The sequence below is a fragment of the Planomonospora corallina genome, from assembly GCF_042650625.1.
Taxonomy (GTDB): Bacteria; Actinomycetota; Actinomycetes; order Streptosporangiales; family Streptosporangiaceae; genus Planomonospora_B; species Planomonospora_B corallina.
This window is the reverse complement of the sequence record NZ_JBHSBM010000017.1, coordinates 208,195-264,068: the sequence shown is the minus strand read 5'-3', so window position 1 is coordinate 264,068 and position 55,874 is coordinate 208,195. Positions and strand designations below refer to the sequence as shown.

Here is a 55,874-nt window from a genome sequence, read left to right as displayed (position 1 = left end):
CTTCGACTTCATGCAGCGCGCCCTGATCGCGGCGCTGCTCATCGGCCTGACCGCCCCGGCCGTCGGCACCTTCATCGTGCAGCGCCGCCTGGCCCTGCTCGGCGACGGCATCGGGCACGTCGCGCTGACCGGCGTGGCGCTCGGCTTCCTCACCGGCACCGCCCCGGTGCTCACCGCCGTGGTCGTCGCGGTGCTCGGCGCCGTGGCCATCGAACTGGTCCGCGCACGCGGCAGGACCAGCGGCGACGTGGCGCTGGCCCTGCTGTTCTACGGCGGCATCGCCGGAGGCGTGCTGCTCATCTCGCTCGCCCCCGGCGGCAGCAACGCCACCCTCACGTCCTACCTGTTCGGTTCGATCAGCACCGTCACGCTCCAGGACGTGTGGGTGATCGGCGTGCTCGCGGTGGCCGTGCTCGGCGTCGTGGCGGTCTTCGGCCGCGAGCTCTTCGTCCTCTGCCAGGACGAGGAGGTCGCCAGGGCCTCCGGGCTGCCGGTCAGGTTCCTCAGCCTGCTGATCGCCGTCATCGCCGCGCTGACCGTGGTCATCGCCATGCGGGTGGTCGGGTTGCTGCTGGTCAGCGCCCTGATGGTGGTCCCGGTGGCGACCGGCCAGCAGCTCACCCGGGGCTTCCGGAGCACGATGCTGCTCGCCATGGCCTTCGGGCTGGTCTCCACGGTGGGCGGGCTGACCACGTCCTTCTACGTCGACGCGCCGCCGGGCGCCCTGATCGTGCTCGTCGCGCTGGGAGGGTTCGCCCTGGCCCTCGGGCTCGGTAGATTCGTACGCCGAAGCCGACCACAGGAGTCCCGTCCATGAGCAGCAACAGGCGCGATGCCGTACACGACGTCCTCCGCCGGAGCGAGGGCTTCCGCAGCGCGCAGGACGTCTACGCCGAGATGCGCGCGGGAGGCGCCAAGATCGGGCTGACCACGGTCTACCGGGCGCTGCAGACGCTGGCCGACAACGGCCACGTCGACGTGCTGCGCACCGACGACGGCGAGTCGGTCTACCGGGCGTGCGCCAGCGGCGACCACCACCACCACCTGGTCTGCCGCCGCTGCGGGCGCACGGTGGAGGTCGCCGGTCCGGCGGTGGAGCGCTGGGCCGAGGCCGTGGGGGCCGAGCACGGGTTCACCGACGTCACGCACACCCTCGAGGTCTTCGGCACCTGCTCGGCCTGCTCGGCCGCCAGGTCCGCCTGACGGGGCCGGCCGGCGGGCCGGCACGAGGGCGGCCGGTACGGCGGGCGCACGGCGCGGGCCCCGCGGGCGGCGGCACGGGAGGATAGTCTTCCGCAGACCGCCGTACGCGTGACCGTGCCGAACCCCGTCCAGAGGAGCCGACATGCCATTCGGACATGACATGGTGCACTCGCTCGCCACCGCCGTCGACCTGGTCAACACCTCGCCCGCCACCGGGGGCGAGGACCGGCTGGACTCCCTGGAGGCGCTCACGGAGTTCGTGGAGCGCTGGCAGATCAGCGGCGTCGGCGAGCTCGGCGCCGGCGACCTGGGCCAGGTCCGCGCCCTCCGCGAGGCCTTCCACCGGGTCTTCACCGCCCCCGACCAGGCCACCGCGGTCATCCGGCTCAACACGCTGCTGAGCGAGACCCGCATCACCCCGCGGCTGACCGAGCACGACGGCCATGCCCTGCACGTCCACTACTTCGCCCCGGGCGCCTGCCTGGGCGAGCACCTGGCGGCCGACCTCGGCGTGGCCCTGGCCCACCTGCTGGTCGAGGGCGAGTGGGAGCGCCTGCGCACCTGCTCGGCCCCCGACTGCGAACGCGTCTTCGTCGACGAGTCCCGCAACCGCTCCCGGGTCTACTGCGACAGCCGCACCTGCGGCAACCGCATGCACGTGGCGGCCTACCGGGCCCGCCGCCGCGCCTGAGCGCCGCGGGCGGACCCTTCCGGTGCGGACGGCTCAGCCGCGCGGGGGCCGGGCGACCTCGTTGGGGACCGCCCCGCCGTACCTGCGGTCGCGCTTGGCGTAGACCTCGCACGCCTCCCACAGGTCGCGGCGGTCGAAGTCGGGCCAGAGCCGGTTGAGGAAGACCATCTCGGCGTAGGCCGACTGCCAGAGCAGGAAGTTGGAGGTGCGCTGCTCGCCGGAGGAGCGCACGAACAGGTCCACGTCCGGGATCTCCGGCTCGTCCAGATAGCGGGCGAAGGTCTCCTCCTTCACCCGGCCCGGCTTGACCCGGCCGGCGGCGATGTCGGCGGCCAGCTTGAGCGCGGCGTCCACGATCTCGGCGCGGCCGCCGTAGTTGACGCAGAACTGCAGGGTCAGCGTGGAGTTGTGCCGGGTCATCTCCTCGGCGTCCTGCAGCTCGGAGATGACGCTCTTCCACAGCCGCCCGGGGCGGCCCGCCCAGCGGACCCGCACGCCCATGGCGTGCAGCTGGTCGCGGCGGCGGCGGATGACGTCGCGGTTGAACCCCATCAGGAAGCGGACCTCGTCGGGGGAGCGCTTCCAGTTCTCGGTGGAGAAGGCGTAGGCCGACAGGTACGGGATGCCCAGCTCGAGCGCGCCCTCGATCACGTCGAAGAGCGAGGCCTCGCCCGCCTTGTGGCCCTCGGTCCGCGGCAGCCCGCGCTGCTTGGCCCACCGGCCGTTGCCGTCCATCACGATCGCGACGTGCCGGGGGACGAGGTCGCGCGGGATCGGCGGGGGGACGGCGCCGGAGGGGTGGGGGGCGGGGGGACGGACGTTCACGGTGCGGGCTCCCTTTCTACGTGTCGCAGAGAGCGTATGCCGTGTTCCAGGTGCCACTGCAGATAGGCGGCGACCAGGCCGCTGCACTCGGCGCGGTGCCGGGCCTCGGAGGCGTCCGCCACCGGCCAGTCCCCCCGCAGCAGGGCGCTCATCAGGGCCATGGTCTCCCCCGCGGGCACGGCGGCGCCGGCCGGGCGGCAGTTGCCGCACACCGCGCCGCCCGCGACGATGGCGAAGGCCCGTACGGCTACGCCCTGGCACCGGGCGCACGCGGTCAGCGCGGGCGCGTAGCCGGCCACGGCCAGCGAGCGCAGGAAGTAGGCGTCGAGCACCAGCCGCGCCTCGTGCTCCCCCTCCGACAGGGCCCGTAGCCCGCCGACGAGCAGCAGGAACTGGCGGAGCGCGGGCTCCTTCTCCCCCATGATCAGCCGGTCGGCCGTCTCCAGCATCGCGCTGCCGGCCGTGTAGCGCGGGTAGTCGGAGATGAGCGCCTCGCCGTACGGGCGGATGGTCTCCACCTGGGTGATCACGTCCAGGGTGCGGCCGGTGTGCAGCTGGAGGTCCACGTGGGTGAACGGCTCCAGCCGGGCCCCGAACCGCGAGGTGGTGCGCCGCACGCCCTTGGCCACGCCCCGGATCTTGCCGGTCCGCTTGGTGAGGACCGTGATGATCCGGTCGGCTTCCCCCAGCTTGTGGGTGCGCAGCACGACGCCCTCGTCACGGTACAGACTCACTTGTTCAGTCTAAGGGGACGAGCCGCCCGGCAAGGTTTCAGCGACGATCATCCGGCACGGATGGGTCACGGGTGCATGTTGTTCACTCGGAACTCACTAAACTTTGGCCTCTGGCGAACTTTCCCGCCACGTTCGACCCGGTTCCACCTCACCCCCGCACGAAAGGGTGCCATGCCCCGCGTGGTCCTGCTGGGCTCACCGCCCGGCCCCGATGCCGCCCCCGGCCAGTCGACGCCGCCCGCCGCGCTGACGCTGACCGCGCTCCCCGGCTCCCCCACGGTGATCGGCAAGCTGCACGGCCAGCTCGCCTCGCTCGACCCCGCGCCGGTGACGATCGCCCGCACCGGCGACGCCGCGGCCTACCAGGGGTTCCCGGGCACGCTCGTCGAGACCTCCGACCTGGCCGGCGACCTGCGCGCCGTGGCCGAGGCGGCCGAGCAGGCCACGGAGAACCTGCTCATCCTCCCGGCCGACTCGCTGGTCCACGACGAGCTGCTCTACCAGATCACCAAGTCCAAGCGCGGCGCGCTCGCGCTGATCACCAAGGAGCCCCGGGAGGAGGACGAGAACGGCGACGCCATCGTCCCGGACGTCCCCATCGAGGAGGCCCAGCCGGAGATCGGCGACCGCACCCTGGAGGGCCTCCCGGTCCGGGTGCGCGCCTCCAAGTCGCGTGTGATCTCGGTCGGCTCGGCCTACCACGCGGTGACCCGGCCCAACTCGGTCCTGCTCGGCCCGCTGCACGTGCACCTCAAGAACGCGCCGGCGCTGGCCGAGGCGGCCCGCGAGCTGGCCGGCATGGCCCACCTGTTCGGTCCCGATGACGACCTGGTCCAGCTGCTGGTGCTGGGCCTGGTGCGGCGCGGCGTCTCGGTCGGCATCCGCGGCCGCCGCGACCTGTTCTACCGCCGGGTCACCACGCCGGCCGAGGCCGAGCAGTTCCCCGCGGAGATGGCGGCCTTCAACGAGGACCGGGCCCGGCTGGACAACGCGGTCAAGGGCGCCGACGGCTTCTTCACCACGTTCTTCGTCAGCACCTACTCGCGCTTCATCGCCCGCTGGGCGGCCCGGCGCGGGCTGACGCCCAACCAGGTCACGCTGATCTCGATCGCCCTGGGCGTGGCCTCCGCGGCGTGCTTCGCGACCGGTGAGCGCCTCGGGATGGTCGCCGGCGGGCTCCTGATCTACTTCGCGTTCGTCTTCGACTGCGTCGACGGGCAGGTCGCCCGGTACGCCCGCAAGTTCGGCGTGCTCGGCGCCTGGCTGGACGCCACCTTCGACCGGTTCAAGGAGTACGTGGTCTTCGCCGGGCTCGCGGTCGGCGCGGCCGTCTCCGGCGTCGGCGACGTCTGGACGCTGGCCCTGGTCGCGCTGGCCCTGCAGTCCATCCGGCATCTGCTGGACTTCTCCTTCGGCGCGGCCAACCGGCGCAGGCCCCCGTCCCCGCTGCCGTCCATCCCGCTCTCGGTCGTCTCCGACACCCCGCTCCGCACCGCGCTGGAGCAGCGCAGGGCCGCCCGCAGCAGCGGGATCCGCAACCTGCTGAAGATGTGGAGCAAGGCCGGCAAGTTCCGGGCCGTGTACTGGGTCCGCAAGATGGTCGTGTTCCCGATCGGCGAGCGCTTCGCCGCCATCGCGATCACCGGCGCCCTCTTCGACGCCCGGATCACCTTCCTCACGCTCATCATCTGGGGCTCCGTCGGGGCCGCCTACTCGCTCACCGGACGTCTGTTGAGGTCGCTCGCATGATCACCCAGCCGCAGGCCACCCCCGCTCCGGACCCCTACGAGGAGCGCCTGCGCGTCCAGACCGCGCGCCTGCTCGCCTACCGCGACGACGGCCCGCTGGTCACCGCGCTCCGCCGGGCCGTCGGCCCGGGCCTGCCCCCGGTTCCGGCCGCCCTCGTGGCGCTGCTGGCCGTCGTCGTCCTGGCGATGATCGGGACGCGGGGCTCCGGCCCGATCCTGGCCGTCCCGTCGCTCGTCATGGTGGTGCTGGTGCTGCCCACCGCGGCCCGCGACCACCTGGGCAAGCTCGACTGGCTGGTCCCGCCGCTGATCCGGGGCACCGAGTTCCTGGTCATCATCCTGGCCGGCCTGGCCGTCGGCGCGCCCAAGTGGCTGGTCTTCGTCCTGCTCTACGTGATCGGCTACCACACCTACGACACGGTCTACCGGACGCGCCAGGGCATCTGGCCGCCCGACTGGGTGTTCCGCGCCGGACTGGGCTGGGAGCTGCGGGTCCTGCTGGTCGGGGCGGGCGCCGCGCTGGACGTGCTGACCTGGGTGCTGGCCGTGCTCACCGCCTACCTGGGCGTGATGTTCGCCGTGGAGAGCGTGACGAGCTGGGTCCGGCTGGACAAGGCGTCGGCCGCCAGGGCCCAGGAGAGCGACGACCTGGAGACCTCCCCGGAGGAGGCCCTGGAGCAGGCGACCGGCGAGGCCGAGCCGGCCTGATCCCGCCCGCCTCCGGCCGGGCTTCCCCGCCCGCCGTACGGGCGGGATCCCGAAGAAGGGCCGCGACGCCGCGTCGCGGCCCTTCGCCGTGTCACCGGCCCGCGCCGCGGGGGCCCGGCACGTCCCTCCCGCGGGCTGTGTTACAAAACAGCGTGGAGTTGGACCGGCTGGATCGCGACATCATCGGGGCGCTCGTCGAGGACGCCCGTGCCACCTACGCCGAGATCGGGCAGCGGGTCGGCCTGTCGGCGTCGGCGGTGAAACGGCGGGTGGACCGGCTGCGCGAGACGGGGGCGATCACCGGGTTCACCGCGCGGGTGGAGCCCGCGGCGCTCGGCTGGACCACCGAGGCGTACGTCGAGCTGTTCTGCGCGGGGAAGACCTCGCCGGCGGAGATCGGGGTGGCCGTGGCCCGGCATCCGGAGGTGGTCTCCGCGTGCACGATCACCGGTGAGGCCGACGCGCTGCTGCACATCCGGGCGACCGACGTGCGGCACGTGGAGCGGGTGATCGAGCGCATCGCCGCGGAGCCGTTCGTGGTGCGGACCAAGAGCTCCATCGTGCTCTCCCGGCTGATCGACTCACCCTCGTTGGCTCCGCTGTGACCCCCTCCGGCCTCTCCGGCGGCCCCGCGCAACGAATCCCCGCCGCTGTCCGGAAGGACGCAAGAAAGCCGCGCATACGCGCATGACAGGCGTCTTGGCCTGCGTGAACGCCGTTTCTAGTCTGTTGCCGTCCGCGACCCGACGTCCTCTATGAGAGGTGCGCCATCACCGCCAGCAGCATGACCACCGAGACGCCCGGCCAGGAGATCCACCCGGGCGCCGCCTCTCCCGCCGCCTCCACCGCGCCGTGGCCCGGCGCGGAGAGCGGGCAGAGCACGACGAAGCACTTCCTCATGTGCCGGCCCGAGCACTTCGCCGTCGAGTACGCGATCAATCCGTGGATGGACCCCTCGGCGGGGGCCGACCGCGACCTCGCGATCCGGCAGTGGGAGGAGCTCCGGAGCGTCTACGAGGGCCTCGGGCACCGGGTCAGCCTGATCGATCCGGTGGAGGGGTTGCCGGACATGGTCTTCGCCGCCAACGGCGCGCTGGTCGTCGGCGGCCGGGTGTACGGCGCGCGGTTCAAGCACCCCGAGCGCGCGGCCGAGGGCCCGGCCTACCTGGAGTGGTTCGTCCGCAACGGGTACGACCGGGTGCGCGAGGCCTCCTTCACCAACGAGGGCGAGGGCGACTTCCTCACCCTCGACCACGTCATCCTCGCCGGGACCGGCTTCCGCACCGACATCACCGCGCACTCCGAGGCCCAGGAGTTCCTCGGCCGCCCGGTCGTCACCCTGCGGCTGGTCGACCCGCGTTTCTACCACCTGGACACCGCGCTCTTCCCGCTGAACGGGCACAACGTGGCGTACTTCCCCGGGGCCTTCTCTCCGGGAAGCCAGGAGGTGCTGCGCCGGCTCTTCCCCCACGCCGTCATCGCCGACGAGGACGACGCGGTCGTGCTGGGGCTCAACGCCGTCAGCGACGGCACGCACGTGGTGGTCAACGCGGAGGCGGCCGGCCTGCGGCGTACGCTCGAGCACGAGGGCTTCAAGGTCGTCCCGGTCGACATGTCCGAGCTCCGCAAGGCCGGTGGCGGCCCGAAGTGCTGCACGCTCGAGATCCGGGGATGAACGCGCATGCCGCACAAGAGCGAACCAGGAAGACGGTGACACGCCGATGACCAGCACGGCCGAGCTCATCGAGCTCAGCGAGCGCCGCAGCGCGCACAACTACCACCCGCTCCCGGTCGTGATCCGCGAGGCGCAGGGCGCCTGGGTGACCGACGTCGAGGGGCGGCGGTTCCTGGACTGCCTGTCCGGCTACTCCTCCCTGAACTTCGGCCACGGCAACCCGAAGATCATCCAGGCGGCGCGGGACCAGCTCGACAGGCTCACCCTGACCAGCCGCGCCTTCTTCCACGACCAGTTCGCCGCCTTCGCCGCCGGCCTGGGCGACCTCACCGGCAAGGACATGGTCCTGCCGATGAACACCGGCGCCGAGGCCGTGGAGACCGCCGTCAAGACGGCCCGCAAGTGGGGCTACGAGGTCAAGGGCGTCGCCGCCGACCAGGCGAACATCATCGTCATGGAGGACAACTTCCACGGCCGCACCACGACGATCGTCAGCTTCTCCACCGACCCCGACGCCCGCGGCGGCTACGGCCCCTACACCCCCGGCTTCAAGATCGTGAAGTACGGCTCGGCGGAGGCGATCCGCGAGGCCATCGACGACAACACCGTCGCGGTGCTGCTGGAGCCCATCCAGGGCGAGGCCGGCGTGCTCGTGCCCCCGGACGGCTACCTCACGCAGGTCCGCGAGCTCTGCACCGAGAACAACGTGCTGATGATCGCCGACGAGATCCAGTCCGGGCTCGGCCGTACCGGTGAGACCTTCGCCTGCGACCACGAGGGCGTCGTCCCCGACGTCTACGTGCTGGGCAAGGCGCTGGGCGGCGGCGTCGTCCCGGTCTCGGCCATCGCGGCCGACGCCGGCGTCCTCGGCGTGATCAGGCCGGGGCAGCACGGCTCGACCTTCGGCGGCAACCCGCTCGCCTGCGCGGTGGCGTGCGCGGTCATCGACCTGCTGAACACCGGGGAGTACCAGGCGCGGGCCAAGGAGCTGGGCGCCGTCCTGCACGAGCGGCTGGGGCGCCTGGCCGGCCGGGGCGTGGTGGCCGTACGCGGGCGGGGCCTGTGGGCGGGCGTGGACATCGACCCCTCCCTGGGCACCGGCCGGGAGATCTCCGAGGCGCTGATGCGCCGGGGCGTCCTGGCCAAGGACACCCACGGCTCCACCATCCGCCTCGCCCCGCCGATCGTCATCTCCGAAGAGGACCTCCTGTGGGCCGTCGAGCAGCTGGCCGGCGCGCTGGAGGACCTCGCCGGCTGACTCCTCCGGGCCGCCCGCGCCCCGCGCGGGCGGCCCTCAGGCCGTGAGCTCTCAGACCGTGAGCTCTCAGACCGTGAGCCGCACCTCGGCCATCTCGGTGACGCCGCCGACGGTGGTGGCGGTGTCCCAGCGCGCCGAGGGCGCCTCGTCCAGGGTGAGCGTGGCGATCGCGTTGGAGAACCACGGCCCGTCGGTGATCCGCCACCGGATCGGGGGCCGGGGCACCCGCGCCAGGCGGGCGAGCCCGCCGCCGATCAGGGTCGCGACGCCGAACTGGGCGACGATGTTGGCCAGGCGGAGCGTACGGCTGAGCGGGTTGCGGATCGGCGAGCAGACGAGCTGGTGGATCGGGTGCCGCCGGACCTTGGCCGCGTAGGAGTAGTGCACGTCCCCGGAGAGGATGATCACCGGCTTTCCCGTCCTCACCAGGAGCCGGGCCAGGTCCTCGAAGGAGCGCCGGAAGGCCGACCAGTGCTCCAGGTCGATCCCCTGGCGCAGCAGCTCCGACAGGCGGGCGACCCCCTTGCCCCACGCGCCCTGCGCCAGGACCTCGTTCCAGGTCTGCACGTGGTGGATGCCCGCCGGGAGCAGGAACGGGATCGACGAGCCGATCACGAGGCGCTCGGCCCCGTCCCGCTCCAACTGCTCGGTGAGCCACTCCCACTCGACCGGGTCGATCATGCGCCGGTCCCCGGGGGTGAGCCGGCGGGAGCAGCGGGTGTCCAGCATGATCAGCCGGGTGGCGCCCAGGTCGCGGGCGTAGCTCCACCTGCTGTCCGCGGGAACGGCGTCGGCGTGCTCGGCGAAGGCGTCGAGGATCTCGCCCCCGTCGCCCTCCGCCGCGCACAGCTTGCCGAGCAGTCCGTCGGCGTCGCGCTCGGCGGGTGACAGGTTGCCCAGGTGCTGGTAGATCCAGTAGGCGCCCAGGCCCGCGACCACCCGGCGCGGCCACCACTCCACCTCGGCCATCTTCGCGCGCCAGTCCGCCGAGGTGTTCCAGTCGTCACGCAGGTCGTGGTCGTCGAAGATCATCGCGCTGGGCACGGTCGAGAGCAGCCAGCGGATCTCCGGTTCGGTCCAGGCGACCCGGTACAGCTCGGCGTACTCCTCGAAGTCGGCGATCTCCTTCTTCGGCTCGCCGTCCCGGCGGGCGGCGATGAAGTCCAGCATCTCGGCGGACGGCTCGTCGGCGTAGACCTGGTCGCCGAGCAGGAGCAGCAGGTCGGGCCAGTCCTCCTCGGCCGCCTCCTTCAGGCGCAGGCCGTAGGAGCGCAGCACGTCCACCCCGTGCGAGATCGTGTGCAGCGCGTCGTGCGGCACGCTGGTCCGGCAGGAGCCGAACATCACCTTCCGGGGGCCGGCGGGCCCGAGCAGCCGGATGCGGCTGGGCGGCTGGCCGGGGATCGGCCAGACGCGCTCGCCGTCGAGGCGGACCTCGTAGGCGCCGCCGCCCGCCACGTCCACGACGGCGTAGTGGTGGCCGTGCACGGTGAACGTCCGCGCGCTCCCCCCTGCCCGCCCTGCCTCGACCGTCACCTCGCAGGGCTCGCTGGTCTCCACCCAGATGGAGGCTCTGACCTCGTCCACGTAGCGCAGCAGCGGCCCCACCACGAGTTCTGGCACGTTCGTCCCCTCAGCCACTACACAATGGCGGATCTCCTATGAAAAGCCTGCCATATCGGCGTGTTCCGCTCCCACTGCCCAAACGGTTGGATCGGTAACAGCGGATCGGCGCACGTGACCCATCGCACACCGGCCGGCCACGAGAACGCAACACGGCCGACTTCGCGCGGTGACACTCCGTGACTACGCTGATCACAACAACAACCCCGGGCAGGGCAACGGCGCCCTGCCCGCCGTATGGAGGACTCCCTTCATGTCGATCACGGTGCCGTCAACGACGCCGGCAACCACGTCCCTGCTCAGCCCGGGCCGCCAGGCCCTCGACTCCGCGCTCTTCCAGCTCGACCAGGCCGCCGACCGGCTCGGCCTGGACGACGGCCTGCGCACCATGCTCGCCACGCCCCGCCGCTCACTGACCGTGGCGGTGCCCGTGCGCCGCGAGGACGGGCGGATGGACGTCGTGCAGGGCTTCCGGGTCCAGCACAACATCACCCGCGGTCCCGCCAAGGGCGGCATCCGCTTCCACCCGTCGACCGACATCCACGAGGTCACCGCGCTGGCCATGTGGATGACCTGGAAGTGCGCGCTGGTCGGCATCCCGTACGGCGGCGCCAAGGGCGGCGTCGCCGTGGACCCGGCCTCGCTGACCACGCGCGAGCTGGAGCGGGTCACCCGCCGCTACGTCAACGAGATCCTGCCGATCATCGGCCCGGAGCGGGACATCCCGGCCCCCGACGTCGGCACCGACGAGCAGACCATGGCCTGGATCATGGACACCTACTCGGTGAACGCGGGCTACTCCGTGCCCGGCGTGGTGACCGGCAAGCCGATGACCCTCGGCGGCTCCCTGGGCCGGGCGGGCTCCACCTCCCGCGGTGTGCAGATCGCCGCGCTGAAGGCCCTGCCGGGCTCGCCCGAGGGCCGCACCGTCGCGGTCCAGGGCTTCGGCAAGGTCGGCGCACCGGCCGCCCGCTACCTGGCCGACGCCGGCTGCCGCGTGGTGGCGGTCTCCGACGTCACGGGCGCGGTGGTGAACACCTCCGGCCTCGACGTCGACGACCTGCGCGCCTGGGTGGCCGAGACCGGCGGCGTGTACGGCTACCGCCGCGCCGACGCGCTGACCCACGCCGAGCTGCTGGAGCTGGACGTCGACATCCTCGTCCCCGCGGCGCTGGAAGGCGTGATCAACGAGGAGAACGCCTCCCGGGTCAGGGCCCGCCTGGTCGTGGAGGGGGCCAACGGCCCCACCACGCCCGAGGCGGACCGGATCCTGGCCGACGCGGGGGTCACGGTGGTCCCGGACATCCTGGCCAACGCGGGCGGGGTGATCGTCTCCTATCTGGAGTGGGTGCAGAACCTGCAGGCCCACTCCTGGAGCGCGGCCGAGGTCGACATGAAGCTGCGCGACCTGATGGAGCAGTCCTACGACGCCGTCGCGGAGACGGCGGCCTCCCAGGGCGTCACCCTGCGGCAGGCGGCCCACCTCATCGGCGTCGGCCGCGTCGCCGAGGCCCACCGCCTGCGGGGCCTGTACCCGTGACGGTTCCTCAGGCCCGGCCGATCCGGGCCTGAGCGCCGACCCGCCGGGGTCCGGTCCACCGGGCCCCGGCGTCCTCGGCCGGCCGTACGGATCACGCCGCGGCGGCCCGGTGCTCGCGCCACCAGGCGATCGTGGCGGTCAGCGCCTCGTCCATCGGGGTGGGGGCCAGGCCGAAGGTCCGCTGGAAGTCGGTGGAGTCGAGCACGAAGGGCCGCGTGAACTGGTAGCGCAGCTCCTCCAGCTCGCCGAGCACGGGTGAGAAGGCGCCCGCGGTGCGCAGCAGCCAGTGGGGCATGGCCCTGACCTCCGGGCGCGGCACGCCCGCCAGCGCGCAGAGCCGCCCGGCCAGCTCGCGGTAGGTCGACGCCGGGTTCGTCGGCACGTGCCAGGCCCGGCCCCACGACCGGTCGTCGGCCGCGGCGGCCACCAGGGCCCGGGCCACGTCCGGCACGTAGGTCCAGCTGTGCGGCCGGTCGGGGTCGCCGATGTGGCGGACGGTCTTCCCGGCCAGCAGCCGGGGGACGAAGCGCTCGCCCAGGTGCGACTGGTCCCGGCAGCCGGGACCGAAGTAGTCCGAGCCGCGCACCTCGGTCACCCGGACCCGCCCGGCCTCGTGCGCGGCCAGCGCCTCCCGCCACATGCGGACCCGGATCGCGCCCTTGGCGCTGGGCGGGGCGAGCGGGTCGCTCTCCTTCATCGGCCGGTCGGGGGCGGCGTAGACGTAGAGGTTGCCGAGGATGACGTAGCCGGCGCCGGTGGCCTCGGCGGCGGACAGCATCGACGCGGCCATCGGCGGCCAGTCCTGCGCCCAGCGGTGGTAGGGCGGGTTGGCGCAGTTGTAGATCGCCTCGGCCCCCGCGGCCAGGCCGGTCAGCCGCTCCCGGTCGGCCGCGTCGGCGGACTCCCTGCGGATCCCCGGCAGGTCGGGGCCGGAGCCGGAGCGGCTGACGAGGACGACCTCGTGGTCCTGCCCGGCCAGCAGCCGGGCGACGTGGGAGCCGACCTGCCCGGCCCCGACGACGACGTGCTTACCCATGTCGATCTTCCTCTCACTGGTTCCGGACGAGCCGCAGGGCGGCGTTGACGGCGAAGACGTGCACCGGTCCGGCAGGCAGCGCCGGCATACGGGCATCCTTTACGGATTGTCGTTCCGTTGCGAGAGCAATGCTCTCCCATTGGAGCGGCAATCGTCAAGAGCAGTGCTCTCACTTTCATCCATCGCTCTGGTACGGTCGTCGCATGAACGCAGGCCGTACAGCACGGGAACGGGTCCGGGCCGAGCTGACCCGCGAGATCACCGACATCGCCCGCAGGCAGCTGGCCGTCGAAGGCGCCGCGGGCCTCTCGCTGCGCGCGGTGGCCAGGGAGATGGGCATGGTCTCCTCGGCGATCTACCGCTACTTCCCCTCGCGGGACGACCTGCTCACCGCGCTGATCATCGACGGCTACAACGCGATCGGCGAGGCCGTGGAGGAGGCCGACGCGGCCTGCCCGCGCACCGACCACACCGGCCGGTGGCTGGCGGTCTGCCACGCCGTGCGTGACTGGGCGCTGGCGCACCCGCACGAGTACGCCCTGCTGTACGGCTCACCGGTGCCCGGGTACAAGGCCCCGATGGACACCGTGTCCGCCGCCGTGCGCGACACCGTGGTCTACGGGCGCATCCTCTCCGACGCCCACCGCGCCGGAGTGCTGGACCCGCCGGGCGTCTGCCCGCCCGTCCCCGCGTCGTTCGGCCGGGACGCGGCGCGGGTGCGCGAGGTCATGCCCGACGTCCCCGACGAGGTGGTAGCCCGCGCCCTGGCCGCCTGGACCGGCCTGTTCGGCTGGGTCAACTTCGAGCTGTTCGGCCAGTTCAACGGTGTGATCCTCGATCCGGCCCCGGCCTTCGAGCACACCATGCGCTGCCACGCCGCCCTGCTGGGCCTGCCCGCCTGACCCCGGCCCCGGTCCGGGAACCCGCCCCGGACCGGGCGGGCCCGGACGCCTCGGATCCCGGAGACGGCTCGGCCGCGCTCCCGCGAGGTTCGCGGGAGCGCGGCCGGGAAGAGGGAACGGGTCGGCAGAGGCGCCGGAGGGTCAGCGGGCGGCGCGGTTGACGGCGGAGATGATCGCCTTCAGGGCCGCGGTGGTGGTGTTGCCGTCGATGCCGACCCCCCACAGGACCTGGTCGCCGACCTGGCACTCGACGTAGGAGGCGGCCTTGGCGTCGCTCCCGGCGCTCATCGCGTGCTCGGCGTAGTCGAGAACCCGGACCTGGACGCCGACGCTGGCCAGGGCGTCGCAGAAGGCGGAGATGGGGCCGTTGCCGGTGCCGGAGACCTCGCGGATCTCCCCCTCGACGCGCAGGTCGGCGCCGATGGCGTCCTCGCCGTCGCCGGTGGAGGAGTGCCGGTGGGCCAGCAGGCCCAGACGGCCCCACGGGCTGGCCGGGTTCGGCAGGTACTCGTCGGTGAAGGCCTCCCACATCGCGGCCGGGGTGATCTCGCCGCCCTCGGCGTCGGTGCGGGCCTGGATGACGCGGGAGAACTCGATCTGCAGCCGGCGCGGCAGGTCCAGGTGGTGGTCGGCCTTCATGATGTAGGCGACGCCGCCCTTGCCGGACTGGCTGTTGACCCGGATCACGGCCTCGTAGGTGCGGCCGATGTCCTTGGGGTCGATCGGCAGGTACGGCACCTCCCAGGTGAACCCGTCCACCGGCACGCCCGCCTCGGCCGCGTCGCGCTCCAGGTGCTCGAAGCCCTTCTTGATCGCGTCCTGGTGGGAGCCGGAGAAGGCCGTGTAGACCAGCTCGCCGCCCCACGGGTGGCGCGGGTGGACCGGCAGCTGGTTGCAGTACTCGACGACGCGGCGGACCTCGTCGATGTCGGAGAAGTCGATCTCCGGGTCGACCCCCTGGGAGAAGAGGTTCATGCCCAGCGTGACCAGGCAGACGTTGCCGGTGCGCTCGCCGTTGCCGAACAGGCAGCCCTCGATCCGGTCGGCCCCGGCCATGTAGCCCAGCTCGGCGGCTGCGACGGCCGTGCCGCGGTCGTTGTGCGGGTGCAGGGACAAGATGATCGAGTCGCGGTGGGCCAGGTTGCGGTGCATCCACTCGATCTGGTCGGCGTAGACGTTGGGCGTGGCCATCTCGACCGTGGCGGGCAGGTTGATGATGACCTTGCGCTCCGGGGTCGGCTGCCAGACCTCGTTGACGGCGTCGCAGACCTCCACGGCGTACTCCAGCTCGGTGCCGGTGAAGGACTCCGGCGAGTACTGGAAGTGCACGTCCACGTCGGAGGCGTCGGCCAGCTTCTTGCAGAGCTTGGCGCCCTCGACGGCGATCGCGGTGATGCCCTCGCGGTCCTGGCCGAAGACGACCCGGCGCTGCAGCGTGGAGGTCGAGTTGTACAGGTGCACGATGGCGGACTTCGCGCCCTGGATCGCCTCGAAGGTCCGCTCGATCAGCTCGGGCCGGGCCTGGGTCAGGACCTGGATCACGACGTCCCCGGGGATCCGGTCCTCTTCGATGATCTGGCGGACGAAGTCGAAGTCGGTCTGCGAGGCGGCCGGGAAGCCCACCTCGATCTCCTTGAAGCCCAGCCGTACCAGCAGCTCGAACATCTTGAGCTTGCGGTGGGGGTCCATCGGGTCGATCAGCGCCTGGTTGCCGTCACGCAGGTCCACCGCGCACCACCGGGGCGCCTTGGTGATGACGTTGTCCGGCCACGTGCGGTCGGTCAGCCGGACCGGCCGATAAGGGCGGTAGCGCTGGAACGGCATGGGGCTGGGCTGCTGCGGATACATCTGGCTCGTGCTCCTCGGCTCGAAGACTGTCGCGGCCGACACGCATGGCTCGCACCGCGACGAGGGAGCCGGCCTTCTACAGGCCCTCGTCGCGGCGGCTAAGGAGAAGCAGCCCGCGCAGCACGCATAGCACGTTATCAGACCGTTCTCGATGCACGAGGCGCCGGTCTCACATGCCGGGACGGCGGTTCCACGGCCGGGAGGTCCCGCCGGGGTACGGCGCCGGGCGCCGCGCCGCCCGCCCGGACCACCACGACACCCGTCCTGAGCTGCGGAAAGACTGCTCCCGGCGGCCGGCGCACCCGGCCGCCGGACGGGCGCCGGAGCCCGGTCGGATACAGTCCGAAAAGGAGCCCAGACAGGGGGAGCCCATGAAGGACGCTGACATCCTCGCCCACATCAACCGCCTCATCGCCGAGGAACGGGATCTGCGCGCGCTGCTGGCGTCCGGTTCGATCTCCTCCCACGAGGAGAACCACCGGATCAGGTCGATCGAGGAGGCCCTCGACCAGGCGTGGGACCTGCTCAGGCAGCGCCGTGCCCACCGGGAGTTCGGGGAGGACCCCAACGCCGCGGAGCCGCGGCCGGTCGACGAGGTCGAGGAGTACCGGCAGTAGTCTCAGCCGCCGGCGGGCCGGGGGCGGTCCCTGCCGTATCCCGCCGGACGGCCCGGGCACCGCGGGTCGCTGGGCTTCTCCAGCGGGTCGGGCGCGAACCACGCGAGCACGCTGTGCTCGACGTACCAGCGGTGCAGGGCCACCCTGCTGTGCGGGATCTGGCCGAGGTCCGGACAGAGGAACTGGGAGAGCACCACCCCGTTGGGGATGAACCGTACGGTGCCGTCGCGGTCGAGGAAGGTGGAGAACCTGTCGTCGGCCGTGATGACGTAGCCGAGCAGCACCTTCCCGGCGATCTCGGCGTCCTCGCTCTCCCGGGAGACCTCCATGCCCACCAGGGGCAGGATGGGCGCCTGCACGACCACGGCCGCGCTGAACAGCGGCGCCACGACCAGCAGCGAGACTGCCAGGGCGGAGGTCAGCACGGCGGCGGCGCGGGCCGGGATCGGGCCGGTCAGCAGCACGGACAGGCCCGGAGGCAGGGTGAGCAGCACCGCGGTGACGGTGTCCCCCGCGGCGAACGCCTGGCCGATCGCCGGGGCGAGCCAGAGATAGAGCCCCGCGGCCACCACCGCGGGCAGCACCAGGGTGAGCAGGACGGCCAGGTCCCGGCGGCCGGGTGCGCGGTCGTGGACGGTCAGGCCCAGCACCGCCAGCGAGAGCATGGCGAGCGTGGGCAGGAAGCGCAGCTGCCAGCTCGCCAGGCCGGTCAGGACGGAGAGCACCACCACCCAGTCGGGGACGCGGTCGGCCGCCAGTGAGAGCCAGGACGACCGGCCGGTGCTGACCCGGTAGAGGGTGCCGAGGGCGCGGGCCACCAGCACGAAGGCGGGCAGCACCCACAGGGTGGTCAGCAGCACGGCGGTGAGCAGGCCCAGCGCGCTGACGTGCTGGACCAGCAGGAGCAGCGTCTGGGTGTCCTGGCGGCTGGCGTACCAGAGCCGCGCCACCAGCAGCGCCAGCGGGAAGGCCGGCAGCGCCGCGAACAGCCACTGCTGGCTGCCGCCGTGCGGGCGCGCGGGCCGTCCGCGCTTGTCCGGCGGCCCGCCGTACCATCCCTCGGTCATCCGACGTTCCGCTGCGGGATCCCCCGCTCCCACGGCCAGCGCCGCACCTCGGGCTCCGGCACGGCGGGCTGGGTGCTCCCGGCGATCTGCTCCTTCGGGTCGTGCGCCTGCATCGGGCTGATGAACCGCTCGTAGGCCTCCTCCCAGCGCGTGTCCTGCGGGTCGGTGGCGGAGCGGTGCAGCGAGAGGTCGACGAGGGTGCGCAGCGCCTGGTTGCTCCCGGCGTTGACGGCCCACTGCTCGACGGTCTCCAGCCCGATGTCGTGGTGCTCCAGCAGGTCCGGGGTCTCGGCCACGAACCCGGCGAGGATCGCGGTGTCGGTCGTGACCGCCTCGTACACCTTCTCCTTGAGCCCGGTGACGCAGTCGCTGATCCGGTTCTTCCGCGTGACGTCCGCCCCGGCCCGGTCGATCTCGGCCTCGGAGGTCGAGGCGGCGAGGGTGCAGACCTTCGCGCCCTTCAGCTGCGTCAGCGACGTGATCTCGGCGTGCCCCTTGCGGGTGATGACCGACTGCTGCGTCTCCAGATAGGGCGCGGAGAACCCGATGGCGCGGTTGGCGCGGCGGGCGGGGGTCACGCTGAACGAGGCCACGACGAGATCGACCTTCACGTGCCGCCCAGCGCTGTTCCTGGCCGTCATCCGGGCCCGGTCCTCCGTCTCGATGGACAGGAACTCGACCTCGCTCGGCCGGAAGCCGAGATCCGCGGCGATCATGAGGGCGATCTGGATGTCGAAGCCCTCCCAGCTCCCGTCGGGCCGGCGGACCGCGATGCCGGGGGTGTCGTCCTTCACCCCGACCAGGAGGGTCCGCCTGCCGTTCAGTCCCGCCTGCTCCAGCAGCTCCGCCTCCGTGGGCGGTCCCGTCCGCAGGACCGTCCAGCCGGCGACGAACACCGCCGCGACGACCGCGGCGAGCCAGCCGGCCAGGCGCAGGCCGCGGCCCTCCAGCAGGCGGGCGGCGGGCGGCGGCGGGGGGACCGTGTCCGCGGGCGGAGGGGGCGGCGGATCGGAGGGCCGCCCCTCCCCCGGCTCCGGCCCCGGTCGTGCTCCTCTGCCGCCTACGGCGCCCCTCGTCCATCCGATGCGCATAGACGCCCTCCGGGTCCGGATTCCTCCGTTTCTGCGGGAATCTGGGGGCAGAGTACGACAGCCACCGGCGGTCGCGCGCGCGCCGTCGCCAACGGTCACCAAGAAGTGATCAAATCGCGAGCGGCCGGCGCGCCCCCTCCCCCGGGGTCCATGAGCGGTCCCGGAGCCGGTCCCGCGCACGGCCCGTCCCGGCCTCGCCCGGTGCGCGCGTCCCGGAAACGGACGCGACATCGGCGGGCAACACCGCCGAAACCCCCGGTTCCTATGGTCCGGGGATGCGGCTCACACCACACGAGCGGGAGCGCCTGCTCATCCACGTCGCCGCCGGTGTCGCCCGCGACCGCAGGTCCCGGGGGCTCCGGCTCAACCACCCCGAGGCGACCGCGGTCATCGCCTCCTTCCTGATGGAGGGCGCCAGGGACGGGCGCACCGTCGCCGAGCTGATGGAGGCGGGGCGCACGGTCCTGTCCCGGGACGACGTCATGGACGGCGTGCCGGAGATGCTGGAGTCGGTGCAGGTCGAGGCCACCTTCCCCGACGGCACCAAGCTCGTCACCGTCCACCGGCCGATCCCGTGACGGACTCCGCGGCCGGCGGGACGCCCGTCCCGGGCGAGATCGTCTGCGGCCCGGACCCGATCCCGCTCAACCCGGGCCGGGAGCGGGTGACCGTACGCGTCGTCAACACCGCGGACCGGCCGGTCCAGGTCGGCTCGCACTACCACTTCGCCGCCGCCAACCCGGCCCTGCTCTTCGACCGCGAGGCGGCCTGGGGCACGCGCCTGGACGTCCCCGCCGGTACGGCGGTGCGCTTCGAGCCCGGCGTGGAGCGCGACGTGGCGCTCGTGCCCCTGGCGGGCCGCAGGATCGTCCCCGGGCTCCGCCCGGAGCAGGCAGGCCCTCTCGACGGGAGCCCCGATGTTCGTTGAACGGTCCCGCTACGCCGCACTGTACGGCCCCACCACCGGGGACCGGATCCGGCTGGCCGACACCGACCTGCTCGTCACCGTCACCGAGGACCTGTCGATGGGCCCGGCCGGCGCGGGCGACGAGGCGGTCTTCGGCGGCGGCAAGGTCATCCGCGAGTCGATGGGCCAGTCCCGGACGACACGGGCCGAGGGCGCCCCCGACCTGGTGATCACCGGGGCGGTGGTCCTCGACCACTGGGGTGTGGTCAAGGCGGACGTCGGAGTGCGCGGCGGCCGGATCGCCGCGATCGGCAAGGCCGGCAACCCCGACATCATGGACGGCGTCCACCCCGACCTGGTGATCGGCCCGTCCACCGAGGTGATCGCCGGCAACGGGAGGATCCTGACCGCCGGCGCGATCGACTCCCACGTCCACCTGGTCTGCCCGCAGATCCTCGACGAGGCCCTGGCCTCCGGGGTGACCACGGTCGTCGGCGGCGGCACCGGCCCCGCCGAGGGCACCAAGGCGACCACGGTCACCGGCACCTGGTACCTCGCCCGGATGCTGGAGTCCCTCGACGCCTGCCCGGTCAACGTCGCGCTGCTCGGCAAGGGCAACACGGTCGCCGCCGAGGGGCTGCTGGAGCAGCTGCGCGCCGGGGCCTCCGGCTTCAAGCTGCACGAGGACTGGGGCACCACCCCGGCCGCCATCGACGCCTGCCTCTCGGTCGCCGACGCCACCGGCGTGCAGGTGGCGATCCACACCGACACCCTCAACGAGGCCGGGTTCGTGGAGTCGACGCTGCAGGCGATCGGGGACCGGGCGATCCACGCCTACCACACCGAGGGCGCCGGCGGCGGCCACGCCCCCGACGTCATCCGGATCGCCTCCTACGGCAACGTGCTGCCCTCCTCGACCAACCCGACCCGTCCGCACACGGTCAACACGCTCGACGAGCACCTCGACATGCTGATGGTCTGCCACCACCTCAGCCCCTCGATCCCGGAGGACCTGGCGTTCGCCGAGTCCCGGATCCGGCCGTCGACGATGGCCGCCGAGGACGTGCTGCACGACCTGGGCGCGATCTCGATGATCGGCTCCGACTCCCAGGCGATGGGCCGGGCCGGCGAGACGGTCATCCGGACCTGGCAGACGGCGCACGTGATGAAGCGCCGCCGGGGCGGGCTGCCCGGCGACGGCGGGAGCGACAACCTCCGCGCCCGGCGCTACGTCGCCAAGTACACGATCTGCCCGGCGGTGGCGCACGGCCTGGACGGCGAGGTCGGCTCGGTCGAGCCCGGAAAGCTGGCCGACCTGGTGCTGTGGAGCCCGGCCTTCTTCGGGGTCAAGCCGGACCTGGTGCTCAAGGGCGGGGTGATCGCCCACGCCCAGATGGGCGACGCCAACGCCTCCATCCCCACCCCCCAGCCGGTCATGCCCCGCCCGATGTTCGGCGCCCTCGGGGCCACCGCCGCCGCCACCTCGGTCCACTTCGTCGCGCCGCTCGCCCTCGAGGACGGCCTGGCCGACCGGCTGGCCGTACGGCGGCGCCTCGTCCCGGTCGCCGACGTCCGCCGCCGGGGCAAGGAGAGCATGCCGCTCAACGACGCGCTGCCCCGGATCGACGTGGATCCGGACACCTTCGCCGTCCGCGTCGACGGCGAGCTGATCGAGCCCGCCCCGGCCGAGGTGCTGCCCATGGCCCAGCGCTACTTCCTGTTCTGAGGAGGGACCGATGCACGCTCCCGGCACGGACCCGGTGGACGCTCCCGGCGCGGGACCGATGCACGCTCCCGGTGCCGACCCCGTGGACGTCCCGGGTACGGCTCCGCTCAACGCGGCGCTGCTTCTGCTGGCCGACTCGCGGCTCCCGGCCGGCGGGCACGGCCACTCGGGCGGGGCCGAGCAGGCCGTCACCGACGGGACGGTGCGCGACCTGCCCACCCTGGAGGCGTTCCTGCGGGGACGGCTGGCCACCGCCGGTCTGACCGCCGCCTGCCTGGCCGCCGCGGCCTGCGCACACGCCCTGGCCGCCGCTCCCCCCGCCGTCCCGGACCGCATGTCCCCCGGGTGCACGGCCCCGGACCACACCACCGGGACCCGGGACCGGATCAGCCCGCCGGACGCCCCCGGTCCCCTGGACTGGGCCGGCCTGGAGGCGGAGGCGGACGCCCGGACCGCCTCGCCCGCCCAGCGGGAGGCGAGCCGCGTGCAGGGACGGCTGCTGCTGCGGACCGCCCGCACGATCTGGCCCTCCCCCGCGCTCGACGCCCTCGCCTCCGCCACCGCGCCGGACGGGCCGCACCACCCGGTCGCGCTCGGCGCCGTGGCGGCCGCGGCGGGCTGCACGCCCGGCCAGGCGGCCCTGGTGGCGGCCTACGCCTCGCTCACCGGTCCCGCGACCGCGGCCGTCCGGCTGCTCGGCCTCGACCCCGTGGCCGTGCACCGGCTCCTGGCCTGCCTGGCCCCCGCCCTGGAGACCCTGTCCGCCACCGCCGCCCGCCCCGCCGCGTGGGAGGCCCTCCCCGCCCGCGCGGCGCCCGCACTCGACCTGCTCGCCGAACGGCACGCCCGCGCCGGCCTGCGGCTGTTCGCCTCCTGACCCGCGTCCCCGGCGGACGCGGCCCCGCACGACCTGCCCGCGAGTCCCTCAGTGAAAGGACGGTGATCCCATGGGCGCCGACCACGGCGACCGCCATCGCACCCCCGACCCGCGCGGCCGTGCTCTGCGGCTGGGCGTCGGCGGGCCCGTCGGCAGCGGCAAGACCGCACTGACCGCCGCGCTCTGCCGCACCCTCGGCCCCTCGCTCCGCCTGGCCGTGGTCACCAACGACATCTACACCACCGAGGACGCCGACTTCCTGCGGAGGGCGGGCGTCCTCGACCCCGAGCGGATCGCCGCCGTGCGGACGGGCTGCTGCCCGCACACCGCCATCCGGGACGACATCGCGGCCAACCTCGACGCGGTGGAGACGCTGGAGGAACGGTTCGGCCCGCTCGACCTGGTGATCGTGGAGAGCGGCGGCGACAACCTCACCGCCACGTTCAGCCGGGGCCTGGCCGACCGGCAGATCTTCGTGCTCGACGTCTCGGGCGGGGACAAGGTCCCCCGCAAGGGCGGTCCCGGCGTCACCTCGGCCGACCTCCTGGTGGTCAACAAGACCGACCTGGCCCCCATGGTCGGGGCCGACCTCACGGTCATGTCGCGCGACGCGGCGGCCGTGCGGGACGGCAGGCCGGTGCTCTTCACCTCGGTCCGGGAGGAGCCCGGCGCGCACGCGGTGGCCGACTGGGTCAGCGGCGTCGTACGCGCCTGGGCCCACGAGCACGCCGCCCGGACCTGACCGGTGGACCGCCCCCTCCTCGTCCGGGAGCCGGCCCGGCGGTCGATGACCGCGCGGGCCGCGCTCGCCACCGCGCCCGGTCCCGGCGGCCGGACCGTGCTGGCCGTGCTCCGCTCCGACCCGCCGCTCACGCTGCGCCGTACCGGGCCGGCCCGGGTGCACCTGGTCTCCACCGCGGCCGGGCCGCTCGGCGGCGACGAACTGGCGCTGGACATCGACGTCGCCCCCGGAACGGCGCTGGACGTCCGCTCTGTGGCGAGCACACTGGTGCTGCCCGGCCACGGCGCCGGCGGATCCCCCGAGTCGCTCATGACCGTCACCGCCCGGGTCGGCGCGGGGGCGTCCCTGCGGTTCGCGCCCGAACCGACCGTACTCGCCGCGGGCTGCCGGCACCGCGTGGCCGTACGGCTGGCACTGGCCGCCGGCGCCCGGGTCCTGTGGCGCGAGGAGATCGTCCTCGGCCGGTACGGCGAGCCGTCCGGCCGCTGCCACTCCCGGTTCGACGCCGTGTTCGACGGCCGCCCGCTGCTCCGGCAGGAACTCGCCACCGGCGATCCGGAGATCGACGGCGGCCCCGCCGTGTACGGCGGCGCCCGCTGCGTGGGCAGCACCCTGATCGCGGGCCCGACCGGCGGCTCCGGACCGGGCGGCCCGCCCCTCCCCCGGCCCGACGACCTCGCCCTCCCCGGAGCCGCGACCGGGGAGGACGGCGCGGCGACCGGCGGGGAAGGACCGGCCGCCGGGCGGGGGAACGGGTCACCCGCCGCCGGAGACGGCTGGGCCGTGCTGCCGCTGGCCGGGCCCGGTGCCCTCGTCACGGCCCTGGCGGGCGACGCCGTGGAACTGCGGCGCCGGCTGGAGCTGGGCGAGTCCCACGTCACCGCCCGCTGAGGGCCGGCCCCGCCACCGGATCCGCTCCCGCCCGTCCGCGGCGGGAGCGGTCCGCCGCCGGGCGGCTCCTCTCCGCCCGGCCAAGACAGAGAGGGGCCGGGCTGCTGCGCACGGACCGACAAGAGCCGCACCGGGAATGTGTGCGATGTGCCTGTCGGCGGTGAAGCGGCGAAACTACCCTGGACCGGTGAGCGATCCCGCACTCCCTGTGACACCCGCCGCCCCGAGCCGGATCGCGCCGGTCGGGGTGATCGCCACGGGCGCCCTGCTGGTGGTGGCCGCGTTCCTGCCGTGGGCCGGGGTCAGGGCGGATGTCGTCGTCATCGGCTCGTTCAGTGAGAGCGTCCGGGGCGTGGACGACTGGTCCGGGGTGCTGGCGCTGTTCTCCGGGGCCGCCGCGGTGATCATCGGGATCGCCGGCCGCGAGCGGCCCTTCACCGCGCTCGCGGCGCTGCCCGGCGCGATCACGGTCGCGGTCCTGCTGGTCTTCCTCAGCGATCCGCAGGGCCGGGGCCGCAGCGCCTCGCTGGCCATCGGCGACATCGTCCGGGTAGAGCCGACCATCGAGTACGGCTGGTTCGTCGCCCTGGCCGCGGCGCTGGCGGTGACGGGGTTCGGACTCGCCGCGCTGGCCGCCGGACGCCGGGCCGGCCGGTAGCGGAGGCCTGCGGCGGGCGCTCAGTCGTAGAAGCCGAGGCGGCGCAGCTGCTTGGGATCGCGCTGCCAGTCCTTGGCGACGCTGATCCTCAGGTCCAGATAGACCCGGGTGCCGAGCAGCGCCTCGATCTGCTGCCGGGCGCGGCTGCCGACGTCCTTGAGCCGTGAGCCCTTGTGGCCGATGACGATGGCCTTCTGGGACGGGCGCTCGACGAACATGTGCGCGTAGATGTCCAGCAGGTCGTCGCGGCCCTCCCGGGGCAGCATCTCGTCGACGACGACTGCGATGGAGTGCGGCAGCTCGTCCCGGACCCCCTCCAGGGCGGCCTCCCGGATGAGCTCACCGACCAGGACCTGCTCGGGCTCGTCGGTGAGCTGCCCGCCCTCGTAGAGCGGAGGGCTCTCCGGGAGCCGGTCGATCAGCAGGTCGGTCACCACGTCGAGCTGCTCCCCCGACTGCGCCGAGACCGGGACGATCTCCTCGAACTCGGCGAGCCGGGAGACCGCCAGCAACTGCTCGGCGATCTGCTCGCGGGTGGCCAGGTCGCACTTGGTGACCACGGCGATCACCGGCGTCTTCTTCACCGCCGCCAGCTTCTCCGCGATGAACCGGTCGCCCTTGCCGACCGGCTCGTTGGCGGGCACGCAGAAGCCGATCACGTCGACCTCGGTGAGCGTGGACAGCACCAGGCTGTCCAGCCGCTCGCCGAGCAGCGTGCGCGGCCGGTGCAGGCCGGGCGTGTCCACGATGATGAGCTGGGCGTCCTCGCGGTGCACGATTCCGCGGATGACGCGCCGGGTGGTCTGCGGCTTGGACGAGGTGATCGCCACCTTGGTCCCGACCAACGCGTTCATCAGCGTGGACTTGCCGACGTTGGGCCGGCCGACGAAGCAGGCGAAACCCGCGCGGAAATCAGCAGCTGAGGAACTCACACCGTCCATTGTCCCCGATCCCGGGGCCGGCTCTGACGCGTTCGCCCTCCCGGCGGCCTCAGCCGCGCCTCAGGGTCCCGTCCGGGTCCGCCACGAGCAGGGTCTGCCCGCCCAGGTCGCGCACCGCCCGGACGTCCGCCTCGCTCGGCCCGTCGCCCGCGGTGACCAGCGCCGCGGCCTCCAGGGACCGGGCCCCGCTGGAGACCGCCATCGCCACCGCGACCTGCAGCGCCGAGAGGGTCAGCGAGGGCAGGCCGACGTTGGTCGAGGAGTAGGTCCGGCCGGTCTCGTCGCGCACGGCCGCGCCCTCGGCGGCGCCGTTGCGGGCGCGGGCCGAACGGGCCAGAATGATGATCTTGTTGTCCTCTGGGTCGAGGGTCGCGTCACTCACGGCACAAGGGTATTCAGCCGCGCCGGCCGCCCGCGAACGAGCCTCCTCCTGCCGCGCCCGCGACGGCGCGGCCTCCGGTGCGCTCACTCCATCGCGACACCGTGGCCCCCGGCGCGCTCGCTCCGTCCGCGAACGGGCCTCCACCGGCCGCGACGGCGACGCCGCGCCCACCGGCTCCCCCGCTCACGTCTCCTCGCGGTCGTCCGCCGCCAGGGCCGCCGCCCGTCCGGCGAGGAAGTCCGCGAGCCTCTGGGTGCCCTCCGCGTCGACCTCCGCGACCCCGGCGTGCACCAGCGACATCAGGGTCCGCCCCGAAAGGGCGAAGACCAGGTGCATCTCGTACGGGTAACCGTTCAGGCGGCCGTGCAGGCGCCTGGCCAGCATGTCCTCCCCGACCCGCTCCAGTTTCAGGGGGGACACCCGCAGGAGGGTGTCCTCGTCCGCCGCGGCGCCCGTCACCGGCCCGGTCACGACCGGGCAGCCGTCCAGCGCCGCGGCCAGCGCGGTGAAGCGGCGGCGCGCGCCCTCACCGGAATGGGTCTCCAGACCGACCCCGGCCACCTCTCCCAGCCCGTATCCGGGGTAGGCCACCGCCTCCCGGGTGATCCCCCGCCACGCCACGGACTCGCTCCCGCCGGCCCGCGCCCGCTCTCCTGACCGCTCCGCGGCCCCGCCGCCGGACTTCGTTCCCGCCCTCGCCCGCGCCGGGGACCCGCCCGCCGCGGCGTCCAGCACCCGGCGGCAGTCGGGGTCGCCCGGACGGACCGGGGGCCTCCAGGCGGCACGCGGCCGGTCGGAGAACCCCGCCGGCAGATCCCGGGTCCGCCGGAGCACCCCCGCCGGGCGCGCCGCTCCGGCACCGGTCCCCGGACGGCCCGCCGTCCCGGTGCCGTTCCCGGCCCCCGCCCGCCCGTCCGCCCGCGTCGTCCCGCCGGGCGCCGTCCCCGTGCCGCATCCCACCGCCGAATGGGCCAGGAGCACGCAGACGACGATCACGGCGGCGGCCCGAATCCCCCGTCCCATGGCCTCCCCCGAAGGTCGCACGCGGGGTGACCGCCCCCGCCGACCCGCTTCCTTCCCCGTCGACAAAACCGACAATCACCAGGAAACACCTAGGGCTGCTCCCGCCCGCGTAACGCGGGCGGGAGCAGCCCTGAGCCGGGCGGCGCACGGCCGGACGGCCGTGCACCCCCTTCCCCGAGAGTCCGCCCCGCCCGCCTGAACCCCTCCTGGCGTCCGGGACCTTCTCTCCGGCTCCCCGTGCGACGGGTGCCGTGGAAGGAGGATCACACGCCGGGCTTGCGCCGGGCTTGCGCCGGGCTTGAAACAGGCCGCGCCCCGGAGGGGATCGGCCGCGCACCCGCGGGCGGGACCTCACCCGCGCGGCTCCGTCCGGAGCGGCCCGCCGGACGCGCACCCGCGGGCGGGACCTCACCCGCGCGGCTCCGTCCGGAGCGGCCCGCCGGACGCGCACCCCGGGCCGGGTCTCAGCTCTGACCGGAGGAGGCGGGAACCGTGTCCTGACCGGCCTCCTCCAGCCGCCGGACGAGGACCGTGCCGATCCGGTTGCGCCGCCCCGCGAGGCTCTCCGCCGTCAGGCGGAGCCCCTCCACGACCGCCTCGGAGCCCGCGATCGGGACGCGGCCCAGCGCGTGCGCCAGCAGGCCGCCGACCGTCTCCACGTCCTCGACGTCCAGCTCGACGTCGAACAGCTCCGCCAGGTCTCCCACCGGCAGCCGCGCCGTCACCCGGACGGAGCCGTCCTCCAACGGCTCCACGGGAGGGCTCTCCTGGTCGTACTCGTCCGTGATCTCACCGACGATCTCCTCGAGCACGTCCTCGATGGTGACCAGACCGGCCGTCCCGCCGTACTCGTCGATGACGATGGCCTGGTGGATCTGACGGGCCTGCATCTCCCGCAGGAGCTGGTCGATCGGCTTGCTCTCCGGCACGTAGCTGGCCGGTCGCATGACCGGCTCGACCGGCTCGGCACGGCCGGCGTCCCCGGTGTCCTGCAGCCGGCGCACGATGTCCTTGAGGTAGAGGATGCCGATGACGTCGTCCTCGTTCTCACCGACGACCGGGATGCGGGAGAAACCGCTGCGCAGTGCGAGGGAGAGGGCCTGGTTCAGCGTCTTGCCGCGCTCGATGAACACCATGTCGGTGCGCGGCACCATGACCTCGCGCACCAGGGTGTCACCGAGCTCGAAGACCGAGTGGATCATCTCCCGCTCGTCCGGCTCGATGACCCTGCGCTGCTCGGCCAGGTCCACCAGGTCGCGCAGCTCGGCCTCGGAGGTGAACGGCCCCTCCCGGAACCCCTTGCCGGGCGTCACCGCGTTGCCGAGCAGGATGAGCAGCGTGGGGAGCGGGCCGAAGATCCGGGTGAGGCCGTACACGATCGGGGCGCTCGCCAGCGCGATCGGCTCGGCGTGCTGGCGGCCCAGCGTGCGCGGGGAGACCCCGACGATCACGTAGCTGATCACCACCATGACCGCGGCCGCGGCCGCGTAGGCCCATCCCTGGTCGCCGAGCAGGTCGATGAAGAGCAGGGTCGCGATCACCGTGGCGACCAGTTCGCAGGTCAGCCGGAGCAGGAGCAGCAGGTTGAGGTAGCGCGGCGGGTCCGCGACGATCGCCTGCAGACGTCCTGCGCCCCGGCGCTCCTCGCGGACGAACTCCTCCGCGCGCACCCGTGAGATGCGGGTCAGCGCGGTCTCCGCGCTGGCGATCAGGCCGCCGGCCACGACGAGGACGACGGCCGCCGGCAACCACCCTCCCGCGGGGCTCACCGCTGGGGGCGCACCGTGCGCCACGACTCGAGGAGCTCGCCCTGCAGCCCGAACATCTCCTTGTGCTCCTCTGGCTCGGCGTGGTCGTAGCCGAGCAGGTGGAGGATGCCGTGCGTGCACAGCAGCTCCAGCTCCGCCTCGGTGCCGTGACCGGCCTCGGCCCCCTGCTTGGCGGCCACCTGCGGGCAGAGCACCACGTCGCCGAGGAGGGCCGGGTCCGCGGGGGCGTCACCCTCCTGCCGCGCTCCCGATCCGCCGCCCGGACGCAGCTCGTCCATCGGGAAGGCCAGCACGTCCGTCGGTCCGGGCTCGCCCATCCACCGCTCGTGCAGCTCGGACATGGCCGCCTCGTCGACGACGAGGATGGACAGCTCCGCGAGGGGGTTGATGCCCATCTTCTCCAGCACGTGGCCGGCCAGCGCGACGAGCAGGCCCTCGTCCACCTCGACGCCGGACTCGTTGTTGACCTCGATGCTCATGCGATCTCCTCGCCGGACGGCTCGGAACCCGCGTGGCCCCGTTCGCCATGCTCTGTCACGGTCTCCCGGCCCCACGGCCCGGAGCCCGCGCGAGCCCGCTCGTCTCTCACGTTCACTGTCTTTCCCGGGAGCGCTTGCCGGCCCCGCCCTTGATCGCCTGCGGCGCGCTCTGCCGCAGCGCCTCGTCATAGCGTCCGTAGGCGTCCACGATGTCGCTCACCAGCTTGTGCCGGACCACGTCGGAGCTGGTCAGCCTGGAGAAGTGGATGTCGGAGATGCCCTCGAGGATCTCCTGCACCACCCGCAGGCCGCTCTGCGTGCCGCCGGGCAGGTCGACCTGCGTCACGTCGCCGGTCACGACGATCTTCGAGTTGAAGCCCAGCCGGGTCAGGAACATCTTCATCTGCTCCGGCGAGGTGTTCTGCGCCTCGTCCAGGATGATGAAGGCGTCGTTGAGCGTACGGCCGCGCATGTAGGCCAGGGGCGCCACCTCGATCGTGCCCGCGGCCATCAGCCGGGGGATCGAGTCCGGGTCGAGCATGTCGTGCAGCGCGTCGTAGAGCGGGCGCAGGTAGGGGTCGATCTTCTCGTAGAGGGTGCCGGGCAGGAAGCCCAGCCGCTCGCCAGCCTCGACCGCCGGGCGGGTGAGGATGATCCGGTTGACCTTCTTCTCCTGGAGCGCCCGCACGGCCTTGGCCATCGCGAGGTACGTCTTGCCGGTGCCGGCCGGGCCGATGCCGAAGACGATGGTGTGCTTGTCGATCGCGTCGACGTAGCGCTTCTGGTTCACGGTCTTCGGCCGGATCGTCCGGCCCCGCGAGGAGATGATGTCGAGGGAGAGCACCTCGGCGGGCCGCTCGGAGGTCATCCGCAGCATGGCGATGCTGCGCTCCACCGCGTCCGTCGTCAGCTCGGCGCCTCCGCTGACCAGCTCGGTCAGCTCCTCGAAGAGGCGCACCACGACGCTGCTCTCCTCCGGGCTGCCGGTGATCGTGATCTCGTTGCCCCGGACATGGATGTCGGCGCGGAAGGCGCCCTCGATGACCCGCAGCAGCTCGTCGCTTGAGCCCAGCAGGCTGAGCATCGAATGATCGTCCGGAATCACCACCTTCGCCTGGACCCGGCTCGGGCTCGGGCTCTTCGAGCGTGGAGATGGTGTTCTGCTGGAATCGGTTGACTCGGACATGGGCGGGCCTAGCGGCCTGTTCGCCTCCAGACGTCGACGGCGGATGTGCGGGAGCGCCCCACGGGACGCTCCCCTACGTCATCGTATCCGGCGGCGCGGCGATCACGCCTTCCCGTTTCGTCCCATCCCCGCCCGCACCGTCCGGGCGGCCGGGCCCGCCTCCCCTTATCCGGGCGGCCGGGCCCGCCTCCCCTTATCCGGGCGGCCGGGCCCGCCTCCCCTTATCCGGGCGGCCAGGTCAGCCCGCGTCCGCCGAGCACGTGCCCGTGCACGTGGAAGACGGTCTGGCCCGCGCCCGGCCCGGTGTTGAAGACCAGCCGGTAGCCCGAGTCGGCGACGCCCTCCTGCTCGGCGACCGCGTGCGCGGCCTTGATGACGTCGTCGGCCAGCCCGTCGTCGGCGGCGGCCAGCGCCGCCGCGGTCGGGTGGTGGTCCTTGGGGATCACCAGGACGTGCGTCGGCGCCTGGGGGTTGACATCCCGGAAGGCCAGGGTGCGCTCCGTCTCGTGGACGATCTCCGCCGGAACCTTCCCGGCGACGATCCCGCAGAACAGGCAGTCGGCTTCACTCACCATGGGGGAACCATATCCCGCACGCGCCCGGATGATCCGCACGCACGCCGCGGGCGCGGTCGTCCCGGCGGCCGGGAAAGATCCACCGGAACGGACCGGGTGTGCGAAACTTGCGGCGGAAGACATCTTCGAGCCGCCCCCGAGGCCGCCTGGCGAGGACAGCGACAGGGTCATGCCCCCTAATGAACCGCAAGAGCGTAAACCCCCTGGGAAGGCCGAGCGTCCCATTGATGTGACCACCGAGACCCTCGTGGCCGACAGGTCGCTCGGGGCGGTGCCCGCCGGGTGGGATGCCGACATGGCCGTTACCGCGCTCTACAGCGCGCACTACCGGTCGCTTGTGCGTCTCGCGGTGTTACTCGTCCGCGACATGGCAACCGCGGAGGAGGTCGTGCAGGACGCGTTCGTCGCCATCCACGGCGCCTGGCGCAGGCTGCGCGATCCCGACAAGGCACTGGCCTACCTGCGTCAGTCGGTCGTCAACCGATCACGTTCGGTGCTGCGGCACCGGGCGGTCATCGAGAAGTACGCCCCCAAGGGGCTGCCCGACGCGCCGAGCGCCGAGAACGGCGCGATCGGCGAGCTGGAGCGGTCCGCCGTCATCGAGGCGCTGCGCGGGCTGCCGGCGCGCCAGCGGGAGGCGCTCGTCCTTCGCTACTACGGAGACCTGTCCGAGGCTCAGATCGCCGACGCGATGGGCATCAGCAAAGGCGCGGTCAAGAGTCACACGGCTCGCGGCATGGCCGCCCTACGGAACATTCTGGAGCAACTGTCATGACCGACTCCCCCGACGAGTACGGCGAGCTGCTCCGCCGTGTCCTCAGTGCGGAGGCGGACTCGGTCGTTCCCTCCCCGGACGGACTGGAGATCATCCGCGGCCGCATCGAGCGGCGCGGTCTCCGGCGGCTGGCCTGGTGGCGCGCCGGAGCCTCCCTCGCGGGCGCCGCGCTCGTCGCGGGCGCCGTCGTCCTGGTCGTCCCCGGCCTGCGCGAGCAGGTCGCCGAGGTCACCCAGGCCGGAGACGTCAAGCCCGCCACCACGGCCCCCACCGACCTGTCGGGCACCTCCCGCCCGCTGCCGACGCGGGACCAGGTCCCGTCCGCCGGCACCCGCCCCACCACGCAACCGTCCGTGCCCGCGCAGACCAGGCAGGCGGCGCCGAACCCGCCCCCGCAGCCGAGTTCGAAGCCGACGCCCACCCCCACTCCCACGCCCACCTGTCCGACCGCGGACCCCGAGGCGACTCCGGAGCCGGAGGAGCCGCGCGAGGAGTGCGAGGAGATCGAGACGCCGACGCCGACCCCCGCGGAACCGTCCCTGCCCGCGGAGAGCCCGTGCCCCGGCGCCGGCTGCCAGGAGGCGGAGAACCCGCAGACCCCGCAGCCCCCGCTGCCGTCGGAGGAGCCCGCCCCGACCCCGATCGGCTAGACGTCCTGTCCCGTGCGGTCGGGCCCGCGGCCGGCGGGCGGCCGGCCGGTCAGCGCGGTGCGGCCGCGGACGCCCCGGCCGGCGGGGTCACCAGCGGCCGGTGCGCGCCTGGAGCACCGCCACCGCGGCGACCCCGGCCGTCGAGGTCCGCAGGACCGTCGGCCCGAGCAGCGCGGGCACCGCCCCCGCCTCGCGGAACGCGGCGATCTCCTCGTCGGCGATCCCGCCCTCGGGGCCGACGACCACGACGATGTCCCCGGCGGTCCCGGCGGTCCCGGCGTCTCCGGCGGTCCCGGTCCCGCCCGTCCCCGGCACCGGTAGCGGTAGCGCCGAGAGCGGCGAGGCGGCCTCCTCGTGCAGCACGACCCCCAGCGCCGCGGCCGACAGCAGCGCGGCGACCTCGGCGGTGGTGGCGGGAGCGGTCACCTCGGGCAGGCGGAAGCGGCGGGCCTGCTTGCCCGCCTCCCGCGCGGTGGAGCGCCAGCGCGCCAGGGCCTTGGCCTCCCGGTCGCCCTTCCACCGGGTGACGCACCGGAGCGCGGCCCAGGGCACGATGACGTCGACCCCGGCCTCCGTCATCATCTCCACGGCCAGCTCGCCCCGCTCCCCCTTGGGCAGCCCCTGCACCACCACCAGGCGCGGCCGGGGCTCGGGCACCTCGTAGCGGCGCAGCACCTCCACACGCAGGGAGTCCTTGCCCGCGGCCAGGACCACGCACTCGGCCACGGCGCCCGCCCCGTCGGTCAGGTCGAGCCGCTCCCCCTTCCGCAGCCGCCGTACGGCCGCCGCGTGGCGCCCCTCGGGACCGGCGAGCGTGAACTCCCGCTCCGCCAGGTCCGCCGGGTCCGCCAGGAAGACGGGGGCCGTCATCGGCCGTTGAACGCGTCCCTCAGGCGCGAGAAGAAGCCCTGCTGGCCGGGGGCGAACTTGCCGGGGGGCCGCTCCTCGCCGCGGAGCCTGGACAGCTCCTTCAGCAGCTCCTCCTGGGCCGGGTCGAGGCGGGTGGGCGTCTCCACGTTGACGTGGATGAGCAGGTCGCCGCGGCCGGTCTCGTTGAGGCGCTGCACGCCGCGGCCGTACAGGGAGATGGTCTGCCCGGACTGGGTGCCCGGCCGGACGTCGATCTCCTCGCTGCCGTCGAGCGTCTCCACGGTCAGGATCGTGCCGAGGGCGGCGGCCGTCATCGGGATCTGCACGGTGCAGTGCAGGTCGTCGCCGCGCCGCTCGAAGATCTCGTGGGGCCGCTCGACGATCTCCAGGAACAGGTCGCCGGGCGGGCCGCCGCCGGGGCCGATCTCGCCCTCCCCGGCGAGCTGGATGTGGGTGCCGTCCTCCACGCCCGCCGGGATGCGGACCTTGATGGTGCGCCGGGTGCGGACCCGGCCGTCGCCGGAGCACTCCTGGCAGGGGTGGCGGATGATCGAGCCGAACCCGTTGCACTGGGGGCAGGGCCGGGAGGTCATGACCTGGCCGAGGAAGGAGCGGGTGACCTGGGAGACCTCGCCGCGCCCGCGGCACATGTCGCAGGTGTCGGGGTGCGTGCCGGACGCCGCGCCGGAGCCGGAGCAGACCTCGCAGAGCACGGCGGTGTCGACGACCAGCTCGCGGGTGGTGCCGAAGGCCGACTCGCGCAGGTCGAGCTCGACCCGGATGGTGGCGTTGCGGCCCCGGCGGGCCCGGGAGCGGGGCCCGCGGCCGGCTCCCCCCGTCGCAGTGCCGAAGAAGGCGTCCATGATGTCGCTGAACGGGAAGCCCGCGCCGAAGCCGCCGGCACCCGCGCCGCCCCCGCCGAACGGGTCGCCGCCCAGGTCGTACATCTGGCGCTTGTTGGGATCGGACAGGACCTCGTAGGCCTGGGTGATCTCCTTGAAGCGCTCCTGGGTCGCCGGATCGGGGTTCACATCGGGGTGCAGCTCACGGGCCAGCCTGCGGTAGGCCTTCTTGATCTCCTCCGCACTGGCGTCACGGCGCACCCCGAGGGTGCCGTAGTAGTCAGTCTTAGCCACTTAGTCGACCTCTTAGGATGCAGCCAGGATCTGGCTGACGTAGCGTGCCACCGCGCGCACCGCGCCCATCGTGACCGGGTAGTCCATTCGTGTCGGCCCCAGCACACCGAGCCGGGCCAGTTGGTTGCCCCCCGAACCGTATCCGGCGGCGACGATCGACGTCCCCTGAAGTCCGGTGTAGGGGTTCTCCGAGCCGATCCGCACGGTCAGCGAGGACGGGTCGGAGGTCTCGCCGAGCAGGCGCATGAGCACCACCTGCTCCTCCAGCGCCTCCAGGACCTCGCGGAGGCCGACGGTGAAGTCGGCTCCCGCCAGGTTGGCGGCCCCGGCGAAGACGATCTTCTCTTCCTGGCGCTCCACGAGGGACTCCAGGAGCACCGACAGGACCGTGGCGGCCAGCGGCCGGTCCTCCGGCGGGAGCCGGTCCGGCAGGTCGGCGATCTTGTCCGGGACGCTGGTGAGGCCGCAGCCGTCCAGGGAGGCGTTGAGCAGGGCGCGCAGGTGGGCCACGCGGCCCTCGTCCACCACGTCGGGCAGCTCGACCACGCGCTGCTCGACCCGGCCGGTGTTGGTGATGAGCACGAACATCAGGCGCCGCTCGCTCAGCGGGACGAGCTCGACGTGCCGGACGGTGGAGCGGGTCAGCGAGGGGTACTGCACGACGGCGACCTGCCGGGTGAGCTGCGCCAGCAGCCGCACCGTGCGCGTCACGACGTCGTCGATGTCGACCGCGCCCGCCAGGAAGCTCTCGATCGCCCTGCGTTCGGCGGCCGAGAGCGGCTTGACCTGGGAGAGCCGGTCGACGAAGAGCCGGTAGCCCTTGTCGGTGGGCACCCGGCCGGCGCTGGTGTGGGGCTGGGTGATGTAGCCCTGCTCCTCCAGCACCGCCATGTCGTTGCGGATCGTCGCCGGCGAGACTCCCAGGTTGTGCCGATCGGCGAGGGCCTTGGAGCCCACCGGCTCGTTGGTGGACACGTAGTCCTCCACGATGGCGCGAAGCACCGCGAGCTTGCGGTCGTCGACCACCGCGCTCACCTCCTTGCCTGCACCGTGCACGCCCGAACGGAGAACACCGGGACTGGCACTCAGTGTTCCCGAGTGCCAACAAGTGTACGGCCGACGCCCCCGGGGTGCGATAAGGCGGCCTGCAAGCGTGGAGCGCCTGGTCGTCAAGTCAACTGCCACTGGAATACAAGCGGCAAGCCTCACACTTCTTCGCATGTCGCACAATTTCGGAAACTCCGCCGGAGGCGGCTTCGGCGCCCCCGGTCACACCCCCTCCCCGCACGCCCCCGCCCAGCCGTACGGCGCCCCCGGCTACGGCCAGCCCGGATACGGCGTCCCGGCGGGCCCGCCCCCGAAGGTGAAGCCGAGCATCGGCTGGATCGTCGGCGCCTGGCTGCTGGCGTTCGTCTCCATCGGCGCCGGCATCCTCGTCTTCATCGGCGGCATCTTCGGCACCGTCACCGACGCCGCGCCCACGTCCTCGTTCAACTCCGGCGAGTTCGTGAAGGTCAAGCTGGACCCGGCCGGGAGCCCAGCCATCTACGTCAGCGCGGAGGAGGGCACCCGGTTCGAGTGCGGCTTCCAGCAGGGCACCCCGGAGGGCGCCCTGACGCAGCCGACCGTGCAGACGACCGTCACCGGCGACGACGGCATCGCCTGGGAGCAGGCCTTCCGGGTCGGCGTCGACCAGGCGGGCGAGTACACGATCGGCTGCGCCGTCCAGGGCGAGGGCCAGGCCCGCTTCGGCGTGGGCAAGGAGCTGGCCGCCGACTCGATCGTGGGCGGCACCGCCGGGCTGGTCCTGATCCCGGCCTTCGGCTTCCTGCTGGCGGTCATCGTGACCATCGTCGTGCTGGTGAAGCGGAGCCGCGCCCGCAAGCGCATCGCCGCCGGCGCGTGGTGAGCGCCCGCGGTCCCCTGACGCGTGATCGCCGCCTTTGCTACCGTCCCTGAGGTTCCCGAGGCCGAGGGCGCAGGAGGCGGCGATGTACGGACGTGACGTGCTGGCGGGCGACTGGCGGCGGCCCGGCCGGGGGACCATCCCCGAGGTCCCCGCGGAGCACGGCCTGGTCGTGGAGGACGCCGACGGCCGCTTCTGCGGCGCCGTCGTCGCCTGCGACAAGGAGGCCGTCACCCTGGAGGACCGGTTCGGGCGGCAGCGGGTCTTCCCGCTGGAGCCCGCCGCGTTCCTGCTGGAGGGCAGGGCCGTGACGCTCGTGCGGCCCGCCGCCGCCCCGGCGGGACCCAGGCGCAGCGCCTCCGGCTCCATAGCGGTGGAGGGGCTGCGCGCCCGTGTCGCCCGGGAGAGCCGGATCTACGTCGAGGGCGTGCACGACGCCGCGCTCGTGGAGAAGGTCTGGGGGCACGACCTGCGCGTGGAGGGCGTGGTCGTGGAGTACCTCGAGGGCGTCGACGACCTGCCCGCGATCGTGGCGGAGTTCGGGCCCGGCCCCGGACGCCGCCTGGGCGTGCTCGTGGACCACCTGGTCGACGGGTCGAAGGAGAGCCGGATCGCCGCACAGATCTCCTCTCCGCACGTGCTCGTCGCCGGCCACCCCTTCGTGGACGTCTGGCAGGCGGTCAAGCCGGCGGTGCTCGGCATCCCCGCCTGGCCGTCCGTGCCGCGCGGCGTACCGTGGAAGGAAGGGGTCATCGCCGCCCTGGGCTGGGACCTCGCGCCGGGCGACGCCTGGCGGCGGATCCTCGGGGCGGTCACCACATACGCCGACCTGGAGCCGGAGCTGCTCGGCCGGGTCGAGGAACTGATCGACTTCGTGACGGCCGCCGACGAGACCGGCTGATCACTTCACGACCCATCAGGAGGGTCCATGAGCGAGAATCCCGCCGGCTCCCACCCCGGGACCGGAGACCACGGCGCGACGCAGCCGAGCGGGCCGTACGGCCTGCCGGGGCAGGGCCACGGCGGGGGGTACGGGGGAGGGTACGGCGCCTCCGGCCAGGACCACTCCCCGCAGTCCTCGCCGTACGGCCAGGCCGGTTCGCCGTACGGTCAGACCGGCGGGCAGGGCCAGGCCGGCCCCTACGACCCGTACGGCGCACCCCACGCCAAGGACCCCTACGGCTCGCACGCCCCGTACGGCGCGCCCGGCCCCGGCACCCCCTACGGAGGCTACGACCCGTACGGCGCCTCCTACGGTGCCCAGTACGGCGCCCCGTACGGTGCGCCCGCCCCGTACGGCGCCTACGGCCACCGCGGCCCGCGCCCCGGCAGCGACGACACCACCATGGCCATGCTCTGCCACCTGCTGGGCCTGCTGACCGGCTTCCTCGGCCCGCTGGTGATCTACCTGGTCAAGAAGGACCAGTCCCCCTACGTGCGGGACCAGGCGGGCGAGGCGCTGAACTTCCAGCTCACCCTGCTGATCGCCTACGTCGTCGCCTGGGTGCTGGCGTTCGCGCTCATCGGCTTCCTGCTGCTGCCGCTGATCTGGATCGGCTCGCTCGTCTTCATGGTCATCGCCGCAGTGGCGGCCAACCGCGGCGAGAATCACCGCTACCCGATGACCATCCGCTTCGTCAGCTGACGTCCGCCGCGATCCGCGGAGACCGGACCTCAGGGCCGCCCTCGGGCGGCCCTTCTCCGTTCCGGTCAGCTGACGAGGTCGCGCACCAGGGCGTCGGCAAGCAGGCGCCCGCGCAGCGTCAGCACCGCCTGCCCCTCCTTGAACGGCCCGGTCTCCAGCAGGCCGTCGGCCAGCGCGCGGGCGATCACGACCGACCGGTCGATCTCCGCCAGCGGGAACCCGCCGGCCAGCCGCAGCTCGAGCATCAGGCGCTCCACCGCGCGGTCGGAGGGCGTGAGCACCTCCCGCGCGTGCGCGGGCGAGACGCCGGAGGCGAGCCGCCCGGCGTAGGCCGCCGGATGCTTGACGTTCCACCACCGGGTGCCGCCGACGTGGCTGTGCGCTCCGGGACCGACGCCCCACCAGTCGCCGCCGGTCCAGTAGAGGAGGTTGTGCCGGCAGCGGCCCTCGGGCGAGGTCGCCCAGTTCGACACCTCGTACCAGGCGAACCCCGCCTCGGCGAGCATCTCCTCGGCGATGAGGTAGCGGTCGGCGGCCACGTCGTCGTCGGGCATCGGCAGCTCGCCGCGGCGGATCCGGGCGGCGAGCCGGGTGCCCTCCTCCACGATCAGCGAGTACGCCGAGACGTGGTCGGGACCGGCCTCGATCGCCGCGGCCAGCGAGGCCCGCCAGTCGTCGTCGCTCTCCCCCGGCGTGCTGTAGATCAGGTCCAGGTTGACGTGCTCGAACCCCTCCGCTCTGGCCTCCTGCACCGCGCGGGCGGCGCGGCCGGGCGTGTGGCTGCGGTCCAACACCGCCAGCACGTGCTCGCGGGCGCTCTGCATGCCGAAGCTCATCCGGGTGAACCCGCCGCCGCGCAGCTCCGCCAGGTAGGCCGGGTCGACCGACTCGGGGTTGGCCTCGGTGGTCACCTCGGCGCCCGGGGCCAGGCCGAACTCCTCGCCGATCGCGCCGAGGATCCGCACCAGGTCGCGGGCGGGCAGCAGGGTGGGGGTCCCCCCGCCGAAGAACACGGTCTCGACCCGCGGCGCGGCCTCGCCGAGGAGGGCGCGGGCCCGCCGTACCTCCGCGATCGCGGTGTCGGCGTAGTCGGCGTGCGAGGCGCCGGGGCCGAGCTCGCTCGCGGTGTAGGTGTTGAAGTCGCAGTAGCCGCAGCGCGTCACGCAGAAGGGCACGTGCACGTAGAAGCCGAAGGGGCGCGTGCCCAGGCCGTCGAGCGCGCTCGCGGGCAGCTCTCCGGAGGGCGGTACGGGCTCGCCGTCGGGCAGGGTGGATGGCACCCCTCAAGTCTGCCGCCCTCCGGGCGGTGCCCGGGACGGCCGGCGGCGGAGCGCAGTGCGCCATGCAGCACACCTCCGCGGGGCCGTTGACGCGCGGACCGGCCGGACCTACGATCCGGGAAAACTTAAAGGAAAGTTTCCTATAAGTTATCCCCCCGACCATTCTGTGGAGAATCCGTGAAGAGACTCCTCCGGCCGATGGCCGCGGCGGCGCTCGCCGCCGGCCTCGCCGCCGCGGCCGTCCCCGCCGCCGCCCACGCCGAGACCCGGACCGGCCACGGCGACCGCTTCAAGCGGGTCGGCTACTTCATCCAGTGGGGCGTCTACGGCCGCCAGTTCTACGTCAAGGACCTCGACACCAGCGGCGCCGCCGCCAAGCTGACCCATCTCAACTACGCCTTCGGCAACGTCAGCCAGGACGGCCACTGCGTGTCCGCCGACCCGTGGGCCGACTGGCAGATGGGACTGGACTCCGACAAGAGCGTGGACGGCGTCGCCGACACCGCCGACCAGCCTCTCAAGGGCAACCTGAACCAGATCAAGGAGCTCAAGGCCAAGCATCCCGGTCTCAAGGCGCTGATCTCGCTCGGCGGCTGGAGCGGCTCGAAGTACTTCTCCGACGCGGTCCTCACCGCCGAGGGCCGCAGCAAGCTGGCCGCCTCCTGCATCGACCTCTGGCTCAGGGGCAACCTGCCCGATCTGCCCGCCGGGACCGGCGCCGGCGTCTTCGACGGCATCGACCTCGACTGGGAGTGGCCCGGGTCCTCCGGCGCCGATGGCAATGTGATCCGGCCCGAGGACAAGCGGAACTTCACGCTGTTCGTCGCCGAACTCCGCCGCCAGATGGACGAGTTCGACCGCAAGAGCGAGATCACCGCCTACCTTCCCGCCTCCGCGGCGAAGATCGACGCGGGCTTCGAGGTCCGCGAGGTCTTCCGGAACCTGACCTTCGGCAACATCCAGGGTTACGACCTGCAGGGCTCGTGGGAGCAGGTCACCGGCCACAACGGCAACCTGTTCACCGACAGGCGCGATCCCCACCAGTTCACCTACAGCGTGGACCAGACCGTCCGCGACTACCTGTCGCGCGGCGCCCCGGCCAGGAAGATCGTGGTCGGCATCCCGGCCTACGGCCAGGGCTGGACGGGCGTCAAGGGCGGCAGGAACGGCCTGTACGGCACCAGCACCGGTCCCGCCCAGGGCAAGTGGGCCGCCGGCACCGAGGACTACAAGGAGCTGGTGAACAAGCCCGGCAAGCGCTACCGGGACCTGCGCACCGGAACCATGTGGCTCTACGACGGCAACGAGTTCTGGTCCTACGACGACCCGGCGACGGTGACCCAGAAGGCCCTCTACATCCGGCTCAAGGGCCTCGGCGGCTCGATGATGTGGTCCCTCGACCAGGACGACGACAAGGGCTCGCTGACCTCGGCGCTCCACCGGATCCTGCGCTGACGCCCCGCGGGGTCCCGCGCCGCCCCCGCGGGACCCCGTACCGGGACCGCCGCGGACGGGCCCGGATCCGGGCCCGGGAGCATCCCGAGTCCACGGACGGACCCCTGCCCGGGAGCGCCCTGAACCGGCGGGCGCCCCGGATCCGCGGCGTAGAGGGCGTAGAGGGCGTAGCGCCCGAGGGGCGGGCGCCGGTCGGCGCCCGCCCCTCGGCCTCGCCCTGCGGGACTACTTCTTGGCCTTGTCCACGGAGGACTCGGTGGACAGCGCGGCGACGAAGGCCTCCTGGGGGACCTCCACCCGGCCGACCATCTTCATCCGCTTCTTGCCTTCCTTCTGCTTCTCCAGCAGCTTGCGCTTACGGGAGATGTCACCGCCGTAGCACTTGGCGAGGACGTCCTTGCGGATGGCGCGGATGTTCTCGCGGGCGATGACCCGGGCGCCGATGGCCGCCTGGATCGGCACCTCGAACTGCTGCCGCGGGATGAGCTCGCGGAGCTTCTTGGCCATCTCGACGCCGTAGCCGTACGCCTTGTCCTTGTGCACGATGGCGCTGAAGGCGTCGACGGCCTCGCCCTGGAGCAGGATGTCGACCTTGACCAGGTCGGCCTCCTGCTCGCCGTGCGGCTCGTAGTCGAGCGAGGCGTAGCCGCGCGTGCGGGACTTGAGCTGGTCGAAGAAGTCGAAGATGATCTCGCCGAGCGGCATGGTGTAGCGGATCTCGACCCGGTCCTCGGACAGGTAGTCCATGCCCTGCAGCGCGCCGCGGCGGTTCTGGCAGAGCTCCATGATGGCGCCGATGAACTCCGACGGGACCAGCACGGTCGCCTTCGTCACCGGCTCGAAGACCTTGTCCACCTTGCCCGTGGGGAACTCCGACGGGTTGGTGACGACGACCTCCTTGCCGTCCTCCATGATCACCCGGTAGACCACGTTGGGCGCGGTGGAGATGAGCGAGAGGTTGAACTCCCGCTCCAGGCGCTCGCGGACGATCTCCATGTGGAGCAGGCCGAGGAAGCCGCAGCGGAAGCCGAAGCCCAGCGCCGCGGAGGTCTCCGGCTCGTAGACCAGGGCGGCGTCGTTGAGCTGGAGCTTGTCCAGGGCCTCGCGCAGCTCCGGGTAGTCGTCGCCGTCGATCGGGTACAGCCCGGAGAAGACCATCGGCTTGGGGTGCTCGTAGCCGCCGAGCGGCTCGGTCGCGCTCTTGGCCACGGAGGTCACCGTGTCGCCGACGCGCGACTGGCGCACGTCTTTCACACCGGTGATCAGATAACCCACCTCGCCGACGCCGAGCCCCTTGTCCGCGACCTTCGGCTCCGGGGAGATGACGCCGATCTCCAGCGTCTCGTGGGCTGCGCCGGTGGACATCATCAGGATGCGCTCGCGCTTGCCCAGGTGCCCGTCCATGACCCGGACGTAGGTGACCACGCCGCGGTAGGTGTCGTAGACCGAGTCGAAGATCAGCGCGCGGGCCGGCGAGTCGGCCTCGCCGACCGGGGCGGGGATGTTCGCGACCACGTGGTCGAGGAGCTCGCGCACGCCGACGCCGGTCTTGCCGGAGACCTTCAGCACGTCCTCCGGCTCGCAGCCGATGAGGTGGGCGAGCTCGGCGGCGTACTTCTCCGGCTGGGCCGCCGGCAGGTCGATCTTGTTGAGCACCGGGATGATCGTCAGGTCGGCGTTCATCGCCAGGTAGAGGTTGGCCAGCGTCTGGGCCTCGATCCCCTGCGCGGCGTCGACCAGCAGGATCGCGCCCTCGCACGCCTGCAGCGACCGGGAGACCTCGTAGGTGAAGTCGACGTGCCCCGGGGTGTCGATCATGTTGAGGACGTAGTCGGTCTCGCCGACCTTCCACGGCAGCCGGACCGCCTGCGACTTGATCGTGATGCCGCGCTCGCGCTCGATGTCCATCCGGTCGAGGTACTGGGCCCGCATGGAACGGTCGTCGACCACGCCGGTGATCTGCAGCATGCGGTCGGCAAGCGTCGACTTGCCGTGGTCGATGTGCGCGATGATGCAGAAGTTGCGGATCACCGCGGGATCGGTCTGGCCAGGCTGGTTACGCACCGGTGTCCGTTTCGATGGATTGATGATGATCTGGGGCTGGCAAATCCAGCCATCTTCCCAGCAAGTCTAGCGAGAGGGCCGGTGACTTCGTCCCGACGGGGAGAACCGCGGGACCGCAGGGCCGCGCCGCCTCCGCACCCCGCCTCCGCCTCCGGTTCCGCCTCCGCCCCCGGTTCCGCCTCCGCCCCCGGTTCCGCCTCCGGTTCCGCCTCCAGATCCACGCTCTCACCCGCTCGCGACTCCGCGCCCCGCCCCCGCCCCCGCTCACCTGGGTCGGCCCACACGCGCCGGCCCGCCCTGGACCTCCTGGACATCGGTGATGTCCAGGACATCCGTGATGTCCGGGGCGCCGGGGACGTCCGGTGCGCCCGTTGACGGGGGAGGGCGGGGCACGATCACATGTCCGGATGATGAAGCGGATCACGGTACGGCGCTGCCTGCGCGTGCTCGCGGGCGTGGCGGCCCTCCTCGTCGCGCTCCCGGCGATGGTCGCGGCCTTCTTCTGGTTCCAGTTCGCCGGCGCCCCCGAGTCCTGGGCGAGGAGCTCCGGCCACGACGCCCTCTGGCTCGGGCACGCCTGGGTGGACGGGCGCCGGACCGAGGCCGACGTGAGGGCGCTGGCCGTACGGCTGCGCGAGACCGGGATCAGGGACGTCTACGTCCACTCGGGGCCGTTCGAGTTCGACGGGACGCTCCGGGCGGACAGGTATGCGAACGCGGAGGACTTCCTGAGGTGGTGGCGGGCCGAACTGCCCGGGGTCCGCGTCTCCCCCTGGCTCGGCCAGAAGGTCGACCACGGCCTCGACCTCGCCGACCCGGCCGCCCGGCAGCGCGTGCTCGACGGCGTGCGGGACGTCATGGCCCTCGGTTTCGACGGCGTGCACTACAACTTCGAGCCGGTCACCAGCGGCGATCCCGGCTTCCTCGACCTGCTGGAGCGGACCCGCCCGCTCGTCGCCGGCGGCCCGCTCTCGACCTCGACCCCGCAGCTCGAGCCGGTGCCCGGCCTGCTCCCGCTCGCCCGGGCGGCCATCGGGCACGACAAGTACTGGTCGCAGGAGTACTTCCGCGAGGTCGTGGCCCGCACCGACCAGGTGGCGATCATGACCTACGACTCGGGGATGCCGCTCGGCTCGCTCTACGGCGGCCATGTCGTACAGCAGGGCGAGCTGGCCCTGCGCCTCGTACCGGAGGGCAAGACCCTGCTGCTGGGCGCCCCCGCCTACCACGACCACAACGTCCCCTGGGGCGACTCCGCCGAGAGCGTCGCCACGGCGGCCGAGGGCGCCCGGCTGGCGCTGAGCCGGCACGGGAGGCCGCGTGAGCGGTTCGGGCTGGCCCTGTACGTCGACTTCGCGGCCATCGAGGAGGACTGGACCGAGTACACCGGATTCTGGCACCGGCCCTGAGGTCAACCCGGTACAATATTCGAGCATTCCTCTGCCCAGCGCGTCGATTTGAGCGACCGCCTGGGCAGTTGGTAGCCTGTCCAACTGCGTGTGGCGCGCCCTCTCTGCCCGCGCGCCCCATCCGACGACATCATCACCGAGGCTTCTTCGTGGCGAACATCAAGTCCCAGATCAAGCGCAACCGGCAGAACGAGAAGGCCCGGCTGCGCAACAAGGCTGTCAAGTCGTCCCTGAAGACGGCGATCCGCAAGTTCCGCGAGGCCGCCGAGCAGGGCAACGTCGACGAGGCCGTCGCGCTCCAGCGCGCCGCCGCCCGTCAGCTGGACAAGGCCGCCAGCAAGGGCGTCATCCACAAGAACCAGGCCGCCAACCGCAAGTCGGCGATCGCCCAGCGCGTCGCCGCCCTGACGGCCGCCAAGTAACCCCGGTTCTTCACCGAAGCGCCGCGTCCCCGCAGGGGGCGCGGCGCTTCGGCGTTCCCGCATCTCACGGCGGCGCTCCCGGATCACTCCAGAGCGGCGAGCAGGTCCCGGAGCAGGCCGGTCAGGCGCTCGCGGTCCCCGTCCGGCAGGGCGGCCAGCGCCTCGTGCTGCGGGCCCAGCCCGGCGGCCACCGCCTCGTCGATGACCTGGAGCCCCCGGGCGGTGAGGGCGACCCGCAGCGCCCGGCGGTCATCCGGGTCGGGGGTGCGGGTGACCAGGCCCGCACGCTCCAGCCGGTCCAGCCGGCCTGTCATCCCGCCCGAGGTCAACATGAGCGTGGCGGTCATGGCCTTGGGAGACAGCGTGTACGGCTCGCCCGCACGGCGGAGCGAGGCCAGCACGTCGAACTCGCCCCGGCCGATGCCGTAGCGCCCGTAGACCGCCTCCATGCGGTCGCCCATGAGCCGGGCGATCCGGTAGATCCGCCCGAAGACGCCCATCGGTGTCGCGTCCAGGTCGGGCCGCTCCCGCCGCCACTGCTCCACGATCCGGTCGACCGGGTCCTCTGTCATGCCGCCATCTTAGCTTGACGGTAAATAACTTAGTGCTAAGTTAATTAGTGCTAAGCCGAATGGAGGCCCGCATGTCCGCTCCGCGTCCGTCCCTGGTCGCCGCCACCGCCTTCGCCCCCGTCGTCTGGGGCAGCACCTACCTGGTGACCACCGAGTTCCTGCCGCCCGACCGCCCGCTGCTCACCGCGCTGCTCCGTGCCCTCCCCGCTGGGCTGCTGCTGGTCGCCGCGACCCGCACGATCCCCCGGGGCGGCTGGTGGTGGCGGGCCGCGGTCCTGGGCACCCTGAACATCGGGATGTTCTTCCCGCTGCTCTTCCTGGCCGCCTACCGGCTGCCCGGCGGCGTCGCCGCCGTGCTGGGCTCCGTCCAGCCGCTCATCGTCGCCGGCCTCACCCGCGCCGTGCTCCACGAGACGGTCCCGCTCCACCGGGTCCTCGCAGGCGTCGCCGCCACCACGGGAGTGGCGCTCGTCGTGCTGAGGTCCGGCGCCGCCCTCGACCCGCTCGGAATCACCGCAGGTCTGGTGGGCGCCGCCGGGATGGCCGCCGGGCTCGTCCTCACCCGGGCCTGGGGCAAGCCCGCGGGGGTCGGCGATCTGGCCCTCACCGGCTGGCAGCTCACCGCGGGCGGCCTGGTGATCGCCCCGCTCGCGTTCGCCGTGGAAGGCCCCTTCCCCGCCGTCGGAGCGGTGGCCGCGGGCGGCTACCTGTGGCTGGGACTCGTCGGCACGGCCGCCGCCTACACGCTCTGGTTCCGGGGGGTCGGGCGGCTGCCCGCGCTCCAGGTCTCCCTGCTCGGCGCCCTGAGCCCGCTCACCGCGGCCCTGCTCGGCTGGGCCGTCCTGGGGCAGACGCTCAGCCCGCTCCAGCTGGGCGGCTTCGCGGTGGCCCTCGCCGCCACCGTCCTGGGCCAGCTCCCGCCGCCCCGGCGACTCCGTCCGGAGACGGCCCGTCCGGAAACGGCAGGACCCGCCGGACCGAGTGTGAGCACTCCGGAACCAGCCGGCCGGGACGCGGACAATCGGGACGCGACCGGCAGGAACACGACCAGCAGGGACGCGACCGGGCGGGACGCCGGGCGCGCCCACCGGCCCGCCCGGAGCCTCCGGGTCCGGTCCGCCCACCGGGTCGGCTCGCTCAAGCCGTGAAGGTCCCCGGGTCCGCCGGCAGACGGAGGCCGGTCCCGGACCCGGCCTCCGGGCGGGGAGCGGCGCCCCTCCTAACGGCCGGTACGGCTGGCCACGATGGTCTGGATGGCCCGCTCCAGCGCGTAGGCGGGGTCCGCTCCGCCTCCCTTGACCTGCTCGTCCGCTGCGGCGACGGCCTGCAGCGCCCGTGCGATGCCGTCCGGGCCCCACCCTCCCAGCTGCTCCTGGACCCGGCCGACCTGCCAGGGGGGCATGCCGAGATGGGCGGCGAGCTGCCCTCCCCGGAGGTTGCGCGGGGCCCCGCTCACCTTGGCCAGCATGCGCAGTCCCCGGCCGAGCGCGCTCACCAGCAGCACGGGGGCCGTCCCGGTGGCCAGGGCCCAGCGCACCTGCTCGAGCGCGTCCCCCAGACGGCCCGCGATCGCCGAGTCCGCCACGGTGAACCCGCTGACCTCGGCCCGGCCCCGGTGGTACCGGGCCACGGCGGCCTCGTCGATGACCTTGCCCGGGGTGTCGGAGGCGAGCTGGCTGCACGCGGCGGCCAGCTCGCGCAGGTCGTTGCCGACCGCCTCGAGCAGGGCACCGGCCGCCTCACCGCTGACGGTCCGCCCCGCGCGCTTCAGCTCGGCCCTGACGAAGGCGAGCCGTTCGGCGGGCTTGGTCAGCTTGCTGACGGTGACCACCCGGGCCCCGGCCTTCTTCACCCCGTCGACCAGGGCCTTGCCCTTGACGCCTCCCGGATGGACGAGGACCAGCACGGCCTCCTCGGACGGATCGGCCGTGTAGGAGACGACCTCGGCGACGGCGTCCTTCGTCAGGTCCTGTGCCGAGCGGATGACCACCACCGACCGGTCACCGAACAGTGAGGGCGCGGTCAACCGGGTCAACTCGCCCGGCTCCACCTTCCCGCCGACCAGGTCGACGACCTCGGCGGCCGGATCCGCCGCCCGGACCGCCGCGACCACCTCGCCCACCGCGCGATCGGCCAGGAGCTCCTCGTCGCCGGTCACCAGGGTCACGAGTGCAGGATCGCTTGCCGCCATGCCGAGCAGCATGCCACGTGACGGCGACCGAATCGCAATCAGCAAGCCATTCGCAATCGCACTGCAGGCGTTCCGGGGCAGTATCAGGAAGGACAGAGGAGGTGAGAAGCATGATGACGTCCACCATTCGCCGTCACACCTGCCCGCGCTGCGGCACGGTCCTTGACGAGGGCCCCATCATGTATCGCTGCGCGCGGTGCAAGCGCTCGGTCTATGCCGCCGACGTGAACACGGAGTTCCGCCGTCCGGTCAAGACGTCGGCCTGAGGCCTCCGTCTCGGGGCCCTCCCCCCAGGCCCCGCCCCGGCCCACCCGCCCTTCCGGATCCCCACCACCGAGCCCCAGGTCCTCCCGGGGCCTCCGGATCCCCTCGCCGTCGAGCCCCGGGTCCTCCCGGACCTTTCATCGCCCTCCCAGCCGGGCCTCCGCCTTCAACGGCCTTCCAGCTAGGCCCTTCCCCGCCCCCGACGCCCCTCTCGGCCGCAGGTGCCCTTTCTGATCGTTTCCCAGCGCCTTCGCGAGCCCGAGCGTCAGCGGCCCCGCGAGACGACCGCCAGGCCGCCTTCTCGGGCCACCACCGCCAGGTCACCCGAGAGGTCCGTGCGGTGGATCCGCATACCGAGCCGGTTCAGCCGGGCGAGGGTCGCGACGGCGGGATGGCCGTAGCCGTTGTCCGCGCCGACGCTGATCAGCGCCGCCCGTGCCCCGACCGCCGCGAGGAACCCGGGATGCTGCCTGCGCGCACCGTGATGGGCGACCTTGAGGACGTCCGCGGGCGGGAAGCCCCGGCGGAGCAGCTCCTCCTGCGCCTCGGTCTCCATGTCGCCGCTGAGCAGCGCCGTCCCGGCCGCCCAGCGCACGTGCACCACGACACTGGCGTTGTTGATCTCCGCTCCCTCTCCTCCCCCGCCGACGGGCGCCGCCTCGTCCGGCGGGCCGAGGACCGTGAGCAGGGATGGCCCGAATCGCCAGGCCGTGCCCGGCCGGGCCGTCCACCGGGCGACCCCGCGGCGGGCGAGGTCGCTCCGGAGCCGGGCGGTCTCCTTCCCCTCCGCCCCCGGGCCGAGCAGCACGGCGCCCACCCGCCGTCCGCGGAAGACGCCGTCCAGTCCTCCGACGTGGTCGAAGTGCGGATGGGTCAGGACGACCAGCGGCACCTCCTCTATCTCCATGGCCCGCAGGCAGCGGTCCACCGGCACCGGGTCGGGGCCCGCGTCGACGACCACCGCCCGGCCCCGCCCCGCCGTGACCAGCAGCGCGTCTCCCTGACCGACGTCGCACGCCACCAGCAGCCAGTGCTCCGGCGGCCAGCGGGCGACGGCCGGAACCACGAGCACGGCCGCCGTGAGCGCCCCCGCCGCCACGGCACCGATGATCCACCTCGTCCTCCGGTGCCGCAGCGCCAGGACGGCCACCGGCGTGACGACGGCCAGGAGGACCAGGCCGGGCAGGCCCGCCGGCCAGGGGACCACCGCCAGGGGAAGACCGGCGGCGTGCTCCGCCACCTCGATGATCCACCCGGTCGCCAGGCCCGCGGGGCGCACCAGCGACCGGGCGACCGGCATCAGCACGGGCGCGACCAGCGCGGCGGCGAAACCGAGCAGGGTCGCGGGGGCGACGGCCGGACCCGCCAGGAGGTTCGCCGGGACGGAGACCGGCGAGAGCTGGCCCGACATGAGCACCAGGACCGGGGTGACCGCGGCCTGCGCCGCCGCGGGCACGGCGATCGCCTCCGCGAGCCAGCGCGGGAGCCGCCGGGGCGGACGCCCGCCGGAGGCCCCGGCAGAGGATCCGCAGGGGAGTCCGGTGTGGAGCCGGCGGTCCGAGCGCCCGGTGGGGGGACCGGTGGGCCGGTGCCCGGCCATGCGGTCGCGCCAGCGCGGGGCGAGCACCAGGATGCCCCCCGTGGCGCACACCGACAGGGCGAAGCCGTACGAGCGGGCGAGAGCGGGGTCGAACAGGATCAGCCCGAGGACGGTCACCGACAGGGCCGCGACACCGTCGCGGGAACGGCCCGTGCCGAGCGCCAGAGCGGCGACGGTCCCCATGAGGAGCGCGCGGAGCACGCTGGGCGACGGCCGTGCGATGACCGCGAAGGCGAGCATCGCGCAGACCGCCAGCGCCGCCCGACCGGCGAGCGGCAGCCCGGCCAGCCGTGCCAGTGCCACGGCCGCCCCTGCCACGACCGCGAGATTGGCACCGCTGACCGCGGTGAGATGGCTGAGCCCCGCCTCCCTGAAGTCGGCCTCGACCTGCTCGTCCATGCGGGACACGTCGCCGGCGACCAGGCCGGGCAGCAGGCCGCGCTGCGCCTCCGGCAGCACGTCGGCGGCCCGCCGGAGGCCCGCCCTGAAGACGCCCGCCACGCTCTGCACCCGTGACGGCCCGTCCAGGACCCGGGGCGGCTCCCGGACGAGGACCACCGCCGCGAGCAGCTCTCCCGGCTCCGCGGAACGGAACCGGCCCCGGACCTCGACCCGCTGGCTGGGCAGCAGGGAGGCCCATTCCTGTCCTGAGGCGAGCAGCACCACCGGGACCCGGACCCGCGTCCTGCCCGCCCTCGTCGTGACCGCCTCGGCCCTGGCCGGCACGGCGAAGCTCTCTTCCAGGAACGCCGGCGTCCGCTGCCGCAGCCTGCGGGGGTCGTCCGTCAGCACGGCCTCCACCGTCGCCGAGGCCCCTTCCCGCACCAGCCCGGCCACCGGCCCCGTGCCTGTCGCGTGGACCCGGAAGGCCACCGTCGCGGCCGTCGCCGCCACGCAGGCGAGCACCGCGACGGCCACGTTTCCCCAGGCCGGAGAAGTGGCCGCCGGTCCCCGGCGCGGTCCCGGATGCGGTCCCGGGCGCACCCTGGAGCGGCGGGCCCGCGACACGGCGGGGACCACGCCGGCGACCGCGGCGGCCGCCACCGCGGCACCGGCCCAGGGTGGGCAGCCCAGCAGGACGAGGGCTGCCGCCCAGGAGGCGAGGGCGGGCAGGACCAGCCGGAGGGAGTACGGAGAACCCGTCCGGGCCCCGGACACCCGTCCACCGGTCCCCCGCCGCCGGTCGAGGACCGGATGCGGGGAACAGGCCGGACCCGCGGACCCGCCGCCGTGGGGCGTCCCGGCGGAGGCGGAGGCAGGGGACGCGGTGCCGACGACGGCATGGGCGGCGCACACGCCGCGGACTGCGAGAGCGCGGACGGCCGCCGCGGAGCGCGCGAGAGGTCCCGGAAGGAACCTGCGGGGGCCAGGACGGTGGTCCGTCGTCATACGCGCACCCTGTCCTTCATCTCGGCGTACTTCTTCTCGCCGATGCCGCTCACCTCGCGGAGCTGTTCGACGCTCCGGAAGCCCCCGTGCCCGTCGCGGTATTCGGTGATCCGGCGGGCGAGCACCTCCCCGACCCCCGGAAGCTCCTCCAGCTGCTCCGCGGTGGCGGCGTTGAGGTCGATGAGCGTCGCGGTGGGATCGGCGGGACCGGCCGGCGCCGGAAGCACGGCGGTGGCGGCGGGTCCTCCGCGTGGACCGCCGATGACGATCTGCTCCCCGTCGACGAGCCTGCGGGCGAGGTTGAGCGGATCGGAGGAGGCCCCCTTGCGCACTCCTCCGGCGGCGCTGACCGCGTCGGTGACCCGGGAGCCGCCGGGAAGCGTGAAGACACCCGGCCTGCGGACCTTCCCTGTGACGTGGACGGTGACCCCGGTGCCCGCCGAGGAATGCGGGCGGGGCGGGGCCGTCTCCGTGGCGGGAGGGCCGGAGACCGGCGCGGGCGGCGCGAGGAGCTCGGGCTCCGGCTGGGACCTCCAGGCGTAGACCCCTCCGGCGATGACCGCGGCCAGAGCGACCAGGATCAGTGCGCGCACCCCGGGGCGGCCGGGGTCGAGAGCCGGGCCGTGGGCGGCGACGGCCGCGCGGAGGGCGGCGAATGAGGACGGTACCTGCGCGGGAGCCGTGCGCCCGGTGCGCCCCACTTCCGTGAGACCCGTCCCGGTGAAACCCGCGGGGCCTGCGGGAGCCGTACACCCCGTGAGACCGGAGGGGGCGGAGGGGCCGGAGGGGCCGTTGTGTTTGGCGGGGTCCATGGGGCTCGTGGGGCCGGTGTGTCCGCTGGAGCCCGCGGAGACCGCGGCGGCCTCCGGGGAAAGCTCGTCGCGCGCCCCCGGACCCGCCTGCGCGGAGGAGGGCCCGGGCGCCGTCAGCGTCCGCAGCCGCGACTCCGCCCGGAAGCGCTCGGTGACCTCATCTGCACGCACGTCCGGAACGCTAGGGCGGCGCCACCGCCCGCCCGCCGGTCGGACCGCGTTCTGTGGACGGCCACCGGGACGGCCCGCGCCCTGTGGAGAAGTCCTCGCGCCGCACCCACGCCCGAACCCACGCCCGAACCCGCGTCCGCGACCACGCCCGCACCCACGCCCTGCCGCTGCCCCGTCCGGAAGAACGCGCGGATCAGGCCGGGACGGGGGAGACCGTCACCCCGAGCATGCCCGGCCCCGAATGGGCGCCGATGACCGCGCCCACCTCGACCGCCATCACCCGGACGGCCTCGGGAAGGCGCCGGGCCAGGCGCTCCGCCAGTGCCTCGGCACGGGAAGGAGAGGAGATGTGCTGGACGGCCACCTCGACCGGGCCGGTGCCCGCGGCCTGGACCGCGAGGTCCTCGAGGCGGGCGATGGCCCGGGTGGAGGTGCGCACCTTCTCCAGCGGCGCGATCACACCGCCGTCGATGTGCAGCAGCGGCTTGATCGCCAGGGCGGATCCGAGCCAGCTCGCCGCCGTGCCGATCCGGCCTCCCCTGCGCAGGTACTCCAGGGTGTCGAGGTAGAAGAAGGTGCGGGTTGCCGTCATGCGGCGCCGGGCGGCTCCGGCCACGGCGGCGCGGTCTCCCCCGTGCGCCGCCGCCTCGGCGGCGGCGAGGACCGGGAAGGCGAGCCCCATGGCGACGGACCCGCTGTCGATGACCTCCACCGGGATCGGCGCGTCGTCGGCGCCCGCCCTGGCGGCCTCGACGGTGCCCGACATCTCCCCGGACAGGTGCACGGAGACCACGGCCCGCGCGCCGGCGGCCGCCGCGGCGGCGTAGGCGTCGGTGAAGCGCCGGGGCGCGGGCCGCGAGGTCGTGATCGGGGACCGCTCCCGGAAGGCCCGGTGCAGCTCCGCCCGGTCGGCCTGCGCCATCTCGTCGTAGGCCCGGCCTCCGATGACCACCTGGAGCGGCACCACGGTGATCCCCAGCCTCGTGGCCTCCTGGAGCGGAAGGTACGCGGTGGAGTCGGTGACGACGGCGACCGGTGACGACATGTCCAGAAGGTTATCCTCCGTCAAGATCACGTATTCGGGAGCGGAGCCGGGCCCCGGAGTGCTACTGGACGGGGGTGCCGCCGCGCCAGACACGGCGCGGCTTGAGGCCGAACGCCCAGGCGAAGGCCCCCTCGTGGTCGGCGTCCCACTGCACGATGTCGGCCAGGCGGCCCGGGGCCAGGACGCCCCGGTCGGGAGCCCCGAGGGCGGTGGCCCCGCCCAGGGTGGCCGCGCGCAGGGCGTCGCCGACGCTCATGCCGAAGGCCGCCACGGCGAGGCTGACCACCAGGGACATCGAGGTGATGCCGCAGTGGCCGGGGTTGTGGTCGCTGCCGAGGGCCACGGTGACCCCCTGGGCCAGCATGCGCCGGACGGGCGGCGGGCTGCCGCTCTGGAGCGCGGTGCCGGGACAGAGCACGGCGGGGACGCCGTAGCGGGCGAGGATCGCGATGTCCTCGTCGGAGGTGTGGTGGAGCAGGTCGGCGGAGGCGCACCCGAGCTCGGCGGCGAGCTGCACGGCGCCGCGGCGGCTGTAGGCGCCGGCGTGGACGCGGGGCAGCAGGCCGACGCTGCGGCCGGAGGCCAGCACCCAGCGGGCCTCCTCGGTGGTGAAGTGACCCTCGTCGCAGTAGACGTCCACGCTGTCGGCGCCCGCCGCGGCGGCGTCGGCGCACCAGGCGCCCACGGCCTCGACGTAGTCGCGCTGCCGGCCGAAGTACTCCGGCGGGACGACGTGCGCGGCGAGGAAGGTGACGTGCACGCGCGGCATCATCGGTTCCTTCTCGAGCTCGCGCAGGAGCCGCACGTCGGCCAGCTCGCCGTCCCGGGTGAGGTGGTAGCCGGTCTTGGCCTCGACCGTGGTGGTGCCGCCGAGCAGCCAGGAGCGCAGCCGCTCGCGCACGCCGTTGCAGAGGGTCCACGGGTCGGTCCCGCGGGTCACCGTGACGGTGGAGCCGATGCCCCCGCCGGCGGCGGTGATCGCGGACGGGGTGGAGCCGCCGGAGCGCATGGCCAGCTCGGCGTACCGGTTGCCGGCGTAGACGGGGTGGGTGTGGGCGTCGATCAGGCCGGGCGTGACGAGCGCACCGCCGAGGTTCTCGACGTGGTCGACGTCGACGATGTCGTCCACCACGCCGGGCACGCTCTGTGGCAGGTCGGCGGCGCGGCCGACCCAGGCGATGCGATCGTTGTGCACGAGGATCGCGGCGTTGCTGCAGACGTCGTTGCCGGTCCAGAGCCGGCCGATGTTGGTCAGGAGGCGGACCGTCATCGCATCACCGCCTTGTGCGCAGGGAAGTGCACCGGAGCGAGGGGCGTCACCGCAGACGGTGCGGGAACCGGCCCGGTGCCGGGCGTCGCGCCCGCCGGGTCCGCTCCGGGTCCGGACGACATTCGGGGGTCTCCTGCTCTCATCCGCTCTCGGGTGCGGCGACAGTGCCACCGGATTCATGATCCGGCGGTTCGGTTCAGTTACGTTATTTCACAGTTTGGCCTGATGTACAGGCTAATTGAGAAGAACACCGATTCGCCGAAATCACCACCGGCTCACCGGCCCCGCGACCACAACGGACATTGATGACGTTTCCGCAGCTCAGATCACGTCTTCCCCACCTGCAACACCGGGCGACAAACAGACCTGCGCCCTAACATCTCGTCAGGTTTGCCCCATGGTAGCAACCTGGGCCTTGACCGGCTACTGTCTCTATTATGACCATTTGACCGATTTTTGGAGGGGATAGTTCTTCCCAGGAAGAGGCCTTCTCGCAAGCCCGCGCATTGAGCGGAGGCGCTCCACACTTCTAGTGTTGGAAACGAAAGACCGCCGTGCCGATGCGCGCCCGGAGGGCGGCACCGGCACGGCGGCCGGCGGGAGTACGGCGGGCCGGATCAGACGGTCTCGACCGGCTTGGCCGTCCTCTCCAGCTCCGCGTAGAGGGAAGGCCTGACCCTGGCGTGCAGGACCGTGCCCTCCTCGGTGTGCTCGAGGTCGATGACCTCGCCCTCCTGGTGCGCCCGGGAGACCAGGTCGCCCCGCTGGTACGGCACGAGCATGCGGATCTCCCGGTCGAAGCGCGGCAGTTCGCGCTCGATCACGGCCCGCAGCTCGTCGATCCCGGCGCCGGTGCGGGCCGAGACGACGACGGTGTGCTTCTCCTGGGCCGCCAGCTGGGCCAGCGCCACCGGGTCGGCGGCGTCGGACTTGTTGACGACCACGATCTCCGGGATGCCGCGGGCGTCCTCGATCTCGGCGATCACCTCCCGCACGGCGGCGATCTGCGCCTGCGGGTCGGGGTGCGAGCCGTCGACCACGTGCAGGATCAGGTCGGCGTCGCCGACCTCCTCCAGCGTGGAGCGGAACGCCTCCACCAGCTGGTGCGGCAGGTGCCGGACGAATCCGACGGTGTCGGCGAGCGTGAACAGCCGCCCGTCCGGGGTGTAGGCCTTGCGGACCGTCGGGTCCAGGGTGGCGAAGAGCGCGTCCTCCACGAGCACGCCCGCACCGGTCAGCCGGTTCAGCAGCGAGGACTTGCCCGCGTTGGTGTAGCCGGCGATGGCCACGGCGGGGACCTCGCGCTGCTGGCGCCGGGCGCGCTTGGTCTCGCGCGCGGTGGTCATCCCCGCGATCTGGCGGCGCAGCTTGGCCATCCGCTCGCGGATGCGGCGGCGGTCCAGCTCGATCTTGGTCTCACCGGGACCGCGCCCGCCGATGCCGACGCCGCCCGCGGCCCGGCCGCCGACCTGGCGGGACAGGTTGCCACCCCAGCCGCGCAGCCTCGGCAGCAGGTAGTTGAGCTGGGCGAGCTCGACCTGGGCCTTGCCCTCCCTGCTCTTGGCGTGCTGGGCGAAGATGTCGAGGATCAGCATGGTCCGGTCGATGACCTTGACCTTGACGACCTCCTCCAGCTGGCGCAGCTGGCCGGGGCTCAGCTCACCGTCGCAGATCACGGTGTCGGCGCCGGTGGCCGCGACGATGTCGGCCAGCTCCTGGGCCTTGCCCGAGCCGATGTAGGTCGCCGTGTCGGGCTTCTGCCGGCGCTGGATCAGTCCTTCCAGCACCTGCGAGCCCGCCGTCTCGGCCAGGAGCTTGAGCTCCAGGAGGGAGTTCTCGGCGTCGACCGCCGTGCCCGAGGTCCAGACGCCCACCAGGACGACCCTCTCGAGTCGCAGCTGGCGGTATTCGACCTCGGTGACGTCCTCGAGCTCGGTGGAGAGGCCCGCCACCCGGCGCAGGGCCTGGCGCTCGGCCAGCTCCATCTCGCCGATCTCGGGCAGATCGTCGAACTGGTCAAAGTCCAGCGACTCACGAGTGTCTATGTCGTTGCTCCGTTCGGATGCCTGGGTTCTCACGTGCCACGTGCGTGCCACGTGTCGTGACATCTATGACAACGCCTGAACGCCTCAGATGTTTCCCCGTGATGGTGCCACGCGAACACCGCGGGTCTCACCCGGTTATCCGTCCGCCGTCAGCGAATCGGCGGCCGCGGGACCCGCCCGG

Annotated in this window: 54 protein-coding genes (1 of these 54 running past the window's edge); 28 read left to right on the top strand and 26 right to left on the bottom strand. The window is 73.2% G+C overall.

What is annotated here, in order from left to right:
• The 3 genes from ACFOWE_RS14365 to ACFOWE_RS14355 all read left to right on the top strand — a co-directional run.
• Positions 1-817 carry the 3' portion of a metal ABC transporter permease gene (locus ACFOWE_RS14365; RefSeq protein WP_377287810.1) on the top strand. The gene continues 17 nt to the left of window position 1, outside the view, so the window shows 817 of its 834 coding nt (coding positions 18-834); its start codon lies beyond the left edge, outside the window; the stop codon is at positions 815-817.
• On the top strand, positions 814-1,203 hold the full coding sequence (locus ACFOWE_RS14360) for a Fur family transcriptional regulator (protein ID WP_377287808.1): 390 nt from the start codon (positions 814-816) through the stop codon (positions 1,201-1,203). Before ACFOWE_RS14365 ends, ACFOWE_RS14360 begins: the two co-directional genes overlap by 4 nt.
• A gap of 142 nt (positions 1,204-1,345) precedes the next feature.
• Positions 1,346-1,894 (top strand): CGNR zinc finger domain-containing protein, encoded by a 549-nt coding sequence (locus ACFOWE_RS14355; protein ID WP_377287806.1) that lies wholly within the window; start codon positions 1,346-1,348, stop codon positions 1,892-1,894.
• Between the two features lie 33 nt (positions 1,895-1,927).
• Here the strand turns inward: ACFOWE_RS14355 and ACFOWE_RS14350 are convergent, their stop codons facing one another.
• Together ACFOWE_RS14350 and recO are read right to left on the bottom strand one after the other, a co-directional pair.
• Entirely contained in the window at positions 1,928-2,719 is a 792-nt protein-coding gene (locus ACFOWE_RS14350) for an isoprenyl transferase (RefSeq protein ID WP_377287804.1), read from the bottom strand.
• The gene (gene recO, locus ACFOWE_RS14345) at positions 2,716-3,453 is read right to left on the bottom strand and encodes a DNA repair protein RecO (protein WP_377287802.1); all 738 of its coding nucleotides are present in this window, start codon (positions 3,451-3,453) and stop codon (positions 2,716-2,718) included. Before recO ends, ACFOWE_RS14350 begins: the two co-directional genes overlap by 4 nt.
• 171 nt (positions 3,454-3,624) lie before the next feature.
• On the opposite strand from recO, the gene ACFOWE_RS14340 reads away from it, so the two are divergent.
• The 5 genes from ACFOWE_RS14340 to rocD all read left to right on the top strand — a co-directional run bounded on the left by ACFOWE_RS14340 (position 3,625) and on the right by rocD (position 8,842).
• The gene (locus tag ACFOWE_RS14340) at positions 3,625-5,202 is read left to right on the top strand and encodes a CDP-alcohol phosphatidyltransferase family protein (protein ID WP_377287800.1); all 1,578 of its coding nucleotides are present in this window, start codon (positions 3,625-3,627) and stop codon (positions 5,200-5,202) included.
• A complete protein-coding gene (locus tag ACFOWE_RS14335; RefSeq protein WP_377287798.1) occupies positions 5,199-5,909 on the top strand; it encodes a DUF5941 domain-containing protein in 711 nt (236 codons plus the stop codon). The genes ACFOWE_RS14340 and ACFOWE_RS14335 overlap by 4 nt, the downstream gene beginning before the upstream one ends.
• A 152-nt stretch (positions 5,910-6,061) precedes the next feature.
• Positions 6,062-6,514 carry an Lrp/AsnC family transcriptional regulator gene (locus ACFOWE_RS14330; RefSeq protein ID WP_377287796.1) on the top strand — a complete coding sequence of 151 codons (453 nt, stop codon included), beginning with the start codon at positions 6,062-6,064 and terminating at the stop codon, positions 6,512-6,514.
• 179 nt (positions 6,515-6,693) lie between these two features.
• Positions 6,694-7,584, top strand: a complete 891-nt coding sequence (ddaH, locus tag ACFOWE_RS14325) for a dimethylargininase (RefSeq protein WP_377287794.1) — start codon at positions 6,694-6,696, stop codon at positions 7,582-7,584.
• A 46-nt stretch (positions 7,585-7,630) separates the two neighbouring features.
• The gene (gene rocD, locus ACFOWE_RS14320; protein WP_377287792.1) at positions 7,631-8,842 is read left to right on the top strand and encodes an ornithine--oxo-acid transaminase; all 1,212 of its coding nucleotides are present in this window, start codon (positions 7,631-7,633) and stop codon (positions 8,840-8,842) included.
• 66 nt (positions 8,843-8,908) lie between these two features.
• Here the strand turns inward: rocD and ACFOWE_RS14315 are convergent, their stop codons facing one another.
• Positions 8,909-10,465 (bottom strand): alkaline phosphatase D family protein, encoded by a 1,557-nt coding sequence (locus ACFOWE_RS14315; protein WP_377287790.1) that lies wholly within the window; start codon positions 10,463-10,465, stop codon positions 8,909-8,911.
• A 169-nt stretch (positions 10,466-10,634) separates the two neighbouring features.
• Here ACFOWE_RS14315 and ACFOWE_RS14310 point away from each other — a divergent pair, with 169 nt between their 5' ends.
• Positions 10,635-12,005: a Glu/Leu/Phe/Val family dehydrogenase gene (locus tag ACFOWE_RS14310; RefSeq protein ID WP_377287788.1), complete on the top strand. Its 1,371-nt coding sequence runs from the start codon at positions 10,635-10,637 to the stop codon at positions 12,003-12,005.
• 91 nt (positions 12,006-12,096) lie between these two features.
• On the opposite strand, the gene ACFOWE_RS14305 is transcribed toward ACFOWE_RS14310, so the two are convergent.
• A complete protein-coding gene (locus ACFOWE_RS14305) occupies positions 12,097-13,041 on the bottom strand; it encodes an NAD-dependent epimerase/dehydratase family protein (RefSeq protein WP_377287786.1) in 945 nt (314 codons plus the stop codon).
• Between the two features lie 203 nt (positions 13,042-13,244).
• On the opposite strand from ACFOWE_RS14305, the gene ACFOWE_RS14300 reads away from it, so the two are divergent.
• A complete protein-coding gene (locus ACFOWE_RS14300) occupies positions 13,245-13,943 on the top strand; it encodes a TetR/AcrR family transcriptional regulator (RefSeq protein ID WP_377287785.1) in 699 nt (232 codons plus the stop codon).
• 141 nt (positions 13,944-14,084) lie between these two features.
• On the opposite strand, the gene leuA is transcribed toward ACFOWE_RS14300, so the two are convergent.
• Positions 14,085-15,791 carry a 2-isopropylmalate synthase gene (leuA, locus tag ACFOWE_RS14295; RefSeq protein ID WP_377287784.1) on the bottom strand — a complete coding sequence of 569 codons (1,707 nt, stop codon included), beginning with the start codon at positions 15,789-15,791 and terminating at the stop codon, positions 14,085-14,087.
• Positions 15,792-16,162: 371 nt separating this feature from the next.
• On the opposite strand from leuA, the gene ACFOWE_RS14290 reads away from it, so the two are divergent.
• Complete coding sequence (locus ACFOWE_RS14290) at positions 16,163-16,408, top strand: DUF2630 family protein (protein ID WP_377287783.1); 246 nt, start codon at positions 16,163-16,165, stop codon at positions 16,406-16,408.
• A gap of 2 nt (positions 16,409-16,410) precedes the next feature.
• Here the strand turns inward: ACFOWE_RS14290 and ACFOWE_RS14285 are convergent, their stop codons facing one another.
• Together ACFOWE_RS14285 and ACFOWE_RS14280 are read right to left on the bottom strand one after the other, a co-directional pair.
• A complete protein-coding gene (locus tag ACFOWE_RS14285) occupies positions 16,411-17,475 on the bottom strand; it encodes a hypothetical protein (protein ID WP_377287782.1) in 1,065 nt (354 codons plus the stop codon).
• Positions 17,472-18,566, bottom strand: a complete 1,095-nt coding sequence (locus ACFOWE_RS14280) for a transporter substrate-binding domain-containing protein (protein ID WP_377287781.1) — start codon at positions 18,564-18,566, stop codon at positions 17,472-17,474. Before ACFOWE_RS14280 ends, ACFOWE_RS14285 begins: the two co-directional genes overlap by 4 nt.
• Positions 18,567-18,841: 275 nt before the next feature.
• Between ACFOWE_RS14280 and ACFOWE_RS14275 the strand changes: the two genes are divergently transcribed.
• From ACFOWE_RS14275 to ACFOWE_RS14245, 7 genes are all read left to right on the top strand, one after another.
• Positions 18,842-19,144, top strand: a complete 303-nt coding sequence (locus tag ACFOWE_RS14275; protein ID WP_377287780.1) for an urease subunit gamma — start codon at positions 18,842-18,844, stop codon at positions 19,142-19,144.
• A complete protein-coding gene (locus ACFOWE_RS14270; RefSeq protein WP_377287779.1) occupies positions 19,141-19,494 on the top strand; it encodes an urease subunit beta in 354 nt (117 codons plus the stop codon). Before ACFOWE_RS14275 ends, ACFOWE_RS14270 begins: the two co-directional genes overlap by 4 nt.
• Positions 19,484-21,199 (top strand): urease subunit alpha, encoded by a 1,716-nt coding sequence (locus tag ACFOWE_RS14265; RefSeq protein WP_377287778.1) that lies wholly within the window; start codon positions 19,484-19,486, stop codon positions 21,197-21,199. The genes ACFOWE_RS14270 and ACFOWE_RS14265 overlap by 11 nt, the downstream gene beginning before the upstream one ends.
• A gap of 10 nt (positions 21,200-21,209) precedes the next feature.
• Entirely contained in the window at positions 21,210-22,076 is an 867-nt protein-coding gene (locus tag ACFOWE_RS14260; RefSeq protein WP_377287777.1) for an urease accessory protein UreF, read from the top strand.
• Between the two features lie 70 nt (positions 22,077-22,146).
• A complete protein-coding gene (ureG, locus tag ACFOWE_RS14255) occupies positions 22,147-22,818 on the top strand; it encodes an urease accessory protein UreG (protein WP_377287776.1) in 672 nt (223 codons plus the stop codon).
• Positions 22,819-22,821: 3 nt separating this feature from the next.
• Positions 22,822-23,709 (top strand): urease accessory protein UreD, encoded by an 888-nt coding sequence (locus ACFOWE_RS14250; RefSeq protein ID WP_377287775.1) that lies wholly within the window; start codon positions 22,822-22,824, stop codon positions 23,707-23,709.
• Between the two features lie 187 nt (positions 23,710-23,896).
• Positions 23,897-24,367, top strand: coding sequence for a hypothetical protein (locus tag ACFOWE_RS14245; protein ID WP_377287774.1), 471 nt, complete (start codon positions 23,897-23,899; stop codon positions 24,365-24,367).
• Between the two features lie 20 nt (positions 24,368-24,387).
• On the opposite strand, the gene era is transcribed toward ACFOWE_RS14245, so the two are convergent.
• The 7 genes from era to ACFOWE_RS14210 form a co-directional block, all read right to left on the bottom strand.
• Positions 24,388-25,308, bottom strand: coding sequence for a GTPase Era (era, locus tag ACFOWE_RS14240; protein ID WP_377287773.1), 921 nt, complete (start codon positions 25,306-25,308; stop codon positions 24,388-24,390).
• Between the two features lie 49 nt (positions 25,309-25,357).
• The gene (locus tag ACFOWE_RS14235) at positions 25,358-25,690 is read right to left on the bottom strand and encodes a cytidine deaminase (protein WP_377287772.1); all 333 of its coding nucleotides are present in this window, start codon (positions 25,688-25,690) and stop codon (positions 25,358-25,360) included.
• A 183-nt stretch (positions 25,691-25,873) separates the two neighbouring features.
• Positions 25,874-26,713 (bottom strand): hypothetical protein, encoded by an 840-nt coding sequence (locus tag ACFOWE_RS14230; RefSeq protein ID WP_377287771.1) that lies wholly within the window; start codon positions 26,711-26,713, stop codon positions 25,874-25,876.
• Positions 26,714-27,177: 464 nt separating this feature from the next.
• A complete protein-coding gene (locus ACFOWE_RS14225; protein ID WP_377287770.1) occupies positions 27,178-28,482 on the bottom strand; it encodes a hemolysin family protein in 1,305 nt (434 codons plus the stop codon).
• A complete protein-coding gene (ybeY, locus tag ACFOWE_RS14220) occupies positions 28,479-28,961 on the bottom strand; it encodes an rRNA maturation RNase YbeY (RefSeq protein WP_377287769.1) in 483 nt (160 codons plus the stop codon). The genes ACFOWE_RS14225 and ybeY overlap by 4 nt, the downstream gene beginning before the upstream one ends.
• Before the next feature lie 112 nt (positions 28,962-29,073).
• On the bottom strand, positions 29,074-30,147 hold the full coding sequence (locus ACFOWE_RS14215; RefSeq protein ID WP_377287768.1) for a PhoH family protein: 1,074 nt from the start codon (positions 30,145-30,147) through the stop codon (positions 29,074-29,076).
• 221 nt (positions 30,148-30,368) lie between these two features.
• Complete coding sequence (locus ACFOWE_RS14210) at positions 30,369-30,719, bottom strand: histidine triad nucleotide-binding protein (protein WP_377289120.1); 351 nt, start codon at positions 30,717-30,719, stop codon at positions 30,369-30,371.
• Positions 30,720-31,017: 298 nt separating this feature from the next.
• Here ACFOWE_RS14210 and ACFOWE_RS14205 point away from each other — a divergent pair, with 298 nt between their 5' ends.
• Positions 31,018-31,497 carry a SigE family RNA polymerase sigma factor gene (locus ACFOWE_RS14205; RefSeq protein WP_377289118.1) on the top strand — a complete coding sequence of 160 codons (480 nt, stop codon included), beginning with the start codon at positions 31,018-31,020 and terminating at the stop codon, positions 31,495-31,497.
• Positions 31,494-32,147 carry a hypothetical protein gene (locus tag ACFOWE_RS14200; protein ID WP_377287767.1) on the top strand — a complete coding sequence of 218 codons (654 nt, stop codon included), beginning with the start codon at positions 31,494-31,496 and terminating at the stop codon, positions 32,145-32,147. Before ACFOWE_RS14205 ends, ACFOWE_RS14200 begins: the two co-directional genes overlap by 4 nt.
• An 87-nt stretch (positions 32,148-32,234) precedes the next feature.
• Here the strand turns inward: ACFOWE_RS14200 and ACFOWE_RS14195 are convergent, their stop codons facing one another.
• Genes ACFOWE_RS14195 through hrcA form a run of 3 tightly spaced genes read right to left on the bottom strand, consistent with a single transcriptional unit; the run spans position 32,235 to position 35,179 of the window.
• Positions 32,235-33,017, bottom strand: coding sequence for a 16S rRNA (uracil(1498)-N(3))-methyltransferase (locus tag ACFOWE_RS14195; protein WP_377287766.1), 783 nt, complete (start codon positions 33,015-33,017; stop codon positions 32,235-32,237).
• Positions 33,014-34,153: a molecular chaperone DnaJ gene (gene dnaJ, locus ACFOWE_RS14190; protein ID WP_377287765.1), complete on the bottom strand. Its 1,140-nt coding sequence runs from the start codon at positions 34,151-34,153 to the stop codon at positions 33,014-33,016. The genes ACFOWE_RS14195 and dnaJ overlap by 4 nt, the downstream gene beginning before the upstream one ends.
• A gap of 12 nt (positions 34,154-34,165) precedes the next feature.
• A complete protein-coding gene (gene hrcA, locus ACFOWE_RS14185) occupies positions 34,166-35,179 on the bottom strand; it encodes a heat-inducible transcriptional repressor HrcA (protein ID WP_377289116.1) in 1,014 nt (337 codons plus the stop codon).
• Between the two features lie 193 nt (positions 35,180-35,372).
• On the opposite strand from hrcA, the gene ACFOWE_RS14180 reads away from it, so the two are divergent.
• The 3 genes from ACFOWE_RS14180 to ACFOWE_RS14170 all read left to right on the top strand — a co-directional run bounded on the left by ACFOWE_RS14180 (position 35,373) and on the right by ACFOWE_RS14170 (position 37,704).
• Positions 35,373-36,062 carry a hypothetical protein gene (locus ACFOWE_RS14180; RefSeq protein WP_377287764.1) on the top strand — a complete coding sequence of 230 codons (690 nt, stop codon included), beginning with the start codon at positions 35,373-35,375 and terminating at the stop codon, positions 36,060-36,062.
• An 82-nt stretch (positions 36,063-36,144) separates the two neighbouring features.
• Positions 36,145-36,960, top strand: coding sequence for a DUF3097 domain-containing protein (locus ACFOWE_RS14175; protein WP_377287763.1), 816 nt, complete (start codon positions 36,145-36,147; stop codon positions 36,958-36,960).
• A 27-nt stretch (positions 36,961-36,987) separates the two neighbouring features.
• Entirely contained in the window at positions 36,988-37,704 is a 717-nt protein-coding gene (locus ACFOWE_RS14170) for a DUF4870 domain-containing protein (RefSeq protein ID WP_377287762.1), read from the top strand.
• Positions 37,705-37,769: 65 nt separating this feature from the next.
• Here the strand turns inward: ACFOWE_RS14170 and hemW are convergent, their stop codons facing one another.
• Positions 37,770-38,984 carry a radical SAM family heme chaperone HemW gene (gene hemW, locus ACFOWE_RS14165; protein WP_377287761.1) on the bottom strand — a complete coding sequence of 405 codons (1,215 nt, stop codon included), beginning with the start codon at positions 38,982-38,984 and terminating at the stop codon, positions 37,770-37,772.
• A gap of 177 nt (positions 38,985-39,161) precedes the next feature.
• On the opposite strand from hemW, the gene ACFOWE_RS14160 reads away from it, so the two are divergent.
• Positions 39,162-40,439, top strand: a complete 1,278-nt coding sequence (locus ACFOWE_RS14160) for a glycoside hydrolase family 18 protein (protein ID WP_377287760.1) — start codon at positions 39,162-39,164, stop codon at positions 40,437-40,439.
• A gap of 225 nt (positions 40,440-40,664) precedes the next feature.
• On the opposite strand, the gene lepA is transcribed toward ACFOWE_RS14160, so the two are convergent.
• Positions 40,665-42,503, bottom strand: a complete 1,839-nt coding sequence (lepA, locus tag ACFOWE_RS14155) for a translation elongation factor 4 (RefSeq protein WP_377287759.1) — start codon at positions 42,501-42,503, stop codon at positions 40,665-40,667.
• 407 nt (positions 42,504-42,910) lie between these two features.
• Here lepA and ACFOWE_RS14150 point away from each other — a divergent pair, with 407 nt between their 5' ends.
• Both ACFOWE_RS14150 and rpsT read left to right on the top strand, forming a co-directional pair.
• Entirely contained in the window at positions 42,911-43,912 is a 1,002-nt protein-coding gene (locus ACFOWE_RS14150) for a hypothetical protein (protein ID WP_377287758.1), read from the top strand.
• Positions 43,913-44,061: 149 nt separating this feature from the next.
• A complete protein-coding gene (rpsT, locus tag ACFOWE_RS14145; RefSeq protein ID WP_377287757.1) occupies positions 44,062-44,334 on the top strand; it encodes a 30S ribosomal protein S20 in 273 nt (90 codons plus the stop codon).
• A gap of 83 nt (positions 44,335-44,417) precedes the next feature.
• On the opposite strand, the gene ACFOWE_RS14140 is transcribed toward rpsT, so the two are convergent.
• Entirely contained in the window at positions 44,418-44,906 is a 489-nt protein-coding gene (locus ACFOWE_RS14140; RefSeq protein ID WP_377287756.1) for a MarR family winged helix-turn-helix transcriptional regulator, read from the bottom strand.
• A gap of 71 nt (positions 44,907-44,977) precedes the next feature.
• On the opposite strand from ACFOWE_RS14140, the gene ACFOWE_RS14135 reads away from it, so the two are divergent.
• Positions 44,978-46,054 (top strand): EamA family transporter, encoded by a 1,077-nt coding sequence (locus ACFOWE_RS14135; protein WP_377287755.1) that lies wholly within the window; start codon positions 44,978-44,980, stop codon positions 46,052-46,054.
• A gap of 71 nt (positions 46,055-46,125) precedes the next feature.
• On the opposite strand, the gene holA is transcribed toward ACFOWE_RS14135, so the two are convergent.
• Entirely contained in the window at positions 46,126-47,097 is a 972-nt protein-coding gene (gene holA / locus ACFOWE_RS14130) for a DNA polymerase III subunit delta (protein WP_377287754.1), read from the bottom strand.
• A gap of 110 nt (positions 47,098-47,207) precedes the next feature.
• Here holA and ACFOWE_RS14125 point away from each other — a divergent pair, with 110 nt between their 5' ends.
• Complete coding sequence (locus ACFOWE_RS14125) at positions 47,208-47,363, top strand: hypothetical protein (RefSeq protein WP_377287753.1); 156 nt, start codon at positions 47,208-47,210, stop codon at positions 47,361-47,363.
• Between the two features lie 263 nt (positions 47,364-47,626).
• On the opposite strand, the gene ACFOWE_RS14120 is transcribed toward ACFOWE_RS14125, so the two are convergent.
• The 5 genes from ACFOWE_RS14120 to hflX form a co-directional block, all read right to left on the bottom strand.
• Positions 47,627-50,119 (bottom strand): ComEC/Rec2 family competence protein, encoded by a 2,493-nt coding sequence (locus ACFOWE_RS14120; RefSeq protein ID WP_377287752.1) that lies wholly within the window; start codon positions 50,117-50,119, stop codon positions 47,627-47,629.
• Between the two features lie 227 nt (positions 50,120-50,346).
• Positions 50,347-51,333: a helix-hairpin-helix domain-containing protein gene (locus ACFOWE_RS14115; protein ID WP_377287751.1), complete on the bottom strand. Its 987-nt coding sequence runs from the start codon at positions 51,331-51,333 to the stop codon at positions 50,347-50,349.
• A 193-nt stretch (positions 51,334-51,526) separates the two neighbouring features.
• Positions 51,527-52,378, bottom strand: coding sequence for a DegV family protein (locus tag ACFOWE_RS14110; protein WP_377287750.1), 852 nt, complete (start codon positions 52,376-52,378; stop codon positions 51,527-51,529).
• A 61-nt stretch (positions 52,379-52,439) separates the two neighbouring features.
• Positions 52,440-53,648, bottom strand: a complete 1,209-nt coding sequence (gene hutI / locus ACFOWE_RS14105) for an imidazolonepropionase (RefSeq protein WP_377287749.1) — start codon at positions 53,646-53,648, stop codon at positions 52,440-52,442.
• 617 nt (positions 53,649-54,265) lie between these two features.
• A complete protein-coding gene (gene hflX / locus ACFOWE_RS14100) occupies positions 54,266-55,633 on the bottom strand; it encodes a GTPase HflX (RefSeq protein WP_377289114.1) in 1,368 nt (455 codons plus the stop codon).
• Between the last annotated feature and the right edge of the window lie 241 nt (positions 55,634-55,874).

Coding starts and splice junctions, on each gene's coding strand:
- ACFOWE_RS14360 (WP_377287808.1), top strand. CDS start 814: ATGAGCAGCAACAGGCGCGATGCCGTACACGACGTCCTCCGCCGGAGC.
- ACFOWE_RS14355 (WP_377287806.1), top strand. CDS start 1,346: ATGCCATTCGGACATGACATGGTGCACTCGCTCGCCACCGCCGTCGAC.
- ACFOWE_RS14340 (WP_377287800.1), top strand. CDS start 3,625: ATGCCCCGCGTGGTCCTGCTGGGCTCACCGCCCGGCCCCGATGCCGCC.
- ACFOWE_RS14335 (WP_377287798.1), top strand. CDS start 5,199: ATGATCACCCAGCCGCAGGCCACCCCCGCTCCGGACCCCTACGAGGAG.
- ddaH (WP_377287794.1), top strand. CDS start 6,694: ATGACCACCGAGACGCCCGGCCAGGAGATCCACCCGGGCGCCGCCTCT.
- rocD (WP_377287792.1), top strand. CDS start 7,631: ATGACCAGCACGGCCGAGCTCATCGAGCTCAGCGAGCGCCGCAGCGCG.
- ACFOWE_RS14305 (WP_377287786.1), bottom strand. CDS start 13,041: ATGGGTAAGCACGTCGTCGTCGGGGCCGGGCAGGTCGGCTCCCACGTC.
- ACFOWE_RS14300 (WP_377287785.1), top strand. CDS start 13,245: ATGAACGCAGGCCGTACAGCACGGGAACGGGTCCGGGCCGAGCTGACC.
- leuA (WP_377287784.1), bottom strand. CDS start 15,791: ATGTATCCGCAGCAGCCCAGCCCCATGCCGTTCCAGCGCTACCGCCCT.
- ACFOWE_RS14290 (WP_377287783.1), top strand. CDS start 16,163: ATGAAGGACGCTGACATCCTCGCCCACATCAACCGCCTCATCGCCGAG.
- ACFOWE_RS14285 (WP_377287782.1), bottom strand. CDS start 17,475: ATGACCGAGGGATGGTACGGCGGGCCGCCGGACAAGCGCGGACGGCCC.
- ACFOWE_RS14280 (WP_377287781.1), bottom strand. CDS start 18,566: ATGCGCATCGGATGGACGAGGGGCGCCGTAGGCGGCAGAGGAGCACGA.
- ACFOWE_RS14275 (WP_377287780.1), top strand. CDS start 18,842: ATGCGGCTCACACCACACGAGCGGGAGCGCCTGCTCATCCACGTCGCC.
- ACFOWE_RS14265 (WP_377287778.1), top strand. CDS start 19,484: ATGTTCGTTGAACGGTCCCGCTACGCCGCACTGTACGGCCCCACCACC.
- ACFOWE_RS14260 (WP_377287777.1), top strand. CDS start 21,210: ATGCACGCTCCCGGCACGGACCCGGTGGACGCTCCCGGCGCGGGACCG.
- ureG (WP_377287776.1), top strand. CDS start 22,147: ATGGGCGCCGACCACGGCGACCGCCATCGCACCCCCGACCCGCGCGGC.
- era (WP_377287773.1), bottom strand. CDS start 25,308: ATGGACGGTGTGAGTTCCTCAGCTGCTGATTTCCGCGCGGGTTTCGCC.
- ACFOWE_RS14230 (WP_377287771.1), bottom strand. CDS start 26,713: ATGGGACGGGGGATTCGGGCCGCCGCCGTGATCGTCGTCTGCGTGCTC.
- ybeY (WP_377287769.1), bottom strand. CDS start 28,961: ATGAGCATCGAGGTCAACAACGAGTCCGGCGTCGAGGTGGACGAGGGC.
- ACFOWE_RS14215 (WP_377287768.1), bottom strand. CDS start 30,147: ATGTCCGAGTCAACCGATTCCAGCAGAACACCATCTCCACGCTCGAAG.
- ACFOWE_RS14205 (WP_377289118.1), top strand. CDS start 31,018: ATGGCCGTTACCGCGCTCTACAGCGCGCACTACCGGTCGCTTGTGCGT.
- ACFOWE_RS14200 (WP_377287767.1), top strand. CDS start 31,494: ATGACCGACTCCCCCGACGAGTACGGCGAGCTGCTCCGCCGTGTCCTC.
- ACFOWE_RS14195 (WP_377287766.1), bottom strand. CDS start 33,017: ATGACGGCCCCCGTCTTCCTGGCGGACCCGGCGGACCTGGCGGAGCGG.
- ACFOWE_RS14180 (WP_377287764.1), top strand. CDS start 35,373: ATGTCGCACAATTTCGGAAACTCCGCCGGAGGCGGCTTCGGCGCCCCC.
- ACFOWE_RS14175 (WP_377287763.1), top strand. CDS start 36,145: ATGTACGGACGTGACGTGCTGGCGGGCGACTGGCGGCGGCCCGGCCGG.
- ACFOWE_RS14170 (WP_377287762.1), top strand. CDS start 36,988: ATGAGCGAGAATCCCGCCGGCTCCCACCCCGGGACCGGAGACCACGGC.
- ACFOWE_RS14150 (WP_377287758.1), top strand. CDS start 42,911: ATGATGAAGCGGATCACGGTACGGCGCTGCCTGCGCGTGCTCGCGGGC.
- ACFOWE_RS14140 (WP_377287756.1), bottom strand. CDS start 44,906: ATGACAGAGGACCCGGTCGACCGGATCGTGGAGCAGTGGCGGCGGGAG.
- ACFOWE_RS14135 (WP_377287755.1), top strand. CDS start 44,978: ATGTCCGCTCCGCGTCCGTCCCTGGTCGCCGCCACCGCCTTCGCCCCC.
- holA (WP_377287754.1), bottom strand. CDS start 47,097: ATGGCGGCAAGCGATCCTGCACTCGTGACCCTGGTGACCGGCGACGAG.
- ACFOWE_RS14125 (WP_377287753.1), top strand. CDS start 47,208: ATGATGACGTCCACCATTCGCCGTCACACCTGCCCGCGCTGCGGCACG.
- ACFOWE_RS14110 (WP_377287750.1), bottom strand. CDS start 52,378: ATGTCGTCACCGGTCGCCGTCGTCACCGACTCCACCGCGTACCTTCCG.
- hutI (WP_377287749.1), bottom strand. CDS start 53,648: ATGACGGTCCGCCTCCTGACCAACATCGGCCGGCTCTGGACCGGCAAC.
- hflX (WP_377289114.1), bottom strand. CDS start 55,633: ATGGAGCTGGCCGAGCGCCAGGCCCTGCGCCGGGTGGCGGGCCTCTCC.